The sequence below is a fragment of the Streptomyces sp. NC-S4 genome (assembly GCF_054353315.1).
In genome coordinates, this window is the sequence record NZ_CM135937.1 from 6,909,444 (window position 1) to 6,966,328 (window position 56,885).

Annotated in this window: 50 protein-coding genes and 1 riboswitch (2 of these 51 cut by a window edge); of the genes, 24 read left to right on the forward strand and 26 right to left on the reverse strand. The window is 72.2% G+C overall.

Annotated features, from left to right (window positions below):
- Positions 1-36, forward strand: partial view of an NUDIX domain-containing protein gene (locus tag ACXNSR_RS31045; RefSeq protein WP_458638662.1) — the final stretch only. Its footprint begins 465 nt before the window's first position; only the last 36 of its 501 coding nucleotides appear in the window; the start codon falls outside the window, past its left edge; the stop codon is at positions 34-36.
- 50 nt (positions 37-86) lie between these two features.
- Positions 87-515 carry a hypothetical protein gene (locus tag ACXNSR_RS31050; protein WP_458638663.1) on the forward strand — a complete coding sequence of 143 codons (429 nt, stop codon included), beginning with the start codon at positions 87-89 and terminating at the stop codon, positions 513-515.
- A gap of 10 nt (positions 516-525) precedes the next feature.
- Here the strand turns inward: ACXNSR_RS31050 and ACXNSR_RS31055 are convergent, their stop codons facing one another.
- From ACXNSR_RS31055 to ACXNSR_RS31110, 12 genes are all read right to left on the reverse strand, one after another.
- A complete protein-coding gene (locus tag ACXNSR_RS31055) occupies positions 526-912 on the reverse strand; it encodes an SHOCT domain-containing protein (RefSeq protein ID WP_458638664.1) in 387 nt (128 codons plus the stop codon).
- Positions 913-943: 31 nt separating this feature from the next.
- Positions 944-1,489 (reverse strand): methylated-DNA--[protein]-cysteine S-methyltransferase, encoded by a 546-nt coding sequence (locus ACXNSR_RS31060; protein WP_458638665.1) that lies wholly within the window; start codon positions 1,487-1,489, stop codon positions 944-946.
- A gap of 12 nt (positions 1,490-1,501) precedes the next feature.
- Entirely contained in the window at positions 1,502-2,986 is a 1,485-nt protein-coding gene (locus ACXNSR_RS31065) for an AlkA N-terminal domain-containing protein (RefSeq protein ID WP_458638666.1), read from the reverse strand.
- Positions 2,987-3,480: 494 nt separating this feature from the next.
- Positions 3,481-4,341: a CDP-diacylglycerol--serine O-phosphatidyltransferase gene (pssA, locus tag ACXNSR_RS31070; protein WP_189740836.1), complete on the reverse strand. Its 861-nt coding sequence runs from the start codon at positions 4,339-4,341 to the stop codon at positions 3,481-3,483.
- A complete protein-coding gene (locus tag ACXNSR_RS31075) occupies positions 4,328-4,984 on the reverse strand; it encodes a phosphatidylserine decarboxylase (protein ID WP_030010161.1) in 657 nt (218 codons plus the stop codon). Before ACXNSR_RS31075 ends, pssA begins: the two co-directional genes overlap by 14 nt.
- Before the next feature lie 186 nt (positions 4,985-5,170).
- Positions 5,171-6,376, reverse strand: coding sequence for an acyl-CoA dehydrogenase family protein (locus ACXNSR_RS31080; RefSeq protein WP_030010162.1), 1,206 nt, complete (start codon positions 6,374-6,376; stop codon positions 5,171-5,173).
- A gap of 2 nt (positions 6,377-6,378) precedes the next feature.
- Positions 6,379-6,891: a MaoC family dehydratase gene (locus tag ACXNSR_RS31085; RefSeq protein ID WP_030010163.1), complete on the reverse strand. Its 513-nt coding sequence runs from the start codon at positions 6,889-6,891 to the stop codon at positions 6,379-6,381.
- A gap of 5 nt (positions 6,892-6,896) precedes the next feature.
- On the reverse strand, positions 6,897-7,871 hold the full coding sequence (locus tag ACXNSR_RS31090) for an HpcH/HpaI aldolase/citrate lyase family protein (RefSeq protein WP_030010164.1): 975 nt from the start codon (positions 7,869-7,871) through the stop codon (positions 6,897-6,899).
- A complete protein-coding gene (locus ACXNSR_RS31095; RefSeq protein WP_458638667.1) occupies positions 7,868-9,949 on the reverse strand; it encodes a protein meaA in 2,082 nt (693 codons plus the stop codon). Before ACXNSR_RS31095 ends, ACXNSR_RS31090 begins: the two co-directional genes overlap by 4 nt.
- Positions 9,950-9,980: 31 nt before the next feature.
- Positions 9,981-11,318: a crotonyl-CoA carboxylase/reductase gene (gene ccrA, locus ACXNSR_RS31100; RefSeq protein WP_458638668.1), complete on the reverse strand. Its 1,338-nt coding sequence runs from the start codon at positions 11,316-11,318 to the stop codon at positions 9,981-9,983.
- Positions 11,319-11,719: 401 nt separating this feature from the next.
- Positions 11,720-12,535, reverse strand: coding sequence for a TetR family transcriptional regulator (locus ACXNSR_RS31105; RefSeq protein ID WP_458638669.1), 816 nt, complete (start codon positions 12,533-12,535; stop codon positions 11,720-11,722).
- 163 nt (positions 12,536-12,698) lie between these two features.
- A complete protein-coding gene (locus tag ACXNSR_RS31110) occupies positions 12,699-14,498 on the reverse strand; it encodes a 3-hydroxyacyl-CoA dehydrogenase family protein (RefSeq protein WP_458638670.1) in 1,800 nt (599 codons plus the stop codon).
- 393 nt (positions 14,499-14,891) lie between these two features.
- On the opposite strand from ACXNSR_RS31110, the gene ACXNSR_RS31115 reads away from it, so the two are divergent.
- Entirely contained in the window at positions 14,892-15,452 is a 561-nt protein-coding gene (locus ACXNSR_RS31115; RefSeq protein WP_458638671.1) for a HEAT repeat domain-containing protein, read from the forward strand.
- Between the two features lie 13 nt (positions 15,453-15,465).
- Here the strand turns inward: ACXNSR_RS31115 and ACXNSR_RS31120 are convergent, their stop codons facing one another.
- From ACXNSR_RS31120 to ACXNSR_RS31130, 3 genes are all read right to left on the reverse strand, one after another.
- On the reverse strand, positions 15,466-16,869 hold the full coding sequence (locus ACXNSR_RS31120; protein WP_458638672.1) for an acyltransferase family protein: 1,404 nt from the start codon (positions 16,867-16,869) through the stop codon (positions 15,466-15,468).
- A gap of 109 nt (positions 16,870-16,978) precedes the next feature.
- The gene (locus ACXNSR_RS31125) at positions 16,979-18,571 is read right to left on the reverse strand and encodes an alpha/beta hydrolase (RefSeq protein ID WP_458638673.1); all 1,593 of its coding nucleotides are present in this window, start codon (positions 18,569-18,571) and stop codon (positions 16,979-16,981) included.
- A gap of 112 nt (positions 18,572-18,683) precedes the next feature.
- On the reverse strand, positions 18,684-19,715 hold the full coding sequence (locus ACXNSR_RS31130; protein ID WP_458638674.1) for an Rv2578c family radical SAM protein: 1,032 nt from the start codon (positions 19,713-19,715) through the stop codon (positions 18,684-18,686).
- 169 nt (positions 19,716-19,884) lie between these two features.
- Between ACXNSR_RS31130 and ACXNSR_RS31135 the strand changes: the two genes are divergently transcribed.
- From ACXNSR_RS31135 to ACXNSR_RS31150, 4 genes are all read left to right on the forward strand, one after another.
- The gene (locus ACXNSR_RS31135) at positions 19,885-20,328 is read left to right on the forward strand and encodes an SRPBCC family protein (RefSeq protein ID WP_030012423.1); all 444 of its coding nucleotides are present in this window, start codon (positions 19,885-19,887) and stop codon (positions 20,326-20,328) included.
- A 241-nt stretch (positions 20,329-20,569) separates the two neighbouring features.
- Positions 20,570-21,403, forward strand: coding sequence for a M55 family metallopeptidase (locus ACXNSR_RS31140; RefSeq protein ID WP_458638675.1), 834 nt, complete (start codon positions 20,570-20,572; stop codon positions 21,401-21,403).
- Position 21,404: 1 nt separating this feature from the next.
- On the forward strand, positions 21,405-22,778 hold the full coding sequence (locus ACXNSR_RS31145; RefSeq protein WP_458638676.1) for a M20/M25/M40 family metallo-hydrolase: 1,374 nt from the start codon (positions 21,405-21,407) through the stop codon (positions 22,776-22,778).
- A gap of 13 nt (positions 22,779-22,791) precedes the next feature.
- Positions 22,792-24,819 (forward strand): S9 family peptidase, encoded by a 2,028-nt coding sequence (locus ACXNSR_RS31150; RefSeq protein WP_458638677.1) that lies wholly within the window; start codon positions 22,792-22,794, stop codon positions 24,817-24,819.
- Here ACXNSR_RS31150 and ACXNSR_RS31155 read toward each other — a convergent pair.
- Entirely contained in the window at positions 24,816-25,340 is a 525-nt protein-coding gene (locus ACXNSR_RS31155) for a hypothetical protein (RefSeq protein ID WP_458638678.1), read from the reverse strand. The genes ACXNSR_RS31150 and ACXNSR_RS31155 overlap by 4 nt on opposite strands.
- A gap of 24 nt (positions 25,341-25,364) precedes the next feature.
- Entirely contained in the window at positions 25,365-26,057 is a 693-nt protein-coding gene (locus ACXNSR_RS31160; RefSeq protein ID WP_458643444.1) for a hypothetical protein, read from the reverse strand.
- A gap of 122 nt (positions 26,058-26,179) precedes the next feature.
- Between ACXNSR_RS31160 and ACXNSR_RS31165 the strand changes: the two genes are divergently transcribed.
- From ACXNSR_RS31165 to ACXNSR_RS31190, 6 genes are all read left to right on the forward strand, one after another.
- Entirely contained in the window at positions 26,180-26,629 is a 450-nt protein-coding gene (locus ACXNSR_RS31165) for an SseB family protein (protein ID WP_458638679.1), read from the forward strand.
- Positions 26,629-27,195 (forward strand): hypothetical protein, encoded by a 567-nt coding sequence (locus ACXNSR_RS31170; RefSeq protein WP_458638680.1) that lies wholly within the window; start codon positions 26,629-26,631, stop codon positions 27,193-27,195. Before ACXNSR_RS31165 ends, ACXNSR_RS31170 begins: the two co-directional genes overlap by 1 nt.
- Positions 27,196-31,869 (forward strand): putative T7SS-secreted protein, encoded by a 4,674-nt coding sequence (locus ACXNSR_RS31175; RefSeq protein ID WP_458638681.1) that lies wholly within the window; start codon positions 27,196-27,198, stop codon positions 31,867-31,869.
- Positions 31,870-31,871: 2 nt separating this feature from the next.
- Entirely contained in the window at positions 31,872-32,378 is a 507-nt protein-coding gene (locus tag ACXNSR_RS31180; RefSeq protein WP_458638682.1) for a hypothetical protein, read from the forward strand.
- Between the two features lie 115 nt (positions 32,379-32,493).
- Complete coding sequence (locus ACXNSR_RS31185) at positions 32,494-33,393, forward strand: arginase family protein (protein ID WP_458638683.1); 900 nt, start codon at positions 32,494-32,496, stop codon at positions 33,391-33,393.
- Between the two features lie 65 nt (positions 33,394-33,458).
- Positions 33,459-35,432 (forward strand): DUF5107 domain-containing protein, encoded by a 1,974-nt coding sequence (locus ACXNSR_RS31190; RefSeq protein WP_458638684.1) that lies wholly within the window; start codon positions 33,459-33,461, stop codon positions 35,430-35,432.
- On the opposite strand, the gene ACXNSR_RS31195 is transcribed toward ACXNSR_RS31190, so the two are convergent.
- Positions 35,419-35,679, reverse strand: coding sequence for an LppU/SCO3897 family protein (locus ACXNSR_RS31195; RefSeq protein ID WP_458643445.1), 261 nt, complete (start codon positions 35,677-35,679; stop codon positions 35,419-35,421). The two genes, ACXNSR_RS31190 and ACXNSR_RS31195, sit on opposite strands and share 14 nt — an antisense overlap.
- Before the next feature lie 46 nt (positions 35,680-35,725).
- On the reverse strand, positions 35,726-36,562 hold the full coding sequence (locus ACXNSR_RS31200; RefSeq protein ID WP_458638685.1) for a methyltransferase domain-containing protein: 837 nt from the start codon (positions 36,560-36,562) through the stop codon (positions 35,726-35,728).
- Positions 36,563-36,762: 200 nt separating this feature from the next.
- On the opposite strand from ACXNSR_RS31200, the gene ACXNSR_RS31205 reads away from it, so the two are divergent.
- The 3 genes from ACXNSR_RS31205 (at position 36,763) to ACXNSR_RS31215 (ending at position 39,817) form a co-directional block, all read left to right on the forward strand.
- Positions 36,763-37,335, forward strand: a complete 573-nt coding sequence (locus ACXNSR_RS31205) for a TIGR03086 family metal-binding protein (RefSeq protein WP_458638686.1) — start codon at positions 36,763-36,765, stop codon at positions 37,333-37,335.
- A gap of 141 nt (positions 37,336-37,476) precedes the next feature.
- Positions 37,477-38,694, forward strand: a complete 1,218-nt coding sequence (locus tag ACXNSR_RS31210; RefSeq protein ID WP_458638687.1) for an aminotransferase class I/II-fold pyridoxal phosphate-dependent enzyme — start codon at positions 37,477-37,479, stop codon at positions 38,692-38,694.
- Positions 38,695-38,725: 31 nt separating this feature from the next.
- Positions 38,726-39,817 (forward strand): MBL fold metallo-hydrolase, encoded by a 1,092-nt coding sequence (locus ACXNSR_RS31215; RefSeq protein WP_458638688.1) that lies wholly within the window; start codon positions 38,726-38,728, stop codon positions 39,815-39,817.
- A 16-nt stretch (positions 39,818-39,833) separates the two neighbouring features.
- On the opposite strand, the gene ACXNSR_RS31220 is transcribed toward ACXNSR_RS31215, so the two are convergent.
- A complete protein-coding gene (locus tag ACXNSR_RS31220; RefSeq protein ID WP_458638689.1) occupies positions 39,834-40,295 on the reverse strand; it encodes a MarR family transcriptional regulator in 462 nt (153 codons plus the stop codon).
- Positions 40,296-40,709: 414 nt separating this feature from the next.
- Between ACXNSR_RS31220 and ACXNSR_RS31225 the strand changes: the two genes are divergently transcribed.
- Positions 40,710-41,738 (forward strand): virginiamycin B lyase family protein, encoded by a 1,029-nt coding sequence (locus ACXNSR_RS31225; RefSeq protein WP_458643446.1) that lies wholly within the window; start codon positions 40,710-40,712, stop codon positions 41,736-41,738.
- Here the strand turns inward: ACXNSR_RS31225 and ACXNSR_RS31230 are convergent.
- Positions 41,692-42,321 (reverse strand): DedA family protein, encoded by a 630-nt coding sequence (locus ACXNSR_RS31230; protein WP_458638690.1) that lies wholly within the window; start codon positions 42,319-42,321, stop codon positions 41,692-41,694. The genes ACXNSR_RS31225 and ACXNSR_RS31230 overlap by 47 nt on opposite strands.
- Positions 42,318-43,094 (reverse strand): MBL fold metallo-hydrolase, encoded by a 777-nt coding sequence (locus ACXNSR_RS31235; protein ID WP_458638691.1) that lies wholly within the window; start codon positions 43,092-43,094, stop codon positions 42,318-42,320. Before ACXNSR_RS31235 ends, ACXNSR_RS31230 begins: the two co-directional genes overlap by 4 nt.
- 141 nt (positions 43,095-43,235) lie before the next feature.
- Between ACXNSR_RS31235 and ACXNSR_RS31240 the strand changes: the two genes are divergently transcribed.
- The 6 genes from ACXNSR_RS31240 to ACXNSR_RS31265 all read left to right on the forward strand — a co-directional run bounded on the left by ACXNSR_RS31240 (position 43,236) and on the right by ACXNSR_RS31265 (position 51,033).
- Positions 43,236-43,640: a hypothetical protein gene (locus ACXNSR_RS31240; RefSeq protein ID WP_301364933.1), complete on the forward strand. Its 405-nt coding sequence runs from the start codon at positions 43,236-43,238 to the stop codon at positions 43,638-43,640.
- 105 nt (positions 43,641-43,745) lie between these two features.
- Positions 43,746-46,055 (forward strand): phage holin family protein, encoded by a 2,310-nt coding sequence (locus tag ACXNSR_RS31245; protein ID WP_458638692.1) that lies wholly within the window; start codon positions 43,746-43,748, stop codon positions 46,053-46,055.
- 75 nt (positions 46,056-46,130) lie between these two features.
- Positions 46,131-47,549, forward strand: a complete 1,419-nt coding sequence (locus ACXNSR_RS31250; protein WP_458638693.1) for an amino acid permease — start codon at positions 46,131-46,133, stop codon at positions 47,547-47,549.
- A gap of 41 nt (positions 47,550-47,590) precedes the next feature.
- Positions 47,591-48,034 (forward strand): SRPBCC family protein, encoded by a 444-nt coding sequence (locus ACXNSR_RS31255; RefSeq protein ID WP_458638694.1) that lies wholly within the window; start codon positions 47,591-47,593, stop codon positions 48,032-48,034.
- A 123-nt stretch (positions 48,035-48,157) separates the two neighbouring features.
- Positions 48,158-49,219, forward strand: a complete 1,062-nt coding sequence (locus ACXNSR_RS31260) for an ATP-binding protein (RefSeq protein WP_458638695.1) — start codon at positions 48,158-48,160, stop codon at positions 49,217-49,219.
- Between the two features lie 2 nt (positions 49,220-49,221).
- The gene (locus ACXNSR_RS31265; RefSeq protein ID WP_458643447.1) at positions 49,222-51,033 is read left to right on the forward strand and encodes a vWA domain-containing protein; all 1,812 of its coding nucleotides are present in this window, start codon (positions 49,222-49,224) and stop codon (positions 51,031-51,033) included.
- Positions 51,034-51,130: 97 nt separating this feature from the next.
- Here the strand turns inward: ACXNSR_RS31265 and ACXNSR_RS31270 are convergent, their stop codons facing one another.
- Both ACXNSR_RS31270 and ACXNSR_RS31275 read right to left on the reverse strand, forming a co-directional pair.
- On the reverse strand, positions 51,131-52,723 hold the full coding sequence (locus tag ACXNSR_RS31270; protein WP_458638696.1) for an RNA polymerase sigma factor: 1,593 nt from the start codon (positions 52,721-52,723) through the stop codon (positions 51,131-51,133).
- 213 nt (positions 52,724-52,936) lie between these two features.
- Positions 52,937-53,698, reverse strand: a complete 762-nt coding sequence (locus tag ACXNSR_RS31275) for a methyltransferase domain-containing protein (protein WP_458638697.1) — start codon at positions 53,696-53,698, stop codon at positions 52,937-52,939.
- Between the two features lie 57 nt (positions 53,699-53,755).
- A riboswitch (ZMP/ZTP riboswitch) is annotated at positions 53,756-53,858 on the forward strand.
- Positions 53,859-53,950: 92 nt separating this feature from the next.
- Between ACXNSR_RS31275 and ACXNSR_RS31280 the strand changes: the two genes are divergently transcribed.
- The gene (locus tag ACXNSR_RS31280; RefSeq protein WP_458643448.1) at positions 53,951-54,796 is read left to right on the forward strand and encodes a bifunctional 5,10-methylenetetrahydrofolate dehydrogenase/5,10-methenyltetrahydrofolate cyclohydrolase; all 846 of its coding nucleotides are present in this window, start codon (positions 53,951-53,953) and stop codon (positions 54,794-54,796) included.
- Positions 54,797-54,890: 94 nt separating this feature from the next.
- Here the strand turns inward: ACXNSR_RS31280 and ACXNSR_RS31285 are convergent, their stop codons facing one another.
- Together ACXNSR_RS31285 and ACXNSR_RS31290 are read right to left on the reverse strand one after the other, a co-directional pair.
- A complete protein-coding gene (locus ACXNSR_RS31285) occupies positions 54,891-56,099 on the reverse strand; it encodes an MAB_1171c family putative transporter (RefSeq protein WP_458638698.1) in 1,209 nt (402 codons plus the stop codon).
- A protein-coding gene (locus ACXNSR_RS31290; RefSeq protein ID WP_458638699.1) for an NAD(P)/FAD-dependent oxidoreductase crosses the window boundary here: on the reverse strand, positions 56,096-56,885 show its 3' portion. The gene runs 665 nt beyond the window's last position; only the last 790 of its 1,455 coding nucleotides appear in the window; its start codon lies off the right edge, out of view; the stop codon is at positions 56,096-56,098. Before ACXNSR_RS31290 ends, ACXNSR_RS31285 begins: the two co-directional genes overlap by 4 nt.

Here is a 56,885-nt window from a genome sequence, read left to right on the forward strand (position 1 = left end):
GAACTGGAGAACGGCCGCCGTCCGGTCACCTCGTGACGGGACGTGCCGTAACGCCCGACTTACCTCGACCAGGACAGAATCAGAAGATGATCACGATGTACGCCTGGCCCAGTACCGCCGACGGGCCCGACGCCCTTCCCATGGTGCACTTCACCACCGACCAGCAGGCCGGTGGTGAAGTCACTCCGGAGGGGACCCCGGTCTGGCTCTTCGACACCGCGATACGCGAGGGCGGTTGGGCGCTGTTCACCGATTTCGAGGGCTGGTCCGTCCCGGCCGCCGGCTGGCAGGCGCTCTACCGCCGCGAGGACGACTTCCTCGCCGTCACCGGACCCGGCTCCTGCGAGGGCTGGTACCAGGGCAATCTCGGTGCCGACCCCGACTGGGTGGCGGCCGCCACCACCCAGCAGAGCGCGGTCCTGCTCGCCGCCCCGGTCCAGCACCCCTCGCTGTACAACTACGCGGTGGAGGCCGGCGCCGCCTTCGCGCTCCTCGTTCCGCTCCTCGTCGTCTGATCCGACCGGGTCAGGCCAGCAGCTTGGCCTTGGCGCGGTCGAACTCCGCCTGGGTGATGTCGCCCTTGTCCTTGAGTGCGGAGAGCTTGTGCAGCTCGTCCGCGCTGCCGCCGGAGCCCGCCGTCTTCTGGACGTAGTCCCGGAAGGCGGCCTCGTTCTCCTGAGCCTGCTTCAGGTCCCGCTCGCCCATGCTCCTGCCCCGGGCGATGAGGTAGATGAACACGCCCAGGAAGGGCAGCAGCAGGACGAGGATCAGCCATCCCGCCTTCCCCCAGCCACCGAGGCTGTGGTCACGGAAGATATCCGTGATGACCTTGAAGAGCAGGAAGAACCACATGATCCACAGGAACAGGTACAGCATCGTCCAGAAGATGTTGAGAAGCGGATAGTCGTCCATGCCCGACTCCGATCATGTAGCGGTATTCCATTCATACAGCCGCTTCAAAATCTCCGCATTTCGTGAATAGGTCCTCTTCCCCGGATTCGAAAGCCAGCAGCCGGACCTTGCGGTCGAGCCCGCCGCCGTAGCCGGTCATACCGCCCGACGCGCCGATCACCCGGTGGCAGGGCACGATGATGCCGATCGGGTTCTTCCCGTTCGCCAGGCCCACCGCGCGCGAGGCGCTGGGCTTGCCCAGCTTTGCCGCCAGCTCCCCGTACGACCACGTCTCGCCGTACGGGATCCGCACGAGCTGGTCCCAGACGCTGCGCTGGAAATCGGTGCCCTCCAGGCGTAGCGGAAGGTCGAACTCGGTCAGCTCTCCGGCGAAGTACGCGGTCAGCTGGCGCGCCACCTCGGGAAAGGGCTCCTCGTCAGCGGCCACCCGCTCCCCGAAGGACTCCTCGGCCGGCCGGTGGCGCTGTCCGGTCATGTAGAGGCCGCTGAGGACCCCGTCCGTGGCGACCAGGGTCAGCGGGCCGTACGGGCTGTCGACGACGGTGTGCGTCTTGCTGCTGTTCGTGGTGGATCGCATCGCTGGTGCTCCTCAGGCGGGCAGGTGGTTGATCGGGTGGGAGTCGGTGGCCCACAGGTACTGGACGGCGTACGCGCGCCAGGGCCGCCAGGCGGCCGCCCGCGCGGTGAGCGCCGAAGGGGTGGAGGGCAGCCCGAGCTCCTGCGCCGCTCGCCGGATCCCCAGATCGGACGGCAGGAAGGCGTCCGGGTCGCCGAGCGCCCGCATCGCGACCACCTCGGTGGTCCACGGTCCGAAACCGGGCAGCGCCGCCAGCTGGGCCCGCGCCGCCTCCCAGTCGCTGTCGAAGCCGAGCGCCAGCGAGCCGTCGGCGAGCGCCGAGACCAGGGTGGTCAGGGTGGCGCGCCGGCTGCGCGGCAGGGCCAGGGCCTCCGGATCGAGCCCGGCGAGCGCCTGCGGGGAGGGGAAGAGGTGGGTCAGCCCGCCCAGCGGGTCCTCGATCGGCTCCCCGTGCGCGGTGACCAGCCGGGCCGCGTGCGTGCGCGCCGCCGCGGTGGAGACCTGCTGGCCCAGCACCGCCCGTACGGCGAACTCGGACGCGTCGACCGTACGGGGTACCCGGCGCCCGGGGGCCTTGTCCACGAGCGGCGCCAGCAGCGGATCGGAGCGCAGTTGCTCGTCGACCGCCTCGGGGTCGGCGTCCAGGTCGAGCATCCAGCGGCAGCGGCTGATGGCGATGGTGAGGTCGCGCAGGTCGGTCAGGGCGAGCTGGCAGCCGATGTGGTCGGGCTGCGGGGTCAGGGCGACGACGCCGGTGCCGTAGGGCAGGCGCAGGGTGCGGCGGTAGGCGCCGTCCCGCCACTCCTCGACCCCGGGGACGGCGGTCGCCGCGAGGTGCCCGAAGAGGTTGTCGGGGTTCAGCGGGGCCCGGAACGGCAGCCGCAGACTTATCGTCCCCGGGATCCGGGGCGGCGCGTTCCTGCCGCGGCCGGCCTTGACCGCCCGGTCCCGCAGCTCGCTCGGGGACAGGGCGAAGACCTCGCGGACCGTGTCGTTGAAGGTCCGGATGGAGGAGAACCCGGCGGCGAAGGCCACGTCGCCCATCGGGAGCTCGGAGGTCTCGATGAGCAGTCGGGCGGTCTGGGCGCGCTGGGCCCGGGCCAGGGCCAGCGGACCGGCCCCGAGCTCGGCGTTCAGCTGCCGCTCGACCTGGCGGGTGGAGTAGCCGAGCCGGGTGGCCAGTCCCGGCACGCCCTCGCGGTCCACCACGCCGTCCTGGATCAGCCGCATCGCGCGTGCGACGGCGTCGGCCCGTGCGTTCCACTCGGGGGAACCGGGACTCGTATCGGGCCGGCACCGCTTGCAGGCCCGGAACCCGGCCTGCTGGCAGGCGGCGGCGCTGGGCAGGAAGGTCATGTTCTCGACCTTGGGCGGCACCGCGGGGCAGCTGGGCCTGCAGTAGATCCGGGTGGTCAGGACGGCGGTGAAGAACCAGCCGTCGAAGCGGGCGTCCTTCGACTGCACGGCCCTTACGCAGCGCTCGATGTCGGTGTGCATGCGTCCAGCTTCGGGGTTCCGGTTACGCCGGGCTGGCGGTTTTCCGACATCAAGGCTAGCCGTGTCCCTGGCCGGGGGCGCGGGTGCGGTTCGGGCGGGGCCGGGTCCGGCGGCGGGGCGGGGGCCGTCCGGGGCAGGCATGATTTATGGCCCCCCGACCGAACGCAAAGTACCCGGCGATGAGGGCCACAAATCACGTTGGCGAGCCCTCCCCGGAGTACGGGGACGAGAGCTGCAGACGGGGGGCTACCTGAGGGGGCGGCGGCGGGGCGGGGAGTGTCCGGGGTGTAAAACGTGATTTGTGGCCCTCTCCACCGAGTCCTGTGGCACTCGGAGCGGGGGCCATAAATCATGCCTACCCCGGACACTCCCCGCCCCGCCGCCGACCCCGGCCCCCCGGCCCCCCGGCCCCCGACCCCCCGACCCCCCGGCCCCCGGGAAACGGCAGAAGGCCCCCGGATGCCATCGGCATCCGGGGGCCTTCTCCGGCACAGCTAGCGCAGCGTCGTCGCGCGGGCCTCGCGGCGGTTGTGCCGGAAGGTGTTGGCCTTCCGGGTCGTCGCGAAGAGCGGAATCGTCGCCGCCATTGCGATCTGCAGGGCGCAGCCGGTCTGGAGCAGCAGCTGACCGCCCGGGGCGTCGAACGCCCAGGCCGCCAGCAGCCCCATCGCGCTGATGATCCAGCAGAGCATCGCCACGGCGAGGACACCCCGCGGCTTGGGGTACTCGACCCGGCTCACCATCAGCCACGCCACCCCGATGATCGCCAGCAGCGTCGGGACGAACGGCAGCTCCAGCAGCACGATCGAGACGACCGTCAGCGCGCCGAAGGGGCTCGGCATGCCCTGGAACATGCCGTCCTTCATCGTCACGCAGCTGAATCTCGCGAGTCTGAGCACCACGGCGAGCAGCACCACGATCGCGGCCAGCGCCGACATCTTCTGGTGCGCGTCGACGGCGACCATGCCGTAGACGAGCACGAAGTAGGCCGGCGCGAGGCCGAAGCTGATCAGGTCGGACAGGTTGTCCAGCTCGGCACCCATCGGCGAGCTGCGCAGCTTGCGGGCCACGATGCCGTCGAAGAGGTCGAACACCGCGGCGAGCAGCATCAGTATCACTGCCGTCGCGGCGCTGTTACGGGCCATGCCCGATTCGCCACTGCCGGTGAGGTGCGGGATGAGGATTCCGGTGGTGGTGAAGTACACCGCCATGAATCCGCAGGTCGCGTTACCGAGAGTGAGGGTGTCCGCTATCGACAGCCGCAGCGAGAGCGGCATGTCGTCCTCGGCGGACTCCTCCTCGGCAGGTTCGGGAACCCAGCCGGCGGCCGGAGTCTCAGGGTCAGTCACGGTCAATTCGTGTCACCCCCGCGGTGGTGGCCTGACCGACCTCGACCGCGACCTCGACGCCCTCGGGGAGGTAGATGTCGACGCGGGAGCCGAAGCGGATCAGACCGATGCGTTCGCCCTGCTCCACCTTGGTTCCGGCCGGCAGGTACGGGACGATGCGACGGGCGACGGCGCCGGCGATCTGCACCATCTCGATGTCACCGAGTTCGGTGTCGAAGTGCCAGACAACGCGCTCGTTGTTCTCGCTCTCCTTGTTGAACGCCGGAACGAATCCACCGGGGATGTGCTCCACGGACGTCACCGTGCCCGCGAGGGGCGCGCGGTTGACGTGGACGTTCAGCGGGCTCATGAAGATCGCGACCCGGGTCCGTCCGTCCTTCCACGGCATGATGCTCTGCACCACACCGTCGGCGGGCGAGATGACACGGCCCTGAGCGATCTCGCGCTCGGGGTCGCGGAAGAACCACAGCATGCCCGCGGCGAGCGCGGTGGCGGGCACGGCCGCCGCGGCCCAGCGTCCGGACTTGCGGGCCCGGGTGAGGCTGAGCGCCGCGGTGGCCACGGTCGGCAGAAGCCACGGCGATGCTCCGCGCGCGAGGCGTACGCCAAGGAGGCTGTCGCGAGGTGCAGAGGTTTGGCTGTGGGGCATGGATGACCTTCGTAGCGGGTGATTGCCGCGCCGCAAACGGGGGGACGGGACGGCGGCTTTACTGGAATGCTATCGGTTGCGCGCAACAACTGGGCAAGCCAGAAGCCGAGTCGATGGCCGTCAGCCAGTCACTGCCAGTGATCCTTTCGCAACGAACCCATGGATGATTCGCTGCAAAAGGGACTTTCAGCCCTGAAGCCGGTACTCCTCGAGCAGGCGTCGCCCGATGATCATTTTCTGGATCTCGGCGGTACCTTCACCGATCAGCAGCATCGGGGCCTCCCGGTAGAGACGCTCGATCTCGTACTCCTTCGAGAATCCGTATCCACCGTGGATACGGAAGGCGTCCTCGACGACCTCCTTGCAGTACTCGGAGGCGAGGTACTTCGCCATCCCTGCTTCGAGGTCGTTTCGTTCCCCGGAGTCCTTTTTGCGTGCTGCATTGACCATCATCGCATGCGCGGCTTCGACCTTGGTAGCCATCTCGGCCAGCTTGAACTGAATCGCCTGGTGCTCGGCGATCGGCTTGCCGAAAGTGTGACGTTGCTGGGCATAGGAGACACCCAGTTCGAAAGCACGCTGAGCGACGCCGCAGCCACGCGCCGCCACGTTGACGCGGCCGACCTCGACCCCGTCCATCATTTGGTAAAACCCTCGGCCCGTCTGGCCGCCGAGTACCCGATTGGCCGGAATGCGCAGTCCGTCCATGATGAGCTCGGTCGTGTCGACGCCCTTGTAGCCCATCTTGTCGATCTTGCCGGGGATGGTCAGGCCCGGACGGACCTCACCGAAGCCGGGCTCCTTCTCGACGAGGAAGGTCGTCATCGACTTGTGGGGCGCGGTGCCCTCGGGGTGTCCTTCGTCACTCCGGACGAGAACGGCCACCAGGGTGGAGCTGCCGCCGTTCGTGAGCCACATCTTCTGGCCGTTCAGGACGTACTCGTCGCCGTCCTTCACCGCCTTGGACGTGATGGCCGACACGTCGGAGCCCAGCGCCGGCTCGGACATCGAGAACGCGCCGCGCACCTCGCCCAGGGCCATGCGGGGAAGGAAGTGGTCCTTCTGCTCCTGCGTGCCGTGCTGCTTGAGCATGTACGCCACGATGAAGTGGGTGTTGATGATGCCCGAGACGGACATCCAGCCACGGGCGATCTCCTCGACGCACAGGGCGTAGGTGAGGAGCGACTCACCCAGGCCGCCGTACTCCTCCGGGATCATCAGGCCGAAGAGGCCGAGCTCCTTGAGGCCGTCGACGATCTGCTGCGGGTACTCGTCACGGTGCTCGAGCTCGGTCGCGACCGGGATGATCTCCTTGTCGACGAACTCCCGGACGGTCTTGAGGATCTCCCGCTGGACGTCGGTCAGCCCGGCGGTCTGGGCGAGTCGGGCCATGGCTACTTCCCCTGTTCCTTCAGCGTGGGGCGGCCGGGCTGCTCGCCGCCGCGCTCCTTGATGTACGTCTCGGTCGGGACCATCACCTTGCGCCGGAAGACGCAGACGAGGGTGCCGTCCTGCTTGTAGCCCTTGGTCTCCACGTAGACGATCCCGCGGTCGTTCTTCGACTTCGACGGGGTCTTGTCGAGGACCGTGGTCTCGCCGTAGATGGTGTCGCCGTGGAAGGTCGGCGCCACGTGCCGCAGGGACTCGATCTCCAGGTTGGCGATGGCCTTCCCGGAGACGTCCGGCACGGACATGCCGAGCAGCAGCGAGTAGATGTAGTTGCCCACGACGACGTTCTTGCCGAAGTCGGTCGTGTTCTCCGCGTAATTGCTGTCCATGTGGAGCGGGTGGTGATTCATGGTCAGCAGACAGAAGAGGTGGTCGTCGTACTCGGTGACCGTCTTTCCGGGCCAGTGCTTGTAGACCGCCCCGACCTCGAACTCTTCGTACGTGCGTCCGAACTGCATCGGGATCAGGCCTCCGGGATCTCGAACTTGGTGGTGCGCTCCATGCCGGCGGCACGGCCCTTGCCCGCGATGACCAGAGCCATCTTGCGGCTGGCCTCGTCGATCATCTCGTCGCCGAGCATCGCGGAGCCCTTCTTGCCGCCGGCCTCCGAGGTGCACCAGTCGTAGGCGTCGAGGATCAGCTCGGCGTGGTCGTAGTCCTCCTGGGAGGGGGAGAAGACCTCGTTGGCCGCGTCGACCTGGCCCGGGTGCAGCACCCACTTGCCGTCGAAGCCCAGCGCGGCGGCCCGGCCGGCCACCTCGCGGTAGGCGTCCACGTCGCGGATCTGGAGGAAGGGACCGTCGATCGCCTGGAGGTTGTGCATGCGGGCCGCCATCAGGATCCGCATCAGGATGTAGTGGTAGGCGTCCGCCGGGTAGCCGGGCGGCTGCATGCCCACGACCAGGGACTTCATGTTGATGGAGGCCATGAAGTCGGCCGGGCCGAAGATGATGGTCTCCAGCCGCGGCGAGGCGGCGGCGATCTCGTCGACGTTCACCAGGCCCTTGGCGTTCTCGATCTGCGCCTCGATGCCGATCTTGCCGACCTCGAAGCCCATCGTCTTCTCGATCTGGGTCAGCAGCAGGTCCAGGGCCACGACCTGCTGGGCGTCCTGGACCTTCGGCAGCATGATGCAGTCGAGGTTCTGGCCGGCGCCCTCGACCACCGTGACGACGTCGCGGTAGGTCCAGTGGGTGGTCCAGTCGTTGACGCGCACGACGCGGGTCTTGCCGGTCCAGTCGCCGTTGTTCAGCGCGTCCACGATGGTGTGGCGGGCGCCTTCCTTGGCGAGCGGGGCGCAGGCGTCCTCCAGGTCCAGGAAGACCTGGTCGGCCGGCAGGCCCTGGGCCTTCTCCAGGAACCGCGGGTTCGAGCCGGGCACCGCGAGGCAGGAGCGACGCGGGCGAAGGCGGTTCACCGGGTGGACTGGCGTGGTCATGCGGGGACCTCCGTGCTTGCAACGAGTGCGTTGTCGATGTCGAGGGGGGCGAGCTTGTTGGCCTTGCGGATCTCGTCGACGATACGGCCGATGATCTCCGTGATGCCGAAGTCCTTCGGCGTGAAGACGGCGGCGACACCCGCTGCCTTGAGCGCCACGGCGTCGGCGTTGGGAATGATGCCTCCGACGATGACGGGGATGTCACCCGCCCCCGCCGTCCGCAGCCGTTCCAGGACGTCCGGGACCAGAGCACTGTGCGAGCCGGACAGGATGGACAGTCCCACGCAGTGCACGTCCTCGGCCAGCGCCGCGGAGGAGATCTCCTCCGGCGTCAGCCTGATGCCCTGGTAGACCACCTCGAAGCCGGCGTCGCGGGCCCGGACGGCGATCTGCTCGGCGCCGTTGGAGTGGCCGTCCAGGCCGGGCTTGCCGACCAGCAGGCGCAGCCGGCCGGAGCCGAGCTCGTCGGCCGTACGGGACACCTTCTCGCGGACCTCGTGCATCGGCGTTCCGGGCTCGGCGGTCACCGCCACCGGGGCCGAGGAGACCCCGGTCGGGGCGCGGAACTCGCCGAACACCTCGCGCAGCGCGCCCGCCCACTCGCCGGTGGTGACACCGGCCCGGGCGCACTCCAGCGTGGCCTCCATCAGGTTCTCGGTGCCCGCCGCGGCCTCCTTCAGGCGCTCCAGCGCCTGCTGGGTGGTGGGGAAGACGAACGGGTCGCCGTTGCCCTGGCGGTCCGAGGACTCCTGGCGCTCGGCGCGCCAGCGGCCGATCCGTTCCACGGTGAACGCCTCCGTTGCCGGGTCGACGGTCATGATGGCGCCGTCCAGGTCGGCCGTGAGCGGGTTCTCCTCGGTCTGCTCGAAGCAGTTGACACCGACGATCTTGTCCTCGCCGGCCTCGATCCGCGCCCGCCGTTCGGCGTGCGAGGAGACCAGCTCGCCCTTGAGGTAGCCGGACTCGACGGCGGCCATGGCGCCGCCCATCTCCTGGATCCGGTCGATCTCGGCCAGGCAGTCGGCGACCAGGGAGTCGACTTTGGCCTCGATGACGTGGGATCCGGCGAAGATGTCGTCGTACTCCAGCAGGTCGCTCTCGTGGGCGAGGACCTGCTGGATGCGCAGCGACCACTGCTGGTCCCAGGGCCGGGGCAGGCCCAGCGCCTCGTTCCAGGCGGGCAGCTGCACCGCGCGGGCGCGGGCGTCCTTGGAGAGGGTGACCGCGAGCATCTCCAGCACGATGCGCTGGACGTTGTTCTCCGGCTGCGCCTCGGTGAGTCCCAGGGAGTTGACCTGGACGCCGTAACGGAAGCGGCGCTGCTTCGCGTTCTCGATGCCGTAGCGCTCCTTGGTGACCTTGTCCCAGATGCGGCCGAAGGCGCGCATCTTGCACATCTCCTCGATGAAGCGGACGCCCGCGTTCACGAAGAAGGAGATACGGGCGACCACCTCGCCGAAGCGCTCCTCGGGGACCTGCCCCGAGTCGCGCACCGAGTCGAGGACGGCGATCGCCGTGGACATCGCGTACGAGATCTCCTGGACCGGGGTGGCCCCGGCCTCCTGCAGGTGGTAGCTGCAGATGTTGATCGGGTTCCACTTGGGGATGTGGTTGACCGTGTACGCGATCATGTCCGTCGTCAGCCGCAGGGACGGCCCCGGCGGGAAGACGTGCGTCCCGCGCGAGAGGTACTCCTTGACGATGTCGTTCTGGGTGGTGCCCTGGAGCTGGGCGATGTCCGCGCCCTGCTCCTCGGCGGCCACCTGGTAGAGCGCCAGCAGCCACATGGCGGTGGCGTTGATCGTCATCGAGGTGTTCATCTGCTCCAGGGGTATGTCCTGGAACAGCCGCCGCATGTCGCCCAGATGGGAGACCGGGACCCCGACCCGGCCGACCTCGCCGCGGGCGAGGATGTGGTCGGGGTCGTATCCGGTCTGGGTCGGCAGGTCGAAGGCGACCGACAGACCCGTCTGGCCCTTGGCGAGGTTGCGGCGGTACAGCTCGTTGGACGCCTCGGCCGTGGAGTGGCCGGCGTACGTCCGCATGAGCCACGGACGGTCCTTCTGGCGCTCTGTCATCTCAGGCTGTCCCTTAGGCCTTTGAACGGTCTCAGACGTTACGGAAGCGGTTGATCGCGTCGAGGTGCGTCGCGCGCAGCTCGTGGTCGCGCACGCCCAGGCCCTCCTCGGGGGCCAGCGCGAGGACGCCGACCTTGCCCTGGTGGAGGTTGCGGTGGACGTCGTAGGCGGCCTGTCCGGTGTCCTCCAGGGAGTAGACCTTCGACAGGGTGGGGTGGATCTTGCCCTTGGCGACCAGGCGGTTCGCCTCCCAGGCCTCGCGGTAGTTGGCGAAGTGCGAGCCGACGATCCGCTTCAGCGACATCCACAGGTAGCGGTTGTCGTACTGGTGCATGTAGCCCGAGGTCGAGGCGCAGGTGGTGATGGTGCCGCCCTTGCGGGTGACGTAGACCGAGGCGCCGAAGGTCTCGCGGCCCGGGTGCTCGAAGACGATGTCGATGTCCTCGCCGCCCGTGAGCTCGCGGATCTTGGAGCCGAACCGCTTCCACTCGCGCGGGTCCTGGGTGTTCTCGTCCTTCCAGAACTTGTAGCCCTCGGCGTTGCGGTCGATGACCGCGGTGGCGCCCATGGCCCGGCAGATGTCCGCCTTCTCGGGGGAGGAGACGACACAGATCGGGTTGGCGCCGCCGGCCAGCGCGAACTGGGTGGCGTAGGAGCCGAGGCCGCCGCTGGCGCCCCAGATCAGGACGTTGTCGCCCTGCTTCATACCGGCGCCGTTCTGGGAGACCAGCTGGCGGTAGGCGGTGGAGTTGACCAGGCCGGGGGAGGCGGCCTCCTCCCAGCTCAGGTGGTCGGGCTTGGGCATCAGCTGGTTGGACTTGACGAGGGCGATCTCGGCCAGGCCGCCGAAGTTGGTCTCGAAGCCCCAGATGCGCTGCTCGGGGTCGAGCATCGTGTCGTTGTGGCCGTCGGAGGACTCCAGCTCGACCGAGAGGCAGTGCGCGACGACCTCGTCGCCGGGCTTCCAGGCGTTGACGCCGGGGCCGGTGCGCAGCACGACGCCCGCGAGGTCGGAACCGATGACGTGGTAGGGCAGGTCGTGGCGCTTGGTCAGCTCCGACAGGCGGCCGTAGCGCTCCAGGAAGCTGAAGGTGGACACCGGCTCGAAGATCGAGGTCCACACGGAGTTGTAGTTGACCGAAGAGGCCATGACGGCGACCAGGGCCTCGCCCGGGCCCAGCTCCGGCACCGGGACGTTGTCCAGGTGGAGCGACTTGCGCGGGTCCTTCTCGCGCGTCGTGAGCCCCGCGAACATCTCCGCCTCGTCCTTGTGCACGGTGATCGCGCGGTAGGACTCGGGCAGCGGCAGGGCCGCGAAGTCTGCGGCGGTGGCGGACTGCGACTGAATCGCGTCCAGGATGTCCTTCACGATGAGCCTCCGGCTAGCGCTGATGAGGGTGCGCTGAGGTAAACGGGGTGCGTGGTGCGGGTGCGGTGTGCCGTCGGTCCGGCTGGTGCGGTGGTGCGGGGCGACGCCCGTGGTGAGGCGTGCGATGCCTGGTGACGCAGGCGATCCGGGGCGCGTTCCTCGCCGGGTGGGCGTGGGTCGCGGGGACATCCGGACGACTTCAACGTATGGCACCCCGTGTCACTCGGCAAGGCACCGAGTGCCAAAACTTTCTCTCATTTGCCGATTGACCTGCACCGATGAGCGATGATCGATCAGAGTTACCCGCGAGTAGGGGCAAGCCGGACATACGAAAGCGGCCGCCCCCGGAACGGGAGCGGCCACTGTGACCGGAGGCACCCCAGCGGCGGCCGGGGGTGCGATTACTGCTTGGCGCGCAGCGCCTCTTCGATGGTCCGCATGACCTCGTCCAGCGGTGCGTCGGTGCGGGCCACCGCCACCAGCACCTCGCCCTGCGTACGGACGGCCGCCGGTGCGGACGCTTCCGTGCTGAGGGTCCGGCCCGCCCCGATGCCCGTGCCGAAGGTCTTCCGGACGATCGAGAAGGCGTGGTCCAGCTGCGCCTCCACGTCCCCCTGGCCGCCCGCGCGCAGCCAGCGCCGCAGCACGTGGTTGTGGGCGGTGACCACCGCCGAGGCCGCCACCTCGGCCAGCAGCGGGTCGTCGTTGCCGTCGTGGTGGTCGTGCTCGTCGAAATGGGCCAGCAGGTAGCGGGTGAACAGCCGCTCGTACCGGGCCACCGAGGCGATCTCCCGCTCCCGCAGCGCCGGCACCTCGCGCGTCAGCCGGTAGCGCTCCACCGACACCGCCGGCGAGGCGGCGTACATCTTCATGACTTCCTTGATCCCGCGGCACACCGTGTCGAGCGGGTGCTCGTGCGCCGGAGCCGCGTCCAGCACGGCCTCGGCGCGCGTCAGGGTGTCGTCGTGGTCCGGGAAGATCGCCTCTTCCTTGGACCGGAAGTGCCGGAAGAAGGTCCGCCGCGCCACCCCTGCGGTCGCGGCGATCTCGTCGACCGTCGTCGCCTCGTACCCCTTGGTCGCGAAGAGCTCCATGGCCGCGGCGGCGAGCTCGCGGCGCATTTTGAGCCGCTGGGCGGCCGCCTTGGTGCCGGCCGGACTCTCCGGGGTGTCGGAGGCCGTGGCGGCGCGGGGCGAGGTCTTGGCGGGCTGGGACATAGAGCGAAAGTACTTCATTCGCGCAGGGGGGCGCGCCTGCGGGGGGTGGGAGAGGGGTGGATGCGGGGGAGAGCCCGCACTGGGCTCGCGAGGGTTGGCCCGCCGTGAGGGTCCGGCGGGCCCGAGCAGCCCTCCCCACGCATCCGGCTCGTGGCCCGACGGATTACCGGCGGGCGGCGTACTCACGGAATCCGCGGCCGGTCTTCCGGCCCAGGCAGCCCGCCGCCACCAGGTGCTCCAGCAGCGGGGACGGGGCCAGGCCCGGGTCGCGGAACTCCTTGTGCAGCACCTTCTCGATGGCCAGCGAGACGTCCAGGCCGACCACGTCGAGGAGCTCGAACGGACCCATCGGGTAGCCGCCGCCCAGCTTCATCGCCGCGTCGATCTGGTCGATGTCGGCGTAGTGCTGCTCGACCATCTTGATCGCGTTGTTGAGGTACGGGAACAGCAGCGCGTTCACGATGAAGCCGGCCCGGTCGCCGCAGTCCACCGGGTGCTTGCGCACCTTGAGGCAGATCTCGCGGACCGTGGCGTGCACGTCGTCGGCGGTCAGGACGGTCCGGACCACCTCGACGAGCTTCATGGCCGGGGCCGGGTTGAAGAAGTGCATGCCGATCACGTCCTGCGGACGCGAGGTCACGCGGGCGACCGCGATCACCGGCAGCGAGGAGGTGGTGGTGGCCAGCACCGCACCCGGCTTGCAGACCTTGTCCAGGGCCGCGAACAGCTCCTGCTTGACCGCCAGGTCCTCGGCGACGGCCTCCACGGCCAGGTCCACCTCGGCGAACGCGTCCAGCGACCCGGCCGGGGTGATCCGGTCCAGGGTCTGGGCCGCGCCCTCCTCGGTCAGGCGGCCCTTGGACACCGCACGGCCCAAGGACTTCCCGATCGCGGCCTTGGCGGCCTCGGCCTTCTCCTGGCTGCGGGCGGCGAGCACCACGTCGTAACCGGCCTGCGCGAAGACCTGGGCGATACCGCTCGCCATGGTCCCCGAGCCGGCCACGCCGACCGAGGTGACCGGACGGCCGCTGCCGATCAGGGACCCGTCGAGCGGGGTCTGCAGGTCGCGGACGATCACCGAGCTGCCCGGCGCCTCGTACGTGTAGAAGCCGCGGCCGGACTTCTGCCCGGTCAGGCCGGCCTCGGCCAGCTGGCCCAGGATCGGGGCCGGGGCGTGCAGCCGGTCGCCGGAGGAGGCGTACATGGCCTCCAGGACGGTACGGGCGGTGTCCACGCCGATCAGGTCGAGCAGCGCGAGCGGGCCCATGGGCAGCCCGCAGCCGAGCCGCATCGCCGCGTCGATGTCCTCGCGGGAGGCGTACCGCGCCTCGTACATGGCGGCGGCCTGGTTGAGGTAGCCGAAGAGCAGGCCGTCGGCGACGAAGCCGGGCCGGTCGCCGACCGGCACGGGCTCCTTGCCGAGCTCGCGGGCCAGTTCGGTGACCGCCTCGACGGCCGGCGGGGCGGTCAGGACGCAGGAGACGACCTCGACCAGCTTCATCGCCGGGGCCGGGTTGAAGAAGTGCAGGCCCAGCACGCGCTCGGGGCGCAGGGACTCGGCGGCCAGGCGCGTCACCGACAGGGCGTTGGTGCCGGTGGCCAGGATGGTGTCGGGCCGCACGATCGCGTCGAGCTCGCGGAACACCTGCTGCTTGATCTCGTACGACTCGGGGACGACCTCGATGACCAGATCGGCCTCGGCGGCGGCGCTCAGGTCGCAGAAGGTGCGGAAGCGGGCGAGCACGTCGGCCCGCTCCTGCTCGGTGAGGCGCTCCCGGGCGACGGAGCGCGCGGTGGCGGCGGCGAGGGCGGTCGCGGCCCGCTGGGCGGCGGCCTCGCTGACGTCGATGCCGATGACCTCGCGGCCGGCCCGGGCGAGGACCTCGGCGATGCCGGTGCCCATCGTGCCGAGGCCGACGACGGCGATGGTCTGGAGGGTGGGCTGACTGGACTGACGGTCCATCGAGGGACTCCAGTGGAAGAGGGTGACGACTGAGGGGCGCGCGGCGCACGGCGCGCGCGGATGCCGTACGGAAGGAGCCGTGCGGTGAAGGACCCGGAGTGAGAGGGCCCGAGGAGAAGTGCCCGCGGGGAACGGGTCCCTGGGGCGGAAACGGCGGAACCCTGTCCCGGGGTCACACCGTGGATACGAACCGACCGGCACGAGGCGGCTGCGTCACCAGGCCGCCCTCGTACGTGTTGCAACGACAGTAACCCGCCGGTAACTGGTGCGCCAGAGCGCGGAGATGTGACCTGTACCGCCCAAATGTACCGATCATCGATCATCGATCAACCGGCTGTCTCCGATGTCCGGAAACCCGGCACGGCGACCGCTGTGTCCCCCTAGGGTGGCCGGGTGAACGACGTGCTGGAACGCCTGCGGGCGGAGGCGGGAACGGCACCCGAGTACGAGGTGCTGCTCACGGCCGCCCCCGACGCGCTCGCCGCCTCCCTGACCTCGGCCGGGCTGCCCCTGTGGGCCCGCGAACTGGCCGCGTACCGGCTGGGACTCGCGGGGGACCGCCGCGCCTTCGAATCCCTCGTCCTGCTCCTCAACCACCGGGACCCGGCCCGCTGCGCGGCCGCCGCCGAGGCGCTGGCCGTCCTGGACGACCCACGCACCGCCCGCGCGGCGGCGGCCCTCGCCACCAATGCCCTGCGCACCGCCTACGCCCAGCAGCCCGTGCGGCTGCTCACCGCGCTGCGCGCCCCCGAGTCCGTACCGGCCCTGATGGCCACCCTGTCGCGCCTGCTGTCCCCGCACGACCCGTACTGGCGGGTGGCGCTGGCCTGCGTCGAGGGCCTCGGCGTCCTCGCCGACCCGCGCGCCCGTGAACTGCTCGTCCACGCCCAGTCCCACCCCCGCCTCGCGGTCGCGGCGACGGAGGCCCTGAACAGGCTGCGCGGGCCGGACTGACGCGCCCGGTCCCTCAGCCGGAGACCGAAGCCCTCTCGCCCGGCACCCGGTCGTCCGCCGCGGCCTCCGGCCGCCGGTGCGCGACCGCGTCGGGAGCGGCGGGCGGGACCGCGCCGGCGCCCGGCCGGCGGCGCCGCGCCGCCTGCTGGACCCGCCGGCCCAGGTTCTGCGCCGGCAGCTCGACCAGGCGGTACATCAGCCAGCTCATGAGCATCAGCACGCCGAGGAAGATCCCCGTCCAGGCGAACCTCCCGAGCGTGGACTCCGGCAGCGGCGGAACCCCCAGCGGCGGACCGACCGTGCGCATCAGCGGGATGTGCAGCAGGTACATCGAGAAGCTGATGGCGCCGAGCCAGGTCATCGGCTTCGGGAAGCGCCGCTCCCGCAGCAGGAAGAAGAAGCCGAACACGATCCAGGCCCCGAGGTAGGCCAGCGACCAGGCCTTCCAGCCGGAGGTCCAGGTGTGCTCCTCGATGCCGTTGCGGTTGTAGAGCCATCCGACGAGCACGCCCGCGGCGATCACGAACCCACAGGCGAGCAGCGCCGGAACCCGGCGGATCGTGCCGTGCTGCGCCCGGTACACGGCGGTGCCGGCGAACATGGTCGCGAAGATCATCAAGGTCTCGAACGCGACGGCCCGGCCGTTGAGCGTGGCCAGCACCAGGCCGACGGTGCCGAGCAGCAGCGCCCCCGCCGAGGTCGCCCGGCGGTTGCCGCCGAGCACGCCCCAGAAGCCCACGAGGACGAGCGGCGTGACGATCAGCAGGAGCTGGCGGACCGAGAAGAACTCCCGCAGCAGCAGGGCGGGGGCCAGGGCGGTGCCGACCAGCAGCGCGGCACCGGCGAAGCCGACGGCGATCGGCGCGCTGTGCCGGTGCAGGTTCCGGGTGAACAGGGCCGTGACGAGGAAGTAGAAGACCATCTCGAAGCAGAGCGTCCACGTGACGTTCATGCCGTTGATGACGCCGAGCATGTCCTGGAGCATCAGGCCGTTCGCCACGAGCGAGGCGAGGTCGTCGTTGGTGCGCAGCAGCGCGATCGAGCCGTCCCCGGCCGGGAGCATCAGGATCGAGACGGCGAAGGCGACGATGACGGCCGGGTAGATGCGGAAGAGCCGGCCGATCCAGAAGCCGCGGACGTCGCCCCGGCGCTCAAGGGAGGCCGGGATGATGTAACCGCTGACGATGAAGAAGAGCATGACCCCGAAGATGCCGAGGTCGAGGTTTCGCCAGACCAGCCCGCCGAAGGGGAGCATCCGCAGCACGTCGAAGTGGTGCAGGACCACGATCAGGGCGGCGAGGCCGCGCAGCGCGTCCAGCCAGCCGAGCCGGGCGCCGGCGGCCGAGGTGCTGGGGGTCGGGGTGCCCGGGGCCGCTGCGGCCGCGCGTCGGGCGAAGGGGGGTATCAGCTTCTTCACCGCTGGGACCTTAGCCGATGTCCGCCCGTCCCGTCCGCGTGCGCAAGGGCGTTGGGGACGGGACGGGCGAAATCAGGTCAAAACGGCACGATAGGCCTCGATTCGAGGCCTATCCCCGGAAGCCGAGCAGGCCGTGCAGGGCCGCGCCGCCCGCGGAGGCGGGTACGGCGCGCGTCGCCGTGGTCGGCTTCGGGGCCGCCTGGGCGGGGCAGGTGGCGTCCGTGGCCCTGCCCGTCGTCAGGTAGGCAGCCACCTTCTCGTCCAGGCACTTGTTGCCGCTCAGGGCGATGCCGTGGTTGCCGCCGCCCTCCTCCACCACCAGGGCCGAACCCGACAGCTTCTCCCGCATGCTGAGCGCCCCCTCGAAGGGGGTCGCCGCGTCGTCCGTCGCCTGGAGCAGCAGGGCGGGCGGGAGGTCCGCGTTGGTCACGTCCGGGGCGTCGAGCGGCTCCGTCGGCCAGAACGCGCACGGAGCGTTGTACCAGGCGTTGTTCCAGGTCATGAACGGTGCCTTGGCATGGGTGCGCCACATGTCCGCGCGCCACTGGTTCCAGTCCTTCGGCCAGGCCGAGTCCCGGCACTGGACCGCCGTGTAGACGCTGTAGCCGTTGCCCGCGGACGGTTCCACCGCGCCGAACCGCTCGTAGGCGGCCACCAGCGGCTTCGGGTCCTTGGCCACCGCGTACGCGGCGAAGGCCTCGGCCAGGTTCGGCCAGTAGCCGTTGTAGTACCCGCCCGGCATGAAGGTGTCCTCCAGCTCCGCCGGCCCCACCTTGCCTCCCGCCGGACTCTCGCGCAGCGCGTCCCGCATCGCGTACCAGGCCTTCTCGACCGCCGCCGGGTCGGTGCCCAGCTTGTAGGTGGCGTCGTACTGGGCCACCCAGGCCAGGAAGGCCTTGTGGCGGGCGTCGAAGGCGAGGTCCTGGGCGAGGTTGTCCTCGTACCAGACCCCGCCCGGGTCGACCACGGAGTCCAGGACCAGCCGGTGCACGCGGCCCGGGTGGAGCTTGGCGTACACCGCGCCCAGGTAGGTCCCGTACGAGTAGCCGAAGTAGCTGATCCGCTCCGCGCCGAGAGCGCCGCGCAGGGCCTCGATGTCCCGGGCGGCCGAGACGGTGTCGATGTACGGCAGCACGTCCGCGTGCTTGGCCCCGCAGGACTCGGCGAAGGAGCGCACCCGGTCCAGGTTGGCCCGCTCGGTGGCCCGGTCCATGGGGACGGAGTCCGGCCGGGCGGGCTTGAAGTGCCCGGTCGCGCAGTCCAGGGCGGGCTCGCTCCTGCCGACGCCCCGGGGGTCGAAGCCGATCACGTCGTACTGGGCGGCCACCTCCTTGGGCAGGGCGGAGGCGATGTAGCCGGCCAGGCTGCGGCCGCTGCCGCCCGGGCCGCCCGGGTTGACCAGCAGCGGGCCCTGGGAGGTGGGGCCGGTGTGCGGGACCCGGGTCAGCGCGAGGGTGATCTGCCGGCCGTCCGGACGGGCGTGGTCGAGGGGCACCTTGAGGGACGCGCACTGCAGCGTGGGGTACCGCGGGGTGGTGCAGTCGGTCCAGCGCAGCGCCGCCCGGGCCGGCGCCGGGGCGCCCGGATCGGCCGGGGCGGCGGGCGCGGCCGTCACCGGGCTCGCGAGGGCGGCGGCGACGGTGGCGGCGACGGTGGAGATCGACAGCAGGACAGCGGTGCGCTTCTTCAAGGGGTGGAGCATGGGGCCTCCCAGCCGAGGGTTCTGGGCGGAATCGTCCCGGAAACCACGCCTGGAAGGCGGGATTGGGCCGCCGATTGGCCCGATGTGATGACCGTGCAGGCGGCGCGGGCCGTCACAGGAGGCTGAGCTGCGTGGCCCCGGCGGGTGCGGAGCCGTCCGGCCGCTCCGGTGCGACGATCTTGCGGGCCTCGCCCCGCCGGGCCGGTCCGATGCCGAATTCGGCCGCCAGTTCGTGGACTTGGCGGGTGATCCGGCGCTGGTACCAGGTGGGCGCGTACGACCCGCCCGCGTACATCCGCTCGTACCGGGGGACCAGGTGGGGGTGGTGGGTGCCCAGCCAGGCCGTGAACCACTCGCGCGCCCCGGGCCGCAGATGGAGTACCAGGGGTGTCACGGAGGTCGCGCCGGCCGCGGCCACGGCCCGTACGGTCGCCCGCAGCTGCTCCGGGGAGTCCCCGAGGAAGGGGATCACCGGGGCCATCAGCACTCCGCACTCGATCCCGGCGTCGGTGAGCGCCCGTACGGCGGCGAGCCGGGCGGCGGGGGAGGGGGTGCCGGGCTCGACGGTCCGCCAGAGCCCGGTGTCGGTGAAGCCGACCGAGACCGAGATGCCGACCTCGGTGACCTCGGCGGCCTCCCGCAGCAGGGGCAGGTCGCGCAGGATCAGCGTGCCCTTGGTGAGGATCGAGAAGGGGTTGGCGCGGTCGCGCAGGGCCTCGATGATCCCGGGCATCAGCCGATAGCGGCCCTCGGCCCGCTGGTAGCAGTCGACGTTGGTCCCCATGGCGAGGTGCGCGCCGCTCCAGCGGGGCGAGGCGAGCTCGCGGCGCAGCAGCTCGGGGGCGTTGGTCTTGACGACGATCTGCGAGTCGAAGCCGATGCCGGTGTCGAGGTCGAGGTAGCTGTGCGTCTTGCGCGCGAAGCAGTACACACAGGCGTGGCTGCAGCCTCTGTACGGGTTCACGGTCCATTCGAACGGCATGCGGGAGGCGCCGGGCACGCGGTTGACGATCGACCGGGCGCGTACCTCGTGGAAGGTGATCCCCCGGAACTCGGGGGTGTCGATGGTCCGGGTCACGACGGCGTCGGCCCCGAAGAGCCCGGCGGGGCCGCCGGAGCCCGCGGTCAGATTCTCCGCGCGCATGGTGCCTCCTCGGTGGTTCGCCCCGGAGAATAGAACAAATGTTCCCATGATCGTGCGGGGAACTCCGTGCGCACCCGTGGAGGTGGCTTCGGGCACCGGATTTGGGCGCCCGGCCCGGAGGTGGTTGGCTTCGCCGTGACGAGCGATCACAACTGCTGGAGGAACAGCTATGGCGCAGGTCGAGGCCACCACGGAGCGGATCATCGCGGCCGACGCGGAGACCGTGTTCGACGCGCTGGCGGACTACACCGGGACCCGCGGGAAGCTGCTGCCCGAGCACTTCAGCGAGTACGAGGTGCGCGAGGGCGGTGACGGCGAGGGCACCCTGGTGCACTGGAAGCTCCAGGCCACCAGCAAGCGCGTGCGCGACTGCCTGCTGGAGGTCAGCGAGCCCACCGACGGCGAGCTGGTGGAGAAGGACCGCAACTCCTCCATGGTCACCACCTGGCGGGTCACCCCGGCCGGTGAGGGCAAGTCCAAGGCCGTGGTCACCACCGTCTGGAACGGCGCCGGCGGCATCGGCGGCTTCTTCGAGCGCACCTTCGCGCCCAAGGGCCTCGGCCGGATCTACGACACCGTGCTGGAGAACCTGGCCACCGAAGTGGAGCGCTGAGCAACGGCGTTGACGGGTGGGGCCGGGCCGGCGGCCTCACCGGATCGGGTGAACCCGCGGCGCCCGCGGACCGCAGTTCCCGGGACGTCGCTCCCGGGGCGGCGCGCGCCGGCGGGTCGCGCACGGGGGCCGCGCCCGGGGCCGCGCACCGCGCGCCGCGCCGGAGCGCGAGCCCCACGGCCGCCGGGGGTCGCGGCGGCTAGGGTGGCACCCTGAGCGCAACCGACCGCCCGGGGGCCCGATGAAGATCCTCATCTCCGCCGACATGGAAGGCGCCACCGGCGTCACCTGGCCCGCGGACGTGCTGCCCGGAACCCCGCAGTGGGAACGCTGCCGCGCGATGTTCACCTCCGACGTCAACGCCGCCGTACTCGGCTTCTACGACGGCGGAGCCGACCAGGTCCTCATCAACGAGGCGCACTGGACCATGCGCAACCTGCTGCTGGAGAAGCTCGACGCCCGCGCCGAGATGATCACCGGCCGCCACAAGACCCTCTCCATGGTCGAGGGCGTCCAGCACGGCGACGTCGACGGCATCGCCTTCGTCGGCTACCACACCGGAGCCGGCTCCGAGGGGGTCCTCGCCCACACCTACCTCGCCAACTCCATCACCGGGGTCTGGCTCAACGGGACGCGCGCCGGCGAGGGCCTGCTCAACGCGCACGTCGTCGCCGAGTTCGGGGTCCCCGTCATCCTGGTCACCGGCGACGACCTCACCTGCGTGGACGCCGCCGGATACGCCCCCGCGGCCGCCACCGTCGCCGTCAAGGACCACGTCTCGCGCTACGCCGCCGTGTGCCGCACCCCCGCCCGTACCGCCGCCGACATCCGGGCCGCGGCCAAGGAGGCCACCGCCCTGGCCGTACGCCACGACCCGGTCCGCGGCGGCCCCTTCACCGTGGAGCTCGAGTTCGACGCCGCGCACCTGGCCATGTCCGCCACGGTGGTCCCCGGTGTGGAGCGGTCCGGGGAGCGCAGGGTCGCGTACACCACCGAGACCATGTACGAGGGGATCCGGGCCTTCAAAGCGGTCACGACGGTCGTCTCGGCGGCCGTGGAGGAGCAGTATGGCTGACATGCGCGCAATCAACGCCGAGATCCCCACCGGTGCACGCGCCGGTGCCGTCGACGTGGTGGACCCGGTGGCGCTCGACGAGGCCGTCGAGTTCACCTCCGGCCTCATCAGGATCGACACCACCAACCGGGGCGGCGGTGACTGCCGCGAGCGCCCCGCCGCCGAGTACGTCGCCGAGCGGCTCGCCGCCGCCGGCCTGGAGCCGCTCCTGCTGGAGCGCACCCCCGGCCGCACCAACGTCGTCGCCCGGATCGAGGGCACCGACCCCACCGCCGAGGCCCTCCTCGTCCACGGCCACCTCGACGTGGTCCCCGCCGAGGCCGCCGACTGGAGCGTGGACCCCTTCTCCGGCGAGGTGCGCGACGGCGTGGTCTGGGGACGCGGCGCCGTCGACATGAAGAACATGGACGCGATGGTGCTGGCCGTCGTACGGGCCTGGGCGCGCGCGGGAGTGAGACCGCGCCGGGACATCGTGATCGCCTACACCGCCGACGAGGAGGACAGCGCGGTCGACGGCTCCGGCTTCCTCGCCGACCACCACCCGCACCTCTTCGAAGGCTGCACCGAGGGCATCAGCGAGTCCGGGGCCTTCACCGTGCACGGCGGCCCCGGCGGCCGCGCCCTCTACCCGATCGCGGCGGGGGAGCGGGGCACCGCCTGGCTGAAACTGACCGCGCACGGCACCGCCGGTCACGGATCCAAGCCCAACCGGGCCAACGCCGTCAGCCGGCTCGCCGCCGCCGTCGCGCGGATCGGCGCGTACGAATGGCCGGTCCGGCTCACCGACACCGTCACCGCCTGCATCACCGAACTCGCCGCCCTGCAAGGTCTGCCGGTGGACCCGCGGCAGCCGGATGTCGACGTCGACGAGCTCCTCGACGCGCTCGGCCCGGCCGGCGCCCTGGTCCGCGCCACCGTGCGCAACAGCGCCAACCCGACCATGCTCAGCGCCGGTTACAAGCTCAACGTGATCCCCGAGCACGCCACCGGGTACGTCGACGGCCGGACCGTGCCGGGCGGCGAGGCCGATTTCATCGCCACCCTCGACGCCCTCACCGGCCCCTACGTGCGGTGGGAGTTCCACCACCGGGAGGTCGCCCTCCAGGCTCCCGTGGACGGCCGGACGTACGGCATCCTGCGCGAGTCCGTCGAACGGTTCGACCCGGCCGGCCACGTGATCCCCTTCTGCATGGCGGGCGGCACCGACGCCAAGCAGTTCTCGCGCCTCGGCATCACCGGCTACGGCTTCTCCCCGCTGAAGCTGCCGCCCGGCTTCGACTACTGGGCCCTCTTCCACGGCGTGGACGAGCGGGTACCCGTCGAAGCCCTGCACTTCGGCGTCCGCGTCCTCGACCACGCACTGCGCACCCTGTGAACGGGGCCCGGTGATGGCGGCGACGACCCGGCCCTACGGCAGCTGGCCCTCACCCATCGACGCGGGCCTCGCCGCCTCCCTCGACGGGCGGCCCGAGTACCTCGGCACGGTCGGCCCCGAGGTGTGGTGGACCGAACCCCGGCCCGAGGAGGCCGGCCGCCGCACCCTGGTGCGCCGCCGCCTCGTCGACGGCGGGCCCGAGATCACCGAACTCCCGGCCCCGTGGAACGTGCGCAGCCGCCTCACCGAGTACGGCGGCCGGCCCTGGGCCGGGACGCAGCGGCCCGCGGGCGGCCCCCTGCTGGTCTTCGTCCACTTCGCCGACCAGCGGCTGTACGCGTACGAGCCCGACGCCCCCGGCGGCCCCGGGCCGCGGCCCCTCACCCCGGTCTCCCGGACCGGCGGCGGCCTGCGCTGGGCCGACCCGGTGCTGCGCGGCGGCGAAGTGTGGTGCGTGCTGGAGGAGTTCACCGGGCCCGCGCCCACCGATGTGCGCCGGGTACTGGCCGCCGTACCACTGGACGGCTCGGCGGCCGCGGACCGCGGAGCGGTGCGGGAGCTGACGCACGACCGGTACCGGTTCACCACCGGGCCCCGGCTCTCCCCGGACGGCCGCCGGGCCGCCTGGCTGGTCTGGGACCACCCGCTGATGCCGTGGGACGGTACCGAGCTGAGGGTGGCCGAGGTCACCGGGGACGGGGAGCTGGCCGACGCCCGGACCGTACTCGGCGGCCCCGACGAGGCCGTCGCCCAGGTCGAGTGGACGGCCGAGGGGACCCTCCTCGCGGTCAGCGACCGCGGCGGCTGGTGGAACCCGTACGGCGTGGACCCGCGGACCGGCTGGGCGATCAACCTCTGCCCGCGGGAGGAGGAGTTCGGCGGCCCGCTGTGGAAGCCGGGGCTGCGCTGGCTCGCACCGCTCCCCGGGGACACCCCGCACCCGCCTGGCTCGGGAGCCGGGCTCGTCGCCGTCCTGCACGGGCAGGGCTCCTCGGTGCTCGGCATCCTCGACCCGGAGAGCGGCGACCTGGTGGACGCCGCCGGGCCGTGGACCGCCTGGCAGCCGACCCTCGCCGTGCACGGAACCCGGGTCTACGGCGTGGCCGCCAGTCCGCGCAGCGCCTACGAGGTGGTCGAGCTGGACACCGCCACCGGGCACGCCCGGGCGATCGGCGGGCAGCGCCCGGACCCGGTGGTCCCGGCCTACTACCCGGAGCCGCAGAGCCGTACCTTCCTCGGCCCCGACAACCGCCAGATCCACGCGCACGTCTACCCGCCGCACCACCCGGCCGTCCGGGCCGCCGCCGACGAACTGCCCCCGTACGTGATCTGGGCGCACGGCGGCCCCACCGACCACGTGCCGCCCGTACTCGACCTGCACATCGCCTACTTCACCTCGCGCGGCATCGGGGTGGCCGAGGTGAACTACGGCGGCTCCACCGGCTACGGCCGCGCCTACCGGGAGCGGCTGCGCGAGCAGTGGGGCGTGGTGGACGTGGAGGACTGCGCGGCGGTCGCCCGCTCGCTGGCCGCCGAGGGCACCGCGGACCCCGCCCGGCTCGCCATCCGCGGCGGCAGCGCGGGCGGCTGGACCGCGGCGGCCTCACTGGCCGCCACCGACCTGTACGCGTGCGCCGCCATCATCTACCCGGTGCTGGACCTGCTGGGCTTCGCCGCGGAGACCCACGACCTGGAATCCCGCTACGTCGACAGCCTGGCCGGGCCGCCCCAGACCCTGGCGGTACTCAACCGCGAGCGTTCCCCGGTGGCCCGGGCCGACGCGATCACCGCCCCGTTCGTCCTCCTCCAGGGACTGGAGGACCCGGTCTGCCCCCCGGCCCAGGCGGAGCGGCTGCTGGCCGCACTGCGGGGCCGTCCGGTTCCGGTGCCGCACGCGTACGTGACCTTCGAGGGCGAGGGCCACGGCTTCCGCCGGGCGGAGACCATGATCCGTGCGCTGGAGGCCGAACTCTCCCTGTACGCGCAGGTCTTCGGCATCGAACGCACCGATGTCCCGAGGCTGGACCTGGAGACCGGCTAAGGGGTGCGCAGGCTCCACCCGACGGAGCCGAGCAGCAGGGCGCCCGGGACGATGCCCCCGACGGTCGCGATGACCGCGAGGGAGGCCCCGCAGGCGGCCAGGACCAGACCGGCGGCGCCGCAGGCGGCCATCGCGGCGGCCAGCAGCCGGAGCGCCGGCATGCGCCAGACGACCGCGAGACCGAAGAAGTGCAGGCCGACGACCAGGGAGATCCAGGCCACCGTGGCCTGCGGGACGTGCAGCACGAGGTTGATGACGAGGATGCCGGCCAGCGCGGCGGCCACCTCGGCGGCCACCACGAGCAGGTAGCCCCGCCCGAACATCCTCGGCGCGGCCCCGCCCTCGCCGTCGGCCCGGGGCGTACGCGACCGCCGCAGTGCGATGAACAGCCAGATGAACGAGGCGATCGCGAGGATGCGCAGGGGAACGGCGGCGGCCGTGGGCAGGGATCCGGCGTTCGCCACGACGAAGACGAGTCCGAATACGGCGCCGATGAGTCGGCTTGTCTGATGGGATGTCACGGCGTCAGTCTCACTCGAAGTCGATCACTGGGCAAAAAGCCAGACCCGCAGCGGGCCGACGGGGGCGAAGCCGCACCGGACCGCCGCCTCCAGGTCCTCCCCGTGCTCGTAGCCGACCACGTCCAGCTCCGGCCACCGGTCGGCGACCGCACCGAGGACACCGGCCCAGGCCGCCCCGAACAGGTTGGAGACACCGACGACGCCACCGCCGGTGCTCGCGACGGCCCCGGCGGTGATCCGGCCGTCGGCGCGCCCGGCCAGGAACACGATCCCCTCGCGGAGCAGGGCCGGCCGGAACGTCCGGTCGTCGCCCCCGTCCTCGTCGAAGGCGGCCTCCCAGGCGGCCAGTTCCCCGGCGTCCGCCACCTCGGACCATTCCAGCCCGGCCGCCTCCGCCTCTGCCGCGGGGAGCGGCGCCCCGGCGGGCCGGTGGATCCACTGCGCCTCGAACAGCACCTCGAAGCCGTCCCCGGCCAGGTCCAGGTCGGCGAAGCTGTCCTTCACCGAGCAGCCGGCGGAACCGAGGTCGACACCCGCGACCACGCCCGCCGCCGGCAGGGCCGGCTCCAGGGTCACGGCATCGGGATACATCGGCGGAGTCCGCCGCGCGCTGGACCAGAGCCGCTCGTCGTCGTACCGCGGCGCCAGCCCGTGCGCACGGCACACCGCGTCGCACCACGCCGCGTTGTTGAGCGCGGCCCTGCGGAGCACTGTCATCCGCGTCGTCTCGTCCATGATCACGCGGCGATGCTGCCACCGCCCGGCGACGGTGTCGACCAATTGTGCGATCAAGATACTGTTCGTCCTTCGTGTGCATCATGCGGAGGGAACACGGCGCAATGGGACTGACCGAACAGATAGCTGGTTACCGTGAAGGCCGGGGGGATCCTGCGCGCCTGGTGGGGGAGTTCCGCCGTACTGCTCTGCTCGTGCCACTCACCGAGGCCGACGCCGATACCGATGCCGAACGTCTCTTCGTTGCCGCCGGTGGTCTGATGTCGGCGGTGACCGGCGGGATGCGCTGGCTGTACGCGTTCACGAACGAGGAAGCGCTGTTCCGGTTCGCGCAGGCGCGTGGTGAGGACGACCGTGAGTGGCCATACCTGACGATGCTCGGCGCGCGGCTCGTGGACGCGGTGGTGCCGATGTCGGACCGTCCGACGGGAGTCGCGGTCGACGTGGCGGACGGCGACGGGTCAATGCTGTTCCCGCCGGTGGCCGGTATCGTCCCGGACGCGGTCGCCGTGGACGTCGATCCGGACGCCGACGGTGGCCGGGTGGTGGCCTGATGGCGGGCGACGGTGACCTCGAGGTCTCCCCGCAGGCGGTCGCCGCGATCCAGAGCGGCTTGCGGGCGGCGATATCGGAGCTGCGTGAATCCGGGGACGCGGCGGGAGCGTCGCAGGGCGCCGGGTTCGAGAACCTGTCGATGACGGGGATGGAGACCGGGCACGCAGGGCTGGCGACGGACTTTGAGGACTTCTGCGAGCGCTGGGAGTGGGGGGTCCGTGCCCTGATCCAGGACGCGTCGACGCTCGCGGGGAACCTGGGGATCGCGGCGGGGACGATGTGGGAGGAGGAGCACTACATCCAGGGCTCCTTCAAGGTCGTCGCGAACGCCGCGTACGGAAATCCGTATGCCAGTGAGGACGAGATCGAGCAGAGAAAGTGGGGCGACATCTTCCGCGCGGATGTCTACAAGCCCGACTACAGCGCCGAGTCGTTCGAGAAGGGTCAGCAGGACATGAAGCAGACCTGGTCGGACACGAAGGACACGGTGACCTCCAACGGGAAGATCGGTTCGCTGAGGGACCTGCTGGACCAGTCCGGCACGGGCAATGGGGGGAACGGCTAGATGGGCTGGCGGGATTGGGTACCGGACTCGGCGGAGGACTGGGTTGAGGACCGTGCCGAGGACGTCGGTGACCTCGTCGAGCGGGGCGGCAACAAGGTTGCTGGCTGGGCCGACGAACTCGGCGTGGACGGTGCGGGCGACTGGCTTCGCGACAAGAGCCGCTCCGCCGCGAACCAGATGGGTGCGGAGGTCGCCGAATTCGAACTCGGGCAGACCGAGGACCCGAAGAAGCTCGTCTACGGTAGCCCTGTCAAGATCCGTGAACAGGTCGCCCACCTGAACGACTTCAAGAAGGCCTTCGAGTCCGTCGGGAACGGCTTGAAGAACCTCGTTGAGCCCGACGGGCTCACGGGCGCGGCCGCCACCGCGTTCCGGGAGTCCGTCGCGAAGGAGCCGCCACGCTGGTTCAACGCGGCCGACGCCTTCGGGAAGGCCGCCGACGCAATGGGCCGGTTCGCCGAGACCGTCGAGTGGGCCCAGGGCAAGGCCAAAGAGGCACTGGACGACTACAACAAGGCGCTGAAGGCCTCCCAGGACGCCTACGACGCGCACGAGAAGCTCCGCAAGACCTACAACGACGCCCTGAAGGCGAAGTCGGAGCACCTGCCGCCGCGACCGTCGGAGACGTACCCCGACCCCGGGGAGGAGATGACCAAGGCCGCGAAGGAGAAGCTCAACAGCGCCCGCACGCAGCGCGACGAGCAAGCCGACACCGTCGCGGCGGCCGTCCGTGCGGCCCGGGACGCGGCCCCGCCCAAGCCCTCGTACGCCGAGCAGCTCAGCGACGGCCTCGACTACCTCGACCTCGCCTCCACCCACCTGGTCGGGGGCGTCCTCAAGGGCACGGCCGGCGTGGTCAACTTCGCCCGCGGTCTGAACCCGCTGGACCTCTACAACCTGAGCCACCCCGCGGAGTACCTGACCAACCTGAACTCGACCGCGGCCGGGCTGGTCACCATGGCCAACGACCCGATGGGCGCGGGCAAGCAGATGCTCGACGAGTTCATGAAGGACCCCTCGGAAGGCATCGGCAAACTCATCCCCGAACTCGTCGGCTCCAAGGGCCTCGGCACCGCCAAGAAGGTCGCCTCGACCGCCAAGCACCTCGACGACGTCAAGGGTCCCGCGCGCCGGGGCGTGGACGACCCCGCCAACCCGTCCCGTACGGAAAGGGCGGCGGAGTCGGACCCGTCGGACCCGATCGACCTGGCCACCGGCGCCATGTATCTGCCCCAGACAGATGTCGTCCTCCCCGGCACACTGCCCCTCGTGTTCCGCCGCAGGGTCGCGTCCGACTACCGCGCCGGCCGCTGGTTCGGTCCCTCCTGGTCGTCCACCGCCGACCAGCGCCTGGAGATCGACCCGGAAGGGCTCGTCTTCGTCTCCGAGGACGGCCTGCTCCTCAGCTACCCCCACCCGGCGCCCGGCGTTCCCGTCCTGCCGACCCACGGGCCGCGGTGGCCGCTCGACTGCGACGCGAACGGGGACTACGCGATCACGGATCCGGACACCGGTCGGGTGCGTCGCTTTGAGACGCGCGATCCGGAAGAGGCCCGGCTCGTCCAGATCGACGACCGCAACGGAAACTGGATCACGTTCGAATACGATGCCGCCTCCGGTGCGCCCAGCTCGATCGTCCACCACGGCGGCTACCGCCTGGAACTGACCTCTGATCAGGGACGGATCACCGCGCTTCACCTGGCCGGTGCCGCCCCTGACGGCCGTGACCAGGAGATGCTGTGCTACGGCTACACCGACGGCCATCTGACCGATGTCACCAACTCCTCCGGTCTGCCCCTGCGCTTCACCTACGACGACCGCGGCCGGGTGACGTCATGGACCGATACCAACGACAGCCGCTACGAGTACGCCTACGACGAGCATGACCGCTGTGTCGCCGAGGGCGGTGCGGAGGGCCACGTCGCGCTCCGCCTGGAGTACGGACACGACCCCGACACGGGCTGGCGTGTCACGACGGCGACCACCAGCAGTGGGGCCGTCCACCGCTACCTCATCAACGAAGCACACCAGATCTGCGCGGAGATCGATCCGCACGGCGAGGTCACGCGCTTCGAGCGCGACAGGTACAACCGGCTGCTGACCCATACGGATCCCCTCGGTCGCTCGACCCGCTTCACGTACGACGAAGCGGGCCGTCCCCTGTCCGTGATACGGCCGGACGGTCGGGAACTGTCGGCGGACTACAGTGCGATGGGGCTGCCAACGCGCATCACCCATCCCGATCGGACGACCGTTCGCCTGCAGTACGACGAACGTGGCAACGGGGTCCTGGTCGAGGACTCGGCTGGTGCCGTCACCCGCTACACGTACGACGAGGGCGGCCATGCCACCGCCGTCACCGACGCGCTCGGCTACACCACCCGGATCCTCAACAACGGCGCGGGGTTGCCCATCGAGGTCAGCGACCCACTCGGCCACACCACCCGGATCGAGCGCGACGGATTCGGACGCCCGACCCTCCTGGTCGACCCCGTCGGCAGCACCACCCGCCTGGAGTGGACACCGGAGGGGCGGCTCACCCACCGTGTCGATGGTGACGCCTCCGAGCAGTGGTGGACCTATGACGGCGAGGGCAACTGCCTGACCCACACGGATGCCATGGGTGCCGTGTCCCGGTTCGAGTACACGCACTTCGACCTCATGACGGCCCGTACCGGCCCCGACGGGGCGCGCCACGAGTTCCTGCACGACCATGAGCTCCGTCTGACGCAGGTGCGCAGCCCCCATGGCCTGACCTGGGACTACGAGTACGACGCGGTGGGCCGTCTGGTGTCCGAGTCCGATTTCGACGGCCGGACCGTTTCGTACGCACGTGATGCTGCCGGCCGGCTCACGGCACGGACCGATGCGGCGGGCCGAGTGGTGCGCTACGTGCGCGATGTGCTCGACAACGTGGTCTCCAAGGAGGCCGACGGCCGTACGATCACTTTCGAGTACGACCTGTTCGACCAGATCACGCACGCCGTCGGACCGGATGCGACGCTCGACGTCATCCGAGACCGCCACGGACGTCTCGACCACGAGACGGTGAACGGCCGGACGGTCCGGTACGCGTACGACCTGCTCGGCCGCCGGGTGAGCCGCACCACCCCCAGCGGTGTCGTCAGCAGGTGGAGTTACGACGCTGCGGGGCGCCGCGTCTCCCTCACGACGTCGGAGCGCGCGGTCACCTTCGAACACGACGCCGCAGGACACGAGAGGGCCCGCCACATCGGGGAGTCGCTCTCTCTGGTGTCGCAGGTCGATGCCATGGGCCGGCTAACCAGCCAGCAGGTCAGGAGCCGGGGCCGCGCCATCCAGCGGCGCGACTACACCTACCGCGCCGACGGTCATCTCGTTGCCCTCGCGGACGATCGGACGGGGACCAAGAGGTTCGACCTGGATCCGGTCGGCCGCGTGACCGCCGTACGGGCCGCGAACTGGACCGAGCAGTACGCGTACGACGAGGCCGGTAACCAGACCGAGGCGCACTGGCCCCGCTCACACGCCGCGCAGGAGGCGACCGGTCGGCGTTCGTACGCGGGTACCGCGCTGATCGAGGCCGGAGGCATCCGCTACGAGCACGACGACCTCGGGCGGGTCACGGTCCGGCGGAAGAAGCGGATCTCCCGCAAGGCGGACACCTGGTGCTACGTGTGGGATGTGGAGGACCGCCTGGCGAAGGTGACGACACCGGACGGCACGGTGTGGCAGTACCTCTACGACCCGCTCGGCCGCCGCATCGCCAAACAGCGACTCGGGGACGACGAGGCTACGGTGGTCGAGCAGGTGGCCTTCACCTGGGACGGAAGCACGCTGTGCGAACAGGTCGCCACCGCACCCGAGCTGCCCCATCCGGTGGCCACCACCTGGGACCACAACGGTCTGCGCCCGCTGGCGCAGACCGAGCGCCTCCTCACGGCGGACGGCGCGCAGGAAGTGGTCGACGAGCGCTTCTTCGCCCTCGTTACGGACCTCGTCGGCACCCCAGGCGAACTTGTCGACGAATCCGGCCATGTGGCATGGCGATCACGCAGCACGATCTGGGGCACCACGACCTGGAGCAGCTCGAGTGCGGCGTACACTCCGCTCCGCTTCCCCGGGCAGTACTTCGATCCCGAATCCGGGCTCCACTACAACTACTTCCGCCACTACGACCCGGAAGCGGCGCGATACCTCACCCTCGATCCCATCGGGCTGGCAGCGGCACCCAACCCGTCAACCTACGTACACAACCCCCTGACCTGGTTCGACCCCCTGGGCCTCGCACCCAAGTACACGCCGCTCCGGGAGGGCTACACCTCCCAGCCGGGATTCGAGAAGGATCCGTACCACCCGGACGTGGTGAAGAACCGCATCGAGGAGATGCGTGATCTCTACGGCATCAAGGACCCCGATGCCAAGGGAATGATCGGGGCCAACGGCACTCAGATCACGAGCAAGACGCTGTGGAACCACGGGCAGTACCGCATCGATGTGGAGAACCCGAATCCCGGCGGACGTCCGGGGCAGCTGCATTTCCAGGACCAGGCCAACAAGACGGAGAAATATCAGTACAATTTTGAGACGGGGAAGTTCGACGGACTTCCGCGTTCCATTGAAAAGGCCGTGGGGAACAGTCCGGGATTCGTCGCCGCAATCAGAAAGGGCCTCGCCGCTCTCGGTGAGGGATAGTCATGAAAACAAACGAGAAAATGGCCCGGATGCTGGTGGAGTGCCCCGCCGAGGAGCTCACGGACCGGGACGTCCCTCCCATGTTCCACGAAGTGGCGGCTGAGGGCTGGTCGTACACCCCGAATGGCGCCCGTGTGCTGTCCGGATTGGTCCCCGAGTTCACCGGCTCGTATTTCGACGTGCTCCAGGAGGAGACGTCGATCAACGGACGAGGAATGATCGACTACGACCTCCCGCTGGCGGAATCCGAGCGGGCCGGCCCCCTCCTCAGGAGGTGTCTTGCCTATGCCTTCAGCTGTCTCGTCGAAGCCGAGCGGAAATTCGGGGACCGGGAAGTGCGGTCGTACGTCATTCTTTCCATGGGTGGGGTGGACGACGACCTTCTGACTGCCACCGTCACGTTCTGCACCCACGATCCGAATGCCGATCCCTACATTCGCGACGTCGAGGGCGTCCAGGACGCGGCCGTCGCGGAGCTCACCCTCGACGACCGCGAAGGGTGGTACTGACGGTCGCGGGCACCGGGCCGCCCCGCCCGCCCACGGCCCGGCGCGATCACGGGCGCCGGGCCGTCGCCGCCGAGAATGCCGGGCCCTGCGGGGGCGTATCGCACAGGATGGGGGGATGCGAACCCTCGTGCTGCTCGACGCCCCCTCCAACCTCGGGCTGCGCCCGCCCGCGCCCGGCACCGTGCCGGGTGTCTACAAGCTCGCCGGGGCCCTGCGTGAGCAGGGCCTGCTGGCCCGGCTCGGTGCCGTCGAGGGCGGGGTGGTGGTGCCGCCCCGCTACGACCGCGGCGACTGGCGCGAGGGCGACGGCGTGTTCCACGCCGAGGCCCTCGCCGCGTACACCGTCACCCTCGCCGACCGGATCGAACGGCACCTGCGGGCCGGGGAGTTCCCCGTCGTGCTCGGCGGTGACTGCTCCATCCAGCTCGGCGCGGCCCTCGCCATGCGCCGCCTGGGACGCTACGGCCTCGCCGCGATCGACGGCTCCGCCGACTTCCGCCACCCCGGCAACGAGGCCGTGAACGGCCCCGTCGGCGCCGCCGGCGGCGAGGAGCTGGCCCTCTCCACCGGCCGCGGCCAGGCGGATCTCGCCGACCTCGAGGGGCGCGGCCCCTACCTGCGCGACCAGGACGTGCGGCTCTTCGGGCTGCGCGACGGCGATCCGGACCTCGCCGAGCTGCGCGCGTCCGGGATCTCCGTCGCCACCGTCGGGGAGATCCGCCGCCGCGGCGCGGGACCGGTGGCGCGGGCGGCACTGGACGGGCTGCACCCGCCCGACACGGCCGGATTCTGGGTGCACCTGGACGCGGACGTGCTGGACCCGGGCGTCATGCCGGCCGTGGACAGCCCCGACCCCGGCGGCCTGTCCCCCGAAGAACTCGCCGGACTGCTCGCCGTCCTGGTCGGCTCGCCGCGCTGCGCCGGGCTCAACGTCACGATCTACGACCCGGACCTGGATCCGGACGGACGTGCGGGCGCCCTCCTCGCCGACCTGGTCGTGGGCGCCTTTGCGTAATCCTGACCGGTGGTGATCCGCGGAACCCCTGTGCACCGGCCGCCGCGGCGTGTTCCATTTCCCTCATGGCCACCACCGTCCGACGCGCCGTACTGACCCTCCCCGCAGCCCCGTTGGGCCCGGACAACCCGCTGCCCGCCCTGCGCGCGCCCGACGAGGCCCACGCGCTGGACCAGCGTGCGCGCGAGGGGATGCCGCGCGACATGGCACGGCAGATCGGCTACGAACCACTGCGCTCGCTCCTGCCCGTACGCATCCGCGACGGGTACGGACGGGAGCGCGCGGAGCGGGAGTTCGAGTCGATCGTCATCGAGAACGACCACCTCCGGGTCACCGTGCTCCCGGGCCTCGGCGGGCGCGTCCACTCGCTCGTGCACCTGCCCACCGGCCGCGAACTCCTCTACCGCAACCCGGTGTTCCAGCCCGCCAACTTCGCGCTCAACGGGGCCTGGTTCTCCGGCGGCATCGAGTGGAACACCGGTGCGACCGGGCACACCACCCTGTCCTGCGCCCCGGTGCACGCCGCGCTCGTCCCGGCCCCCGACGGGGGCGTCATGGTCCGGCTGTGGGAGTGGGAGCGCCTGCGCGACCTGCCCTTCCAGGTGGACCTGTGGCTGCCGGCGGACTCGGAGTTCCTCTACGTCGGCGTCCGCGTGCGCAATCCGCACGAACGGCCCGCCCCCGTGTACTGGTGGTCCAACATCGCCGTTCCGGAGAACTCCGGCACCCGGGTGCTCGCCCCCGCCGACGAGGCCTGGCACTTCGGCTACGAGCGCGCGCTGCGCCGCATCCCCGTACCGCAGTGGGAGGGCGCGGACCGCACGTACCCGTTGCGCGGCGAGTATCCGGCCGACTACTTCTACGAGGTCCAGGGCGGGGCCCGGCCCTGGATCGCCGCCCTGGACGCCGCCGGGCAGGGGCTCGTGCAGACCTCCACCGCGCGGCTGAGCGGGCGCAAGCTCTTCGTGTGGGGCGCGGGCGACGGCGGCCGGCGCTGGCAGGAGTGGCTGACCGAGCCGGGCACCGGCGGCTACGCCGAGATCCAGGCCGGGCTCGCCCGGACCCAGCTGGAGCACGTACGGCTGGAGGGCGGGGCGGAGTTCAGCTGGCTGGAGGCGTACGGGCCGCTGTCGGCGGATCCGGCGCGGGTGCACGGCGAGGACTGGGCGGCGGCCCGCGGCGCGGCCGAGGGCGCGCTGGACGCCGTACTGCCGCGGGAGCGGGTGGACGCGGCGTACGCGGCGTGGCGCGGCCACGCCGACACCGACCCGGGGGAGCGGCTGGCGCAGGGCTCCGGCTGGGGCGCGCTGGAGCTGCTGTGCGGGCGCTTCGAGCTGCCGGGCACCCCCTTCGCGCAGGACACGCTCGGGGAGGAGCAGGAGCCGTGGCTCCAGCTCTGGCGCACGGGCGTCCTGCCGGCTCCGCGCCGGGTGGTCCCGCCGGGGCCGAGCCTGGTCGCGGCGCACTGGCGGGACATGCTGGAGACGGCCCCGGCGGATCCGCTGACGGAGTACCACCTGGGCGTGGCCCAGTGGCACGCCGGGGACGTGGCCCAGGCCGTGCGCAGTTGGGAGCGCGGGCTGGCGCTGGCCCCCTCGCGGTGGCCGCTGCTGCGCTGCCTGGCGGTGGCGGACGCCCTCGCGGGCGACACGGAGCGGGCGGCCGACGGATTCATGGCGGCCTTCGAGGACCTGGCCGCGGAGAGCCGCGGCGGCGAGCCGTGGGCGGCCGCGGAGTCGGCGCTCGGCCAGGAGGCGATGGCCGCCCTCCTCGCGGCGGGCCGGCTGCCGCAGGCCCGCGCGGTCTGGGACCGGCTGCGGCCCGCCCTGCGCGAGCAGGGCCGCTTTCGGCTCCTCGCGGCCCGGCTCCTCGCGGCGGAGGGGCATGTGCGGGCGGCCCGCCGGGTCTTCGAGGACGGCTTCGAACTCCCGGACCTGCGGGAGGGCGAGGAGACCCTGGTCGAGGTCTGGTCCACCCTGACCGACTGCCCGCTGCCCGCGCGCTACGACTTCCGGATGCGGCCGCCTACTTCTTCTTGATGCCGTCGAGGCAGAGCACGAACCGCTCGCCGGACTTGTGCCGGGCCCGGTCGGCCTGCTCCTCGTAGGCGATGTCCGACACCCCCTGGCACCTGGCGGTGTCCACCGTGTCGTGGAGCACCTGGACCACCTTGTACAGGGCGTCGGCGTCGCCGCACTCGACCACGCGCAGGTCGGGGAAGACCGGGTCCCCGTCGTTCTTGAGGCAGTCCCCGGCCCCGGCGCGGTCGGCGCCGTCCCGGCTCAGGAAGTAGCCGACGGCGACAGCGGCGAGGACGACCCGGCGGCCGGCGTCAGACCCGGCACAGGATCTCGGCGTTCAGGACCGAGAACCACGCGTCGGGGTCCGCGCCCCAGGCGTGCCAGGCGTCGGCGACGGCCGCCAGGTCCGCGGCCGTCGTGTGGCCGCCGCGGGTGGCGACCGCGGCGTACGCGGAAGCCTGCGTACGCTCCGCCCACAGGGCCGACCACCAGGCCGTCTCCTCCGGGGTGGCGAAACACCAGGCCGTCGCCGAGGCGGTCACGTCCGTGAAGCCGGCCCGCCGGGCCCAGGCCCGCAGGTGGCGGCCCGCGTCCGGTTCGCCGCCGTTGGCGCGGGCCACCCGCCGGTACAGGCCCAGCCAGTCGTCCAGGCCCGGTGCGGCCGGGTACCAGGTCATCGCCGCGTAGTCGGCGTCGCGCGCGGCCACGATCCCGCCCGGCCGGCACACCCGCCGCATCTCGCGCAGCGCCCGGACCGGGTCGCCCACGTGCTGCAGCACCTGGTGGGCGTGGACCACGTCGAAGGAGTCGTCCGGGAAGTCCAGCGCGTGGACGTCCGCGGTGGCGAAGGACACGGCGTCGCCCAGGCCGCGTTCCTCGGCGACCGTGCGGGCCTGTGCCAGGACGTCCTCGGCGGCGTCGACGGCGGTGACGTGGCCGCCCGGCGCGACCAGCTCCGCCAGGTCCGCGGTGATCGTGCCCGGGCCGCAGCCGACGTCCAGCAGTCGCATCCCGGGGCGCAGCTCCCCGATCAGGTACGCGGCGGAGTTCTCGGCGGTGCGCCAGCGGTGCGAGCGCAGCACCGACTCGTGGTGGCCGTGCGTGTAGACGGCGGTCTCCTTGGCTGCGGCTTCCCCGGTGGCGTTCATGGCCGGACCCCTCCTCGTTCCCTCGTCGAAGCGTTGCTCCCACCGTAGACGATCAGTTCGTCATCTGAGATAGGCGTTTCGAGATGTGGACGGGAGTGTTGTGCGCCAAGGGGACCGGGTGGGGCGGTGGCAGGTCGATGCGGGTGCGAGGAGAGTGGCTGCAGGGGGACACATCCCCAGGGCGGAGGGCGGTGAGGGTCATGACGGACACGCTGCTCGAACGGCACGCCGAGGCGCTGAGGCTCTTCGGTGAACGCGTGCGTGAGGTCCGCGGCGACCAGTGGGGGGAGCCGACCCCGTGCACGGAATGGAACGTGCGGGAGCTGGTCAACCATGTCACCGCGGAGCAGCTCTGGATCCCGCCGCTGGTCACCGAGGGCAAGACCGTCGAGGAGCTGGCGGACCGGTTCTCCGGCGACGTGCTGGGCGACGACCCGGTCGCGGCCTGGGACAGGGCCTCGGCCGCCGCGCACGCCGCCTTCGCGGCGTCCGGCGCGCTGGACCGGACCGTGCGCCTGTCGTACGGGCCCGCGCTCGGATCGGCGTACTGCTCGGAGCTGACCGCCGACTGCGTCGTGCACACCTGGGACCTCGCCCGGGGCATCGGGGCCGGGGACCGGCTGCCCGACAGCCTCGTCGAGTTCTCGATCAAGGAGATCATGCCGTACGCCGACGGGCTCGCGGCCAGTGGCGCGTACGCCGAGCCGGTGGAAGTCCCGGCGGGCGCGGACGCGCAGACCCGGCTCCTGGCGATGGTGGGGCGCGAGGGCTGACGCGCAAGGGGTGTGAATCCTTCATAACGCGCATACGGCCTTAAATAATCGTATAAAGGTCAGGTCTGGCGGGGCGTCGCGAGCCCGGTGGCGTGGTGGGCGTGGCAGGGCGAGCGCGGAAGGCGGGAAGCGGTGGCGGGGATGCAGCGCACGGCGACGGAGGGCCGCGGCCCGGTCCGGTACGGCCCGCCCGCCCCTCAGCCCGGCCTGCCCGTGCTCCCCGAACTGGTCTCCGTCCTCGCCGCGGCCGCCGGACGCGCCGCCCCCGAGCCCCCGGGCGGCGGTGAGGCCGTACGGGAGGCCGCCTGCCGGCACTGGGGGCGGCGCGGGCTCGCCACCGCACCCGAGAGCGTGGCCGCCGGCCCCGGAGCCCCCGCGCTGCTCCTGGCCCTGCTCGGGGCGTACGGCGGGGACGTGATGCTGCCCCGGCCCTGTCCCGCCTGGTGGACCCCGCAGGTCCGGCTGCTGGGACGGCGGGCCTATCACGTGCCGACGCCGGCCGAGTGCGGCGGAGTACCCGACCCCTACGCCCTGCTGGAGACCGTCCGGCGGGTGCGCGCCGAGGGCGGCGACCCGCGCGTGCTGCTGCTGTCGGTGGCCGACGATCCCACCGCGACGGTGCCGCCGCCCGAGATGCTGCGCGAGGCCTGCGAGGCCGCCGAATCCGCCGGACTGTTCGTCGTCAGCGACGAGAGCTGGCGCGACACCGTCCACCGGCCCCACGACACCCTGGTCCTGAGCCCCGCCGAGATGCTCCCCGAACAGGCGGCCGTCCTCGTCGACCTGGCCGGCGCGATGCTGCCGCCCGGCTGGCCCGCGGCCGTCGTCCGCTTCCCCGACACCCCGCGCGGGACCTGGCTGCGCGCCCGTACCCTCGACGTCCTCACCGCCACCGGGGCGATGGTCGCCGGACCCGTCGCCGGGGCCGCCGCGCACGCCCTCGACGAACCCGACGCCGTCGCCGGGCGGGCGTACGCCGCCGCCGTCCTGCACGGAGTCGTGGCCGCCGCCGCACACCGCCGACTTCTGGAGGCCGGGGCGCTGGCCCGGCCCCCGCAAGCCGGCCGGCACCTGTACGCCGACCTCACCCCGCTGCGGACCGGACTCGCGCGGCACGGGGTCGGCGACGCGATGGAACTGGAGGACTGGCTCGGCGCCCGGCTCGGCGCGCCCACGCCCGGCGGCCAGCGGTTCGCCGACGAACTGGGCGCGCTGCGCGTGCGGTTGTCCACCGGGCCGCTGCTGGGCGCCACCCCGCAGGAGCGGCTGGCCGCGCTCACCGCCCGCGATCCGCTGGCGCTCCCGCACGTACGCGGCTCCCTTGAACGCCTCGGATCAGTGCTGGCCGGGCTGGCCTGACCGCCCGGCCCCGGTGAACGGAGACTTCGCGATGAGGGACCGGACGGACACCGCCGCCCCCGCCCCCGCCCCCGCCCCTTCACCCGACTCCGCATCCGGCCTCGCCGCCGCGGCGCCGGGGCGCGCGTCCGCGCCGCCGCGCCCGCTCGGTGAACACCGCCGTTGGCCGCGCTCGTTCGCGGACCGGCTGACCGCCCCGCTCCCCGGGGTGCGCGGCTACGCCCGCCTCGCCCGCGAGGGCGCCTTCCGGCCCGGCCCCGAAGGCCTGCGCGGCATTCCCGACCTGCCGTACGAACCGGCCCCGCTGCCCCCCGTGCCCCCCGGCGGCGTCTGCGTCACCTGGGCCGGACACGCCAGCTGGGTCCTGCGGACCGGCGGGCTGACCGTACTGACCGACCCGGTCTGGTCCCGGCGGATCCTCGGCACCCCGGCCCGGCTGACCCCGGTCGGCGTGCGCTGGGCGGACCTGCCGCCCGTGGACGCGGTGGTGATCAGCCACAACCACTACGACCACCTCGACGCCCCCACCCTCAAGCGGCTGCCCCGGCACACCCCCCTCTTCGTCCCGGCGGGCCTGGCCGGCTGGTTCCGCCGCCGAGGCTTCACCCGCGTCACCGACCTCGACTGGTGGGAGTCGGCCGAACTGGGCTGCGTACGCTTCGAGTTCGTCCCCGCTCATCACTGGTCCAAGCGGTCGCTGATCGACACCTGCCGGTCCCTGTGGGGTGGCTGGATCCTCACCGACACCCTCGGTGCGGTGCCTCGGAAGCTCTACTTCGCGGGTGACACGGGGTACGGGCACTGGTTCGGCGAGATCGGCCGCCGCCACCCCGGCATCGACCTCGCCCTCCTGCCCGTCGGCGCGTACGCCCCGCGCTGGTGGCTCGGCGACGTCCACGCCGACCCGGAGGAAGCCGTCCGGGCCTGCATCGACCTCGGCGCCCGCCGGATGGCCCCCATGCACTGGGCCACCTTCGTCCTCTCCGCGGAGCCGGTCATGGAACCCCTGGACCGCACCCTGGCCGCTTGGCACCGGGCCGGCCTCCCGCGCGAGGACCTCTGGGACCTGCCGATCGGCGCCTCCCGCGCACTGGCCCCCGGGACGGCCGGGACCGGCGGGTGACGCGGCTCCCGCCGGCTCAGTGGTGCCAGGCCTGCCCGCCCACGTTGTGGATGAACCGCTGCAGCACCTTGAGGGTGATCAGGTACTCCTCGTCGGAGATCCCCGCGTGCCGCTCGTCCCACAGCTCCCCCTGCAGCGCTGCGGCCTTGTCGTAGAACTCCCGCCCCTCGGGGGTCATCTCCAGGCGCCCTTCGGCGTCCTCGGTGATCCAGCCCTGGACGATGACCGTGTCCAGTTCCTCGGACAGCGCCTCCTCGCCCACCGCGAGGTACCCCCGCAGGGTCTCGGTCACCCCGTCCCGGGTCCTGACCTCGTCGCCCGCCAGGGCCACCCGGGAGAGGATCCACCACTGCGGCTGGGTGGTGCCGAGCCCGGCGAGTGCGCCACGGGTGCGGCTCACGATCGCGCCGTAGGCGGCCCAGCTCCAGTAGCCGATGGGCTGGCGGATCAGTTCGGCGTCGTCGTGCGAGTACTCCATGGCGGATCAACTCCCCGTTCGCGGTGCAGCGTGGTGCGCTTCCCAAGACCCTATGAACTCAAGCGCACTTGAGGTCCAGCCCCGGCGGTGGGCGTCCCGATCGCGCCCCTGCGGGGGCGCGGCGGGGAGGTGCGGCGCGGAGTGCGGGGGGACGGCCCTCCCTGGTGGAATTGGCTGGTTCCAGACGTCCCGGGGGTCGAACGCAGGGCGCTGGTGACCGGCGAGGTCCAGGACCTCGCGGCCCGGCGGCAGTGGCCGACGAGCCCGCGGGCCGGGGACCCGGGGCATTGGAGTGGCCGTCGGCCGCTCCGATGGCGTGGCTCCCGCGCCGGCGCCCGGCGCTTCCTAGGGTCGGCGGGGGTACGGCACCGGGCCGGCCGACCGTCCGGATCAGGTGGGTGAGTCGTGGAACGCATGACGGCCGAGGCAGGAACGCACGCACCTCCGGCCGCCCGGCGGTGGACCCGGCGACTGGCCGCCGCGGTGGCGCTGCTGATGCTCTGCGCCCTCCCGGCGGGCACGGCAGGCGCCGCGCAGCCCGGTGACGCACGGTCGCCCGCCGGGCCGCCCCTGTACGTGTCCGACTACGGCAACAACCGGGTGGTGGCCCTGCCCGCGGACGGCGGCGACCAGAGCACCGTCCCCCTCGACGGCCTGGTGCGGCCGACCGGGCTGGCCTGGGACGCCGCGGGCCGGCTCTACGTCTCCGACACCGGCAACAACCGGGTCCTCGTACTGCCCCCGAACGGCGGGGAGCAGGACGTCGTCCCCACCACCGGTCTGTCGCGCCCGCTGGGGCTCGCCGTCGACCCGGCCGGGAACCTCTACATCGCCGACAGCTTCAACGACCGGATCGTGAAGGTGCCGGCCGGCGGCGGGAGCCAGACGACCGTGCCCACCACCGGGCTGCTGCACCCCTGGGGGCTGGCATGGGCGCCCGGCGGGGAGCTGTACGTCTCCGACTTCGTCAACGACCGCGTCGTCAAGGTGGCCGTGGACGGGAGCGGCCAGAGCACCGTGCCCACCACCGGACTCTCCCAGCCCACCGGGCTGGCCCCGAACGCCGCCGGTGACCTCTACATCGCCGACAGCGGGAACAACCGCGTGGTGAAGGTGGCCGCGGGCAGCGGCGCGCAGAGCACGGTGCCCACCAGCGGCCTCAGCTCCCCGCTCGGTCTCGCGCTCGACGGCTCCGGCAGCCTCTACGTGGCCGACGGCTTCAACAACCGGGTGGTGCGGGTCGGCGAGACGGGCGGCGGCCAGGTCACGCTCGGCTTCACCGGCCTCAACACTCCGACGGGCCTCGCGTTCCCGCCGGCCGCCGCACGGCCGGGACCGGTAGGGACCGGTAGGGGCCGGTACGGGACGGCGGGCGCTGCGGGCGCTGCGGGCCGGCTCAGGGCCGCGGTCGCAGGCGCCGCCAGAGCGAGGGCCCCGCGCTGATCGCGAGGGCCAGGCCGACCGCCAGGGCCACGCCCTTCCACGGCTCCGCGAAGAGGGTGCCGCCCAGGATGCCGATCAGACCGTACGTCGCCGCCCAGGCCAGGCAGGCCGGGGCGTCGCCGCGGGCGAAGCGGCGGAGCGGCATCTGCGCCAGCAGGCAGGCCAGCATCACCGGGATCCGGCCCGCCGGGACCAGCCGCGAGAGGACCAGGACCAGTACCCCGTGCTCGTCGAGCCCCGTCCGCGCCTGCTCCAGCCGCTCCGGTGCGGCCCGGCCGCGCAGCGCCTCCAGCCAGCGCGAGCCGCCCCGTGAACGCACCCCGCGCTGCCCGAGCCAGTACAGCGTCATGTCCCCGGTGAAGGCCGCCGACGCCGACACCGCGAACACCAGCAGCACCCCGTAGGGCGGCGACTGGTGGTGGAATGCCACCACCGCCGCCGAACTCACCAGCGCACCCGTCGGGATGACGGGTACCAGCGCACCCAGGGCCACCAGCAGGAACAGCAACGGGTACCCCACCGCCTGCTGGGTGCTCTCCGGCGGTACCTGGCCGGCCGCCGCCGCGAGCTCGCGCCACGTCACGGCAGCCGCACCCGCTCGCCGTGCCGCGGCACCCGCACGCTCACCCCGGGCGCCAGTCTCCGCGCGAGCCGCTCGAACTCGGCTCCCGGCGCGTGGAATTCATGCGGCCGGACCGCGTCCAGCCCGACGGGCCAGAACGTCCCGTAGTGCACCGGGACCGCCGCCGCGGGCGCCAGCCGGGCCAGTGCCCGCGCCGCCCGCCCCGCGTCCAGGTGCCCCGGGCCGAGGTACGGTCCCCAGCCGCCCACCGGCAGCAGGGCCACGTCCACCGGCCCGACCTCCTCGGCCATCGTGTCGAACAGCCCGGTGTCCCCGGCGAAGTAGGTCCGCGCCGCGCCCCGCACCACGTACCCGAGCGCCGGGCACCGGTGCGGCCCGAACGGCAGCCGCCGTCCGTCGTGCCGTGCGCCGACCGCCCGGACCCGTACGCCGTTCCGTACGGGGACCTCCTCGCCCGCCGCCACCTCCGTCACGGCCAGCCCGCGCCGCCCGGCGACCCGCGCCAGTCCCGGCACGGCCCGGGGCGCCCCGCGCGGCACGAGCAGCCGGGTGCCGGGCGCGAGCCGTGCCAGCGACGGCAGGTGCAGGTGGTCGGCGTGCAGGTGGGAGACCAGCACCACGTCGGCCACCGCCGCCTCGGGAGGGGGCACCGCGCCGCGCCGCCGCCGCAGGTGCGCGAGCCGCCGCGCGAACAGCGGGTCCGTGAGCAGCCGGACCCCGGAGTCCTCGACGGTGCACGTGGCATGGCCCCACCAGGTGATCTCCACCGGCACCCGGACCTCCCTCCCTCGCGCCCCGTTCACGAGCCTAGTGCGGTGCCCGCACCAGGGGGTGTCTGCCCCGCGCAGCCGCTCGGAACCGGATCTGGGCGGTCCCCTCCTCTACCGCGGAGTATCGGAGTAGGGTCCGGCGGCATGGAAGAGTTGCGCGTGGCCGCGATCACCAGCCTGGCCCCGCTCGAAGACCTCGACGCCGACCCCTTCGCCGTGGACACCCGCGGCCAGCACGCCATGTGCGCGCGCTGGGCCGCCGACCGGGGGTACGTCGTGACGAGGCAGTTGCTGGTCTACGGGCTGCGCGCCGACCACTGCGGGCTCTGGTCCGACGTCGACACCGGGCAGGTCGACCTCTTCGTCGCCGCCAACCACCGGGTGCTGGCCCGTGCGCTGCGCTCGGTCGAGGAGTTCACCGCCGAGTGCGAGCGGCGCGGGGTGCGGCTGGAGACCGCCGGGGGCGAGGAGCCCCGGTACACCTCCGCGATGAAGGCCGAGGTGCACCGCAGGCTGTCCATGCCGACCGCCGGCTACGACGGCACCTGACCGACCCGACCCGACCCTGCCGCCGGTCCCCGACCGCTTCGCCCGACCGGGTGCGCCGGGCTGTGCGAGCCTGGAAGGCGGACGGGGCGCGCGGGAGGTGGCGGCGTGGGGCGGCGAGGACGATGGCGGACCGCGGGCAGCGCCCTGGTGCGGGTGCTCCTGGTCTGGGCCGTGTCCACGCTCACGATGCTCGCCCTGGCCGGGATCCTGCCGGACTTCCGGCTCCAGTCCGACGACGGCGACAGCATCACGCAGATCGGGCTGACCGCCGCCTGGGCCGCCGGGGCCTTCGGTCTGCTGAGCGCGCTGGTCTGGCCGGTGCTCGTCCGGGCGCTGTTGCTGGTGCCCGCCCTGGTGCTCGGGCTGCTCGTCTTCTTCCTCAACGGCTCGCTCCTGCTGATGGCGATCGGCCTGATCCCGGACGACCGCAGCGAGGTGGCCCCCGAGACCGCGGTGGTCGTCGCCGCCGTGATGTCCGCGGTGGCGTCGGCGACCTCCACCGCCCTCGCCGTGCGCGATGACGAGGCCTACCGGCGGCGGCTCTACCGGCTCGCCGACCGGCGCCGCCGCAGGCAGGGCAGGACGGGCCCGTCCCGGGCCGCCGAGGTCCCGCCCGGCCTGCTGATGCTCCAGCTGGACGGAGTGGGGTACGAGGAGTTGCGCCACGCGTGCGGCAGCGGGCTGATGCCCACCGTCGCCGGCCTGCTGGAGGGCAGCCACCACCTCCGGTCCTGGCGTACCCACTGGTCGAGCCAGACCGGCGCCAGCCAGCTCGGGATCCTGCACGGCTCCGACTTCGACGTGCCCGCCTTCCGCTGGTACGAGAAGGACACCGGCGAGGTGATGGTCTGCAACCGGCCGACCAGCGCCGCCGAGCTCCAGCGGCGGGCCGTCGCGCGCACCGGGGACGGCGGACTGCTCACGCTGGACGGGGCGAGCCGGGGCAACCTGTTCAGCGGCGGCGCCGACCAACTGGCGCTGGTGCTGTCGGTCTCGGCCCGCCGGGGCCGGGCCAACCGGTCCCGTGCGGGCTACTTCGCGTACTTCTCCGATCCGGCCAACGCCGTCCGTACGGCCGGGTCCTTCGTGGCCGAGGCGGTCCGGGAGGTCGTCCAGTCACTGCGGGCGCGGATCCGCGGGGACCGGCCCCGGGTGTCGCGCGGCGGGCTCTACCCGCTGATCCGGGCCTTCGCGACCGTGGTCGAACGGGACGTGGTCGTCGCGGCCGTGATCGGCGACATGCTCGCCGGGCGCTCCGCGGTCTACGCCGACCTGGTGGCCTACGACGAGGTCGCGCACCACTCGGGCCCGCGCGGGCCCGACACCGACCGGGTGCTGCAGCGCCTGGACCGGAGCATCGCGCTGATCTCCCGGGCCGCCGAGCACGCGCCGCGCCGGTACCGGATCGTGCTGCTCTCCGACCACGGCCAGAGTCCGGGGGAGACCTTCCTCGGCCGGTACGGGCTGACCCTGGGGGATCTGGTCCGGGCGGGCTGCGGGCTGCCCGTCCCGCGCCGGGCCGGAGGCACCCCGAGCGGGGCCGAGGCCCGGGCGGCCGTGCTCGCGGCGCTCCACCGCCCGGTGGAGGAGGGCGAGGAGGCCCGCCCGCGGCCGGGCTCCGATCCGGTGGTGCTGGCCTCGGGCAACCTCGGCCTGATCTCCTTCCCGGACATCCCCGGCCGGGCGTCGCGGGCGCGGATCGAGCGCACGCACCCCGCCCTGCTGACCACCCTGGCGAACCATCCGGGCGTGGGGTTCCTGCTGGTGGACGGGGTGGTACTGGGCCGGGACGGGAAGGCGGCCCGGCTGGACGTCCCGGGGGAGGCCGAGGAACTCCTGGCGTCCTTCGGCCCGGGCGCGGCGCGGGCCGTCCGCCGCGCCGACGCCTTCCCGCACGTGGCGGACATCATGGTCAACTCGGCGTACGACCCGGGGACGGGCGAGGTGCACGCCTTCGAGGAACAGATCGGCTCGCACGGCGGGCTGGGCGGGGAACAGGGGCACCCGTTCCTGATGTGGCCCACTGATCTGTCGGACCCCGGGGAGGAGCTGACCGGCGCGGAGGCGGTGCACGGCGTGCTGCGGCGCTGGCTGCGGGAGCCGGACGGGCCGCAGGTACCGGTGGTGGCCCCGCCCCTGGCTCCGCCGGTGGGCGGACCGGCGCCGGAGCCCGCGGCGTCGCTCGCGGCGGCCCGCGAGGCAGCGGTCCGACCTCCTACCGTGCACGCCCGGGAGGCGACCGGGGTATCCGCGGGGTGCCCCGGGACGGAGTCAGGGCGGTGCGGCGCCGTAGCCGACGTCGAGGATCCGGGCGAGCGGCCCCCGTGTGCGGTGCCGCAGGATTCCCCGCCGGAAGCTTCCCTCGGCGGAATCTTTCCTTCCGATGGGTTGCCCGCGCGGGACGAAAACCGCTGATTTGGTGCGTCCCGAACGGTGGCCGACCATGTGTCGACCCGCCCACCATGTGAGACGACCCGAGGCGCACCACCGATGACCAGCACCGCAACCCTGCCCGCCGCCGAGGCTGCCGCCGAGGCCGCCGCACCCCCCGAGCAGGGCCGCGACCCCCACGCGCGCCGCTTCGGCCTGCCCGTCGCGACCTGCCTGGTCATGGGCAACATCATCGGTGGCGGGATCTTCCTCCTCCCCGCCTCGGTGGCCCCCTTCGGCACCATCAGCCTCGTCGCCTTCGCCGTCCTCACCGCCGGCGCGATCGCCCTCGCCCTGGTCTTCGGCCGGCTCGCCGAACGCCACCCGCAGACCGGCGGCCCCTACGTCTACGCCCGCGCCGCCTTCGGCGACTTCGCCGGCTTCCTCGCCGCCTGGAGCTACTGGATCACCGCCTGGGTCTCGAACGCGGCCCTGGCCGTCGCGGCCGTCGGCTACCTCACGGTGCTGTTCCCCGCCGCGGGCGAGCACAAGTGGTCCATGTGCCTGGCCGCCCTCGCCGTCCAGTGGCTCCCGGCCCTCTCCAACCTGGCGGGCACCCGCTACGTCGGAGCGGTGCAAGTCGTCGCCACCGTACTGAAGTTCGCCCCGCTGCTCCTGGTGGCCGTCGGCGGGCTGTTCTTCTTCGACCCCGCCAACCTCGGCCCCTTCCGGGCCACCGACCAGAGCGCGGCCGGCGCCGTCTCCGCCTCCGCGGCGATCCTGCTCTTCAGCTACCTCGGGGTCGAGTCCGCCACCGTCAGCGCGGGCGAGGTCCGCGACCCGGCCCGCAACGTCGGCCGGGCCACGGTCCTGGGCACCGTGGGCGCCGCCACCGTGTACCTGCTCGGCACGGTCGCCGTCTTCGGCCTGGTCGCCCACGACCGGCTGGTCTCCTCCACGGCCCCCTTCACCGACGCCGTCAACGCCATGTTTTCCGCAGACGGAGGGGCCGGGGGCACCTGGGGCGGCACCGTGGTCGCCTGCGCCGCCGTGATCTCGATGCTCGGCGCCCTCAACGGCTGGACCCTGCTCAGCGCGCAGACCCCGTACGCCGCGGCCAAGGACGGGCTGTTCCCGAAGGCCTTCGAGACGAAGAAGCGCGGTGTCCCCGTCGTCGGCGTGGTCGTCACCGTCGCCCTGGCCTCCGCCCTCACCGTCTACAACTACACGGCAGGCACCCAGGGCGTCTTCGAGAGCCTGGTCCTGATCACCACCTTCACGGCGACCGTCCCCTACCTGCTCGCCACCGCCGCGCAGATCTACTTCCTGCTCTCCGGGCAGCGCGAGCGCGTCCACCCCGGCCGCCTGGCGCGCGACGGCGTCCTCGCCGCACTCGCCTTCGGCTTCTCCATGTGGCTGGTCGCCGGCTCCGGCTACGCGGCCGTCTACCAGGGCGTGCTCTTCCTCTTCGCGGGCGTCCTGGTCTACGCGGCCATGTCCGCGAAGAAGCACCGCGCCGCCGCGACACCCGCGGAGTAGCTTGGAAAGAGGGGCCGCCCAGGGGGCGCCAAGGGGTCACCATGTCCGCATTCAGGAAGAGCATCGACATCGACCGCAGGCCCGAGGACGTCTACGCGTACCTGACGGATCCCACGCACCTGCCGGAGTGGCAGGACAGCGCCGTCTCCGCCGTCCCGGTCGGCAGTCTCCCCGTGCACGTCGGTTCGCTGATCCTCGTCACCCGGCGGATCGGCCGCCGGCGGGTCCCCACGACCATGGAGTTCGTGGAGCTCGACCCGCCGAGGAGCTGGCACGTGCACGGCGTCGACGGGCCGGTACGACCCGATGTGCGCGGCACCGTCGAACCCCTCGACGGCGGCGCCCGCTCCCGCCTCACCCTGGACGTCGACTTCGAGGGCCGCGGCCTGGGCCGGGCCCTCGTACCCCTCGTGGTCAGGCCCATGGTCCGCAAGGAGATGCCCCGGGGAGAGGCGAAGCTCAAGCACCTCCTCGAAACCACCTGAGGAACCCCCTGAGGAACCTCCTGAAGGCGCCCCACCGGGGAAAAACCGGATGCTCCGGGGTGTGTGGTGCGGCCACACTGGCCGCACCACACACCCGCCACACCCCCGAGGACATCCACGCCCGTGCAGGCCGCCGTCACCGTCACCCCCGCCCAGATCCCCGAACTGCTGCTCGGCCTCGCCACCGTCCGGCCGGTGTTCCTCTGGGGGGCTCCCGGCATCGGAAAGTCCTCGCTCGTAAGGAAGTTCGCCGACGCGCTGGGGCTGGAGTGCGTCAGCCTGCTCGGCACCCAGCTCGCCCCCGAGGACCTGATCGGCGTCCCGCAGATCCAGGGCGGCCGGTCCGTCTTCTGCCCGCCGGAGGCCATCGCCCGCGACGAGCCGTACTGCCTCTTCCTCGACGAGCTCAACGCCGCGAGTCCGGACGTCCAGAAGGCCTTCTACTCGCTGATCCTCGACCGCCGGATCGGCTCCTACGAGCTCCCGGCCGGCTCCATCGTCATCGGCGCGGGCAACCGGGCCACCGACAACGCGCTGGCCCGGCCGATCGCCTCCGCGCTGGTCAACCGCCTCACCCACGTCCACCTCCAGGCGTCGGCGGGGGACTGGCTGGTCTGGGCCGGCGAGCACGGCATCCACCCCTGGGTCACCGACTACCTCACCGACCGCCCCGACCACCTCTGGTCGCAGCCGCCCAAGACGGAGGAGCCCTTCTCCACCCCGCGCTCCTGGCACATGCTCTCCGACGCCCTGCACTCCTTCGGGCCGGAACTGGACGAGCAGACCCTCAAGGTGGTCGCGCACGGCACCCTCACCCCGGCGCACGCCGTCTCCTTCTGCGGCTACGCCAAGATCGTGCGGCACAGCTTCGGCATAGAGGCGATCATGAAGGGCGACGCCTCCTGGCCGACCCGCCCCGCCGACCGCGACCTGCTCTACTACCTCGCCGAGGCCTTCCGGGGCCGCTTGGTCAAGGAGCTGCCCGCGCAGCGCGAGCACGTCTCGCCCGCCCTGCGCCAGACCGCCTACCGGGCCAAGGCGCTGCTGGTCCAGCTCGCCGAGATCTCCGTGGAGGTGGCGCAGACCGTCATCGCCGACGACGCCGACGGCCTGCCCGTGCTGCCCTCCTGGTTCCTCGTGGAGGCCGCCCGCGACATGCCGCGCCTGGTCGAGGCCCGCCGGTGAGCGTGTCGCGCCCCCGGCCGAAGAAGGTCGCCCCGCCCGATCCCGCCGCCCAGGCCTTCGCCGAGGGGCTCGCCCTGGTCAAACGGAACCCGGCCCTCGCCGCCGTCGGCGGAAGCGTGTGCGAGCAGTCGAAGTGCCCCGGGACCCCCGACGCGGGCCTGGTCGCCGTGGACTCGAACGGCGTCCTCCACGTCCGCTACGGACTGCGCGTCGAGCCCCGGACCTGGGCCTGGGCCCTCGCCCACGCCCTGCTCCACCTCGGCTTCGGCCACGTCCCGGCCGCGGCCGCCGAGAAGCGCGTGCAGCCCGACCGCTTCGACCTCGCCGCCCGCTGCGCCGTCGTCAACCGCTTCCTGCTGACCCAGCCGTCGCTGCGGCCCCCGGACGACCTCCCGGCCGAGTACCCCGGCGGTGACGAGGAACTGCTCGCGGCGCGCTGGCGCCGGGACGGCATCCCCGCTGCCTACGAGCTCTGCGGCACCGCCGGCGATCACCCCGACCAGCTCCTGGTCACCTGGCGCGCATGGAACTCCACCCCGGTCCCCGACTGGGAGACCGCCTTCGCACACGCCCTGACCCGCAGCGTCTCCGCCGCCATGGAGGTCGCCGGCGGGCGCCGCGACCGGGTCACGGGGGAGCGCGTGGCACAGCGCCCGTGGGACCGGGCGCTGAACTGGTTCGTCTCCTCGTACCCGCTCCTCGGCGGCCTGGCCAGCGGCCTGAAGATCGTCGCCGACGCCGAGCTGGCCCGCACCCAGGGCATCGACGTCGCCGCGGTCAGTGCCACCGCCGGGGAGATCTACATCAACCCGCTGCGCAGCTTCGAGGACGGGGAATGGCGGTTCATCCTGGCCCACGAGATGCTCCACGCCGCCCTGCGCCACGGCGAGCGCCGCGGCGCCCGGAACCCGTACCTGCACAACGTGGCCGCCGACTACGTGGTCAACGGCTGGCTCGTCGAGATGGGCGTCGGAGAGATGCCCTCCGGGCTGCTGTACGACCCGGATCTGAAGGACCTCTCCGTCGAGGAGGTCTACGACCGGATCACCACCGATCTGCGCCGGATGCGCCGTCTCGCCACCCTGCGCGGCAAGGGCCGCGGGGACATCCTGGGCGACCCGCTGCCCCACCCGGGCAGCGGGCCGTACGCCGACCTGGACGAGTTCTACCGGCGCGGCCTGGTCCAGGGCTTCGACCTGCACACCCACGGGGAGCGCGGCCTGCTGCCCGCCGGACTGATCCAGGAGATCCGGGCCCTGGCCCACCCGCCGGTGCCCTGGGACGCCCGGCTCGCCCGCTGGTTCGACGAGTACGTGCCGCGCCCCGAGCCCGTACGGAGCTTCGCGCGCCCGGCGCGCCGCCAGGCGTCCACCCCGGACATCCCGCGCGCGGGCCGCTACTTCCCGCCCGAGGAGGTCGCCCGCTGCACCTTCGGCGTGGTCCTCGACACCTCGGGGTCGATGAACGCCGCCCTGCTCGGCAAGGCGCTGGGCGCGATCGCCTCGTACGCCGAGGCCCGAGACGTACCGGCGGCGCGCGTCGTCTTCTGCGACGCGGCGCCGTACGACGCGGGCTATCTGCCCCCGACCGAGATCGCCGGCCGGGTACGGGTCCGCGGGCGGGGCGGTACCGAGCTGCAGCCGGGCATCGACCTGCTGCAGCGGGCGGAGGACTTCCCGCCCGGGGCCCCGGTACTGGTGATCACGGACGGGTGGTGCGACACCCTGCGCATCCGGCGCGAGCACGCCTACCTGATCCCCCAGGGCGCGTCCCTGCCGTTCACCCCCAGGGGTCCCGTCTTCCGCCTGACCTGACCTGACCGACCTGGCCTGACCGACCTGACCCCGACCGGACGCAGAACGCCCCTGACCCGCGGGTCCGCGGGTCAGGGGCGTTCCGGTGGAGACCGACTCAGTCGAGGTAGTCGCGCAGCACCTGCGAACGCGACGGGTGGCGCAGCTTCGACATGGTCTTGGACTCGATCTGGCGGATGCGCTCACGGGTGACCCCGTACACGCGGCCGATCTCGTCCAGGGTCTTCGGCTGGCCGTCGTTGAGGCCGTAACGCATGGAGACCACGCCCGCCTCGCGCTCCGAGAGCGTGCCCAGGATGGACTGGAGCTGCTCCTGGAGGAACGTGAAGGACACCGCGTCCGCGGGGACGACCGCCTCGGAGTCCTCGATGAGGTCACCGAACTCGCTGTCGCCCTCCTCACCCAGGGGGGTGTGGAGGGAGATCGGCTCACGGCCGTACTTCTGGACCTCGATGACCTTCTCGGGGGTCATGTCGAGTTCCTTGCCCAGCTCCTCCGGGGTGGGCTCACGGCCCAGGTCCTGGAGCATCTGGCGCTGCACGCGGGCGAGCTTGTTGATGATCTCGACCATGTGCACGGGGATGCGGATCGTGCGCGACTGGTCGGCCATGGCACGCGTGATCGCCTGCCGGATCCACCAGGTCGCGTACGTGGAGAACTTGAAGCCCTTGGTGTAGTCGAACTTCTCCACGGCGCGGATCAGACCGACGTTGCCCTCCTGGATCAGGTCCAGGAAGAGCATGCCGCGGCCGGTGTAGCGCTTGGCGAGGGAGACCACGAGGCGGAGGTTGGCCTCCAGCAGGTGGTTCTTCGCCCGGCGGCCGTCCTCGACCAGGATCTCCAGCTCGCGCTTGAAGGCGGGCTTGTGGTCCTCCTCCTCTTCGAGCTTGTACTCGGAGAAGAGACCCGCCTCGATGCGCTTGGCGAGCTCCACCTCCTGCTCGGCGTTCAGGAGCGGCACCTTGCCGATGAGCTTGAGGTAGTCCTTGACGGGGTCGGCGGTGGCGCCGGCCACCATGACCGTCTGCGCCGGGGCGTCGTCCTCGTCGTCGTCGGACAGGACGAAGCCCTGGGTGCCGCCGGCCTTGGGCGCCTCGTCCTCGGGCTCGTCGACCAGGTCCTCGGCAGCCCAGTCCTCGCCCTCGACGACGGGGGTCTCGCCCTCGTCGGCGTCCTTGGCGCTGGTCTTCTTCGCCGCGGTCTTCTTCACGGCGGTCTTCTTGGCGGCGGTCTTCTTGACCGTGCGCTTCTTCGGTTCGGCGGCGGCCTCGGCCGACGCCTCGTCCCCGATGGAGGCTGCCGACGGAGCGGATATCGCCGTGGCGGTGGTCACGGCCGTGGCCGCGGTGGTCACCGCGGTCTTGCGGGCGCCGATGGGGCGCGGCGCGGCGGTGGCCTTCTTGGTCACGGTGCGGGCCGGGGCGGCGGCAGCCTTGCGGGGCTTCTTGGCGGCAGCCTTGGTGGCGGGGGCCGCGCTGACGTGAAGGGCGACACCCTCCTCGTCCAGGACCTGGTTCAGGCTGCGCAGGACCCGCTTCCACTGGTCCACCGGGATGCGGCCGGCCTCGAAGGCCTGGCGCACGTCGTCACCGTTGATGTGACCCTGCTCGCGGCCGCGCTCGACGAGCGCGACGAGGGCCTCGGATTCGGCGATCTCCGGAGGGAACGTACGGGACGGGCTGAGCGACACAAGGAGCCTCTCGTTGCGAACAGATAAGGGTGGGCGGGACATCATCGCGCGAACTCGGGAAACAGACCCGAGGGGGGTCTGTATTCCGGGCCGCGCGAGGACACCTGTCGGTTCATCGCATGCCCGAGTCGATTCGTTACGCGCTGAATTGAGTGACCTGCGCCACGCTGTGGCCGCGCAACCGATCCGGCGCAGATCCGTCCGCCCTTCAGGTCAGCCCGTTTTGCGGGCTTCGATGAGGAAGCGGGCGGTGTGAGCGACGAACGGACCTTCGCGTTCGATCTGTTCGTGGAGCTCACGCAACCGGTCCCGGTACTGCCCGACCGTGAAGCCGGGCACCATCCAGATCACCTTCCGCAGAAAGTAGATCACGGCTCCGATGTCGTGGAACTCCGTGCGCAGCCGCTCGGAGCGCAGATCGAGGACCTCGAGGCCGGCCGCGGTGGCGTCGGCGACCGCGTCGTCGGGGTGCCGGGCGCGCCGGACCTCCTCCGGCTGCGGGCCGAGGAAGTACTCGACGAGCTCGAAGACGCTCGCCGGACCGACCTGCTGCGAGAGGTAGCTGCCGCCGGGCGTCAGCACCCGCGCGATCTCCTCCCACCAGATGGTCACCGGGTGCCGGCTGGTCACCAGCTCGAAGGCCGCGTCACCGAAGGGCAGCGGCGGCTCGTCGGAGTCGGCGACCACCACCGCGCCCAGTGGGTGCAGCAGCCGCGTCGCCTTGTCGATGTTCGGCGGCCAGGACTCGGTGGCGGCCGTCAGCGGCGGCAGCGGAGCGCACCCGGCCAGTACCTCACCGCCGCCGGTCTGGATGTCCAGCGCCGACCGGACCAGGGTCAGGCGCTCGGCCATCAGCTTCTGGTACCCCCAGGAGGGACGCTGCTCGGTGGCCCGGCCGTCGAGCCAGGAGAAGTCCCAGCCGTCCACGGAGACGGACTCGGCCTCGGCGACAAGATGGTCGAAAGTACGCGTCATGCATTGATCGTCCCAGGTCGGACGCCCGACAACCACCGGATATGTCGACTACAGTGGTCGGCGGGCCGTGACTGGCGTTCGGGTGGATCACCACCGGGGAGCGGCCCGGCGTACCTGTGGACCTGCGGTACGCCGAGTGCCGCGCGCCTGGGCGAACCGCGAGATCCGCAGCGACGTTCAGGAGACCCCGTGACGACCGCCCAGACTGCCTCTGTTCCCGCCTCTGCTCCTGTCGCCGGCTCCGCCCGGCTGATGGACGGCACGGCCCTCGCCCGCCGCATCTCGGAGCAGACCGCCGCCTACGCGGCGAAGATCACCGAGCGCACCGGCACCGCGCCCTGCCTCGCGACCGTGCTGGTCGGCGAGGACCCGGCCTCCGTGACCTACGTCCGCATGAAGCAGAACCGCTGCGCCAAGGCCGGGATCACCTCCCGCCACGTCGAGCTGCCGGCCGAGACCACCACCGAGGAACTGGTGGCCACCCTCACCGCGCTCTCCGAGGACCCCGAGATCAGCGGCATCCTGCTCCAGCACCCCGTCCCGCACCACATCGACGAGCGCGCCGCCTTCGAGGCCATCGCCCCGGGCAAGGACGTCGACGGCGTCACGATGCACTCCTTCGCCGCCATGGGCTTCGGACTGCCGGGCTTCGTCTCCTGCACCCCCGGCGGCATCATGCGGCTGCTCGCCGCCTACGACGTGGACCTGACCGGCAAGCACGCCGTCGTCGTCGGCCGCAGCGCGATCCTGGGCAAGCCGGCCGGGATGCTGCTGCTGGAGCAGAACGCCACCGTCACCTACTGTCACTCGCGCACCCAGGACCTGCCCTCGATCGTGCGCCAGGCGGACGTGCTGGTCGCCGCCGTCGGCAAGGCCGAGTTCATCCGGGGCGAGGACATCAAGCCGGGCGCGGTGGTCCTGGACGCCGGGTACAACGAGGGAAACGTCGGCGACGTGCACTTCGAGTCCGCCGCCACCCGGGCGTCGCTGATCACGCCCGTGCCGGGCGGTGTCGGTCCGATGACCATCGCCGTACTGCTGGAGCAGACCGTGCGGGCGGCCGCCGCACAGGCCGGCCTGGACCTCGCGGAGCTCTGATCCCGGCACGCGGATCCCGTACGCGCATTCGCATCCCGCACGCACGCCCCGGACCCCGGTCCGGGGCGTCGTGCTGTCCCGGGGCCCGTGCGCCTCAGGCGCCGACCGGTCCGGGGACCGGGTCCGGTGCGTCGGCGGCGGCCGCCTCACGGGCCGCGGCGACGATGTCGGAGGTACGGAACGCGTGGGCGAGGGCGGTCAGGGGCTGCCGGCCCAGGCGGTAGGGCTGCGGGATCGCGGCCGGCGCCGGCCCGGATCCGCGGGCGGCGGCGGCCTTGCGGTGGCAGGCGGCCGCCAGAACGGCCGCGTCCGCGACCGTGGCCGCGTTCGCCTCGCTCAGCCCCCGGCCGCGGGCCTCCTCGTACGCCGCACGGCGCACCCTGGGGTCGAACCAGCCGGCCAGCGCCAGGATCCCGTCGTCGATGACCGACTCGCGGTGGATGAGCCGGATCCCCACCGGGGACCACCAGGCCAGCGGGACGGTCCGCCCCTGGGTCGCGGCGACTTCGCGCAGCGCCTTCCACAGCGGGCGCAGCCGCCGGTACTGGCCGAGGGCCAGCCAGGTCGCAGACCCGCCGACCAGCGGCACGAGGAACCCGGCACCGAGCAGCAGCCCGGCCGCCCCGGCCAGGGGAGGCGCCACGTCCGTGGACAGGAACACCCAGTCGCGGCCGGCCCAGCGGGCCACCACCGAGGCCCACTTGGCGGCCAGGTAGGCCAGGTCCATCAGCCCGGCGACCACGATCAGGGCCAGCCCCGTGCGCAGCGGGCGCAGTGCCCGGTCCGCGACGGCCAGCCACTTGGCGCACAGCCAGGTCAGCGCCGAGGTGCCCAGGGTGTGCGCCACGAGAAAGCAGACGATCATCTCGCGGATCCAGGGCGTCGTCGCGTAGTACGTGTCCAGGTCCCGGAGCCGTTCCACCGGCGCGTCGCCGATCACGAAGAGGACGACAATCGCCGCGGTCGCCGTGCCGAACAGGGCCGTGGTCAGCCGGGTGGCCCGGCGTACGGCCGCGGGCGGCCCGCCCCGCCACTGCAGGACCAGGACGACGCACAGCCCGGAGAACACCGTGACCAGGCCGAACACCAGGGGAGCGGAGAAGTTGACCACGCCGGTGCGGCGGTTGACCGCGGCGATGGTGGACGGTGACGCCAGGAAGTTGATGGGAGCACCGACGACCAGCAGCGCGCACGCGGTCCGGTTCAGCGGCTGGTCCCAGTCCCGGCGCAGCTTCGGCAGCTTGATCAGCAGCGCCAGGACCATCAGGGAGGCGGGCAGGAGCGGCAGGAGCCTGCCGCTCATCGGGCCTGTCCGACGGCGTCGGAACCGGGTGCCGTACCGGGTGCCGTGCCGGGCGCCCGGTCGAGCCCGGCGACGGCCCGCTCGGCGGCGGTGAGCGGCGGCGCCTTCAGCGCGCCCCGGTCCGAGGCGCGCAGGACGTGCCAGACCACCGACGGGCTGAGCCAGTGGGTGGGCGCGATGCTCATGGTGAGGACGTTGAGCAGGGCGGCGGTGAGCGCCTCGTCGGTGGTGGCTCCCGTCATCAGCCGGCCGACGTATCTGTTGAGCAGACCGGTGCCGGCGCGCGGCTTCATCCCGGTGGCCCCGGGGTACAGGATGTCCTGCGAGGTGGCGAGCTCCCAGGCGGTGGCGACCTGCGGCGCGATGGCGCGCTGCGCCTCGCGGCCGATCCCGGGATGCCCCAGCCCCTTTGCCCGCAGCAGGGTGCGTACGGCCAGGATCCCCTGGGCCGCGACGGTCATGCCCTGTCCGTAGAGCGGGTTGAAGGTGGCGACGGAGTCGCCGACGGCGAAGAAGCCGTCGGGCAGCTCGGCCTTCTCGAAGTAGATCCGGCGGTTGGCGGTGCCCTGGGTGACGGCGACGTCCGTCAGGGGCCTGCGGCCCTCCAGGAGCTCACCGACGATCGGGTCGCGGACGGACTTGGCGAACGGGATGAACGCGTCGGGGTCGCCGGTGGGCTGGCCGCCCCGGGTGCCGGAGAGGGTGGCCTGCCACTGGCCGTTCTCGATGGGCACGATCGTGGCGGTCTGCCCGGGCACGGGCACGCGCGGGTCGGACTGCACGTTG

What these genes read in the sequence shown, in the direction of transcription:
- ACXNSR_RS31215 (WP_458638688.1), top strand. Translation starts at nt 38,726, where the DNA reads ATGAGGGACCGGACGGACACCGCCGCCCCCGCCCCCGCCCCCGCCCCT.
- ACXNSR_RS31135 (WP_030012423.1), top strand. Translation starts at nt 19,885, where the DNA reads ATGGCGCAGGTCGAGGCCACCACGGAGCGGATCATCGCGGCCGACGCG.
- ACXNSR_RS31125 (WP_458638673.1), bottom strand. Translation starts at nt 18,571, where the DNA reads ATGCTCCACCCCTTGAAGAAGCGCACCGCTGTCCTGCTGTCGATCTCC.
- ACXNSR_RS31065 (WP_458638666.1), bottom strand. Translation starts at nt 2,986, where the DNA reads ATGCACACCGACATCGAGCGCTGCGTAAGGGCCGTGCAGTCGAAGGAC.
- ACXNSR_RS31150 (WP_458638677.1), top strand. Translation starts at nt 22,792, where the DNA reads ATGGCGGCGACGACCCGGCCCTACGGCAGCTGGCCCTCACCCATCGAC.
- ACXNSR_RS31105 (WP_458638669.1), bottom strand. Translation starts at nt 12,535, where the DNA reads ATGTCCCAGCCCGCCAAGACCTCGCCCCGCGCCGCCACGGCCTCCGAC.
- ACXNSR_RS31190 (WP_458638684.1), top strand. Translation starts at nt 33,459, where the DNA reads ATGGCCACCACCGTCCGACGCGCCGTACTGACCCTCCCCGCAGCCCCG.
- ACXNSR_RS31180 (WP_458638682.1), top strand. Translation starts at nt 31,872, where the DNA reads ATGAAAACAAACGAGAAAATGGCCCGGATGCTGGTGGAGTGCCCCGCC.
- ACXNSR_RS31165 (WP_458638679.1), top strand. Translation starts at nt 26,180, where the DNA reads ATGGGACTGACCGAACAGATAGCTGGTTACCGTGAAGGCCGGGGGGAT.
- ACXNSR_RS31200 (WP_458638685.1), bottom strand. Translation starts at nt 36,562, where the DNA reads ATGAACGCCACCGGGGAAGCCGCAGCCAAGGAGACCGCCGTCTACACG.
- ACXNSR_RS31205 (WP_458638686.1), top strand. Translation starts at nt 36,763, where the DNA reads ATGACGGACACGCTGCTCGAACGGCACGCCGAGGCGCTGAGGCTCTTC.
- ACXNSR_RS31175 (WP_458638681.1), top strand. Translation starts at nt 27,196, where the DNA reads ATGGGCTGGCGGGATTGGGTACCGGACTCGGCGGAGGACTGGGTTGAG.
- ACXNSR_RS31280 (WP_458643448.1), top strand. Translation starts at nt 53,951, where the DNA reads ATGGACGGCACGGCCCTCGCCCGCCGCATCTCGGAGCAGACCGCCGCC.
- ACXNSR_RS31060 (WP_458638665.1), bottom strand. Translation starts at nt 1,489, where the DNA reads ATGCGATCCACCACGAACAGCAGCAAGACGCACACCGTCGTCGACAGC.
- ACXNSR_RS31110 (WP_458638670.1), bottom strand. Translation starts at nt 14,498, where the DNA reads ATGGACCGTCAGTCCAGTCAGCCCACCCTCCAGACCATCGCCGTCGTC.
- ACXNSR_RS31170 (WP_458638680.1), top strand. Translation starts at nt 26,629, where the DNA reads ATGGCGGGCGACGGTGACCTCGAGGTCTCCCCGCAGGCGGTCGCCGCG.
- ACXNSR_RS31080 (WP_030010162.1), bottom strand. Translation starts at nt 6,376, where the DNA reads ATGGCCCGACTCGCCCAGACCGCCGGGCTGACCGACGTCCAGCGGGAG.
- ACXNSR_RS31145 (WP_458638676.1), top strand. Translation starts at nt 21,405, where the DNA reads ATGCGCGCAATCAACGCCGAGATCCCCACCGGTGCACGCGCCGGTGCC.
- ACXNSR_RS31275 (WP_458638697.1), bottom strand. Translation starts at nt 53,698, where the DNA reads ATGACGCGTACTTTCGACCATCTTGTCGCCGAGGCCGAGTCCGTCTCC.
- ACXNSR_RS31055 (WP_458638664.1), bottom strand. Translation starts at nt 912, where the DNA reads ATGGACGACTATCCGCTTCTCAACATCTTCTGGACGATGCTGTACCTG.
- ACXNSR_RS31225 (WP_458643446.1), top strand. Translation starts at nt 40,710, where the DNA reads ATGACGGCCGAGGCAGGAACGCACGCACCTCCGGCCGCCCGGCGGTGG.
- ACXNSR_RS31075 (WP_030010161.1), bottom strand. Translation starts at nt 4,984, where the DNA reads ATGCCCCACAGCCAAACCTCTGCACCTCGCGACAGCCTCCTTGGCGTA.
- ACXNSR_RS31255 (WP_458638694.1), top strand. Translation starts at nt 47,591, where the DNA reads ATGTCCGCATTCAGGAAGAGCATCGACATCGACCGCAGGCCCGAGGAC.
- ACXNSR_RS31130 (WP_458638674.1), bottom strand. Translation starts at nt 19,715, where the DNA reads ATGCGCGCGGAGAATCTGACCGCGGGCTCCGGCGGCCCCGCCGGGCTC.
- ACXNSR_RS31240 (WP_301364933.1), top strand. Translation starts at nt 43,236, where the DNA reads ATGGAAGAGTTGCGCGTGGCCGCGATCACCAGCCTGGCCCCGCTCGAA.
- ACXNSR_RS31140 (WP_458638675.1), top strand. Translation starts at nt 20,570, where the DNA reads ATGAAGATCCTCATCTCCGCCGACATGGAAGGCGCCACCGGCGTCACC.
- ACXNSR_RS31185 (WP_458638683.1), top strand. Translation starts at nt 32,494, where the DNA reads ATGCGAACCCTCGTGCTGCTCGACGCCCCCTCCAACCTCGGGCTGCGC.
- ACXNSR_RS31095 (WP_458638667.1), bottom strand. Translation starts at nt 9,949, where the DNA reads ATGACAGAGCGCCAGAAGGACCGTCCGTGGCTCATGCGGACGTACGCC.
- ACXNSR_RS31090 (WP_030010164.1), bottom strand. Translation starts at nt 7,871, where the DNA reads ATGACCACGCCAGTCCACCCGGTGAACCGCCTTCGCCCGCGTCGCTCC.
- ACXNSR_RS31250 (WP_458638693.1), top strand. Translation starts at nt 46,131, where the DNA reads ATGACCAGCACCGCAACCCTGCCCGCCGCCGAGGCTGCCGCCGAGGCC.
- ACXNSR_RS31285 (WP_458638698.1), bottom strand. Translation starts at nt 56,099, where the DNA reads ATGAGCGGCAGGCTCCTGCCGCTCCTGCCCGCCTCCCTGATGGTCCTG.
- ACXNSR_RS31050 (WP_458638663.1), top strand. Translation starts at nt 87, where the DNA reads ATGATCACGATGTACGCCTGGCCCAGTACCGCCGACGGGCCCGACGCC.
- ACXNSR_RS31220 (WP_458638689.1), bottom strand. Translation starts at nt 40,295, where the DNA reads ATGGAGTACTCGCACGACGACGCCGAACTGATCCGCCAGCCCATCGGC.
- ACXNSR_RS31210 (WP_458638687.1), top strand. Translation starts at nt 37,477, where the DNA reads ATGCAGCGCACGGCGACGGAGGGCCGCGGCCCGGTCCGGTACGGCCCG.
- ACXNSR_RS31085 (WP_030010163.1), bottom strand. Translation starts at nt 6,891, where the DNA reads ATGCAGTTCGGACGCACGTACGAAGAGTTCGAGGTCGGGGCGGTCTAC.
- ACXNSR_RS31160 (WP_458643444.1), bottom strand. Translation starts at nt 26,057, where the DNA reads ATGACAGTGCTCCGCAGGGCCGCGCTCAACAACGCGGCGTGGTGCGAC.